Annotated in this window: 47 protein-coding genes (1 of these 47 running past the window's edge); 25 read left to right on the top strand and 22 right to left on the bottom strand. The window is 33.2% G+C overall.

The features are described 5' to 3' along the window. Positions 1-615, bottom strand: partial view of a PDZ domain-containing protein gene (locus AC3ITQ_RS11960; protein WP_489234470.1) — the beginning only. 708 nt of this gene lie to the left of the window's left edge; the window shows 615 of its 1,323 coding nt (coding positions 1-615); its start codon is at positions 613-615; its stop codon lies off the left edge, out of view. 122 nt (positions 616-737) lie between these two features. On the opposite strand from AC3ITQ_RS11960, the gene AC3ITQ_RS11955 reads away from it, so the two are divergent. From AC3ITQ_RS11955 to lgt, 6 genes are all read left to right on the top strand, one after another. Then, positions 738-1,934, top strand: coding sequence for a pyridoxal phosphate-dependent aminotransferase (locus tag AC3ITQ_RS11955; RefSeq protein ID WP_489234469.1), 1,197 nt, complete (start codon positions 738-740; stop codon positions 1,932-1,934). 150 nt (positions 1,935-2,084) lie between these two features. Continuing rightward, positions 2,085-2,840 (top strand): hypothetical protein, encoded by a 756-nt coding sequence (locus AC3ITQ_RS11950; protein ID WP_489234468.1) that lies wholly within the window; start codon positions 2,085-2,087, stop codon positions 2,838-2,840. 149 nt (positions 2,841-2,989) lie between these two features. Then, positions 2,990-3,661 (top strand): GTP cyclohydrolase I FolE, encoded by a 672-nt coding sequence (gene folE, locus AC3ITQ_RS11945; RefSeq protein WP_072975704.1) that lies wholly within the window; start codon positions 2,990-2,992, stop codon positions 3,659-3,661. 62 nt (positions 3,662-3,723) lie between these two features. After that, entirely contained in the window at positions 3,724-5,202 is a 1,479-nt protein-coding gene (gene cysS, locus AC3ITQ_RS11940; protein ID WP_489234467.1) for a cysteine--tRNA ligase, read from the top strand. Between the two features lie 22 nt (positions 5,203-5,224). Further along, positions 5,225-5,464, top strand: a complete 240-nt coding sequence (gene yidD / locus AC3ITQ_RS11935; RefSeq protein WP_089353350.1) for a membrane protein insertion efficiency factor YidD — start codon at positions 5,225-5,227, stop codon at positions 5,462-5,464. A gap of 67 nt (positions 5,465-5,531) precedes the next feature. Next, entirely contained in the window at positions 5,532-6,464 is a 933-nt protein-coding gene (gene lgt / locus AC3ITQ_RS11930) for a prolipoprotein diacylglyceryl transferase (protein ID WP_489234466.1), read from the top strand. A 344-nt stretch (positions 6,465-6,808) separates the two neighbouring features. Here lgt and AC3ITQ_RS11925 read toward each other — a convergent pair whose 3' ends face one another. The 11 genes from AC3ITQ_RS11925 to AC3ITQ_RS11875 form a co-directional block, all read right to left on the bottom strand. Further along, complete coding sequence (locus AC3ITQ_RS11925; protein WP_489234465.1) at positions 6,809-7,150, bottom strand: hypothetical protein; 342 nt, start codon at positions 7,148-7,150, stop codon at positions 6,809-6,811. A 281-nt stretch (positions 7,151-7,431) separates the two neighbouring features. Further along, a complete protein-coding gene (gene secDF / locus AC3ITQ_RS11920) occupies positions 7,432-10,404 on the bottom strand; it encodes a protein translocase subunit SecDF (RefSeq protein ID WP_489234464.1) in 2,973 nt (990 codons plus the stop codon). A gap of 226 nt (positions 10,405-10,630) precedes the next feature. Further along, positions 10,631-11,566: a malate dehydrogenase gene (gene mdh, locus AC3ITQ_RS11915; protein WP_072975713.1), complete on the bottom strand. Its 936-nt coding sequence runs from the start codon at positions 11,564-11,566 to the stop codon at positions 10,631-10,633. 103 nt (positions 11,567-11,669) lie between these two features. Continuing rightward, entirely contained in the window at positions 11,670-13,610 is a 1,941-nt protein-coding gene (gene gyrB / locus AC3ITQ_RS11910; RefSeq protein WP_056204073.1) for a DNA topoisomerase (ATP-hydrolyzing) subunit B, read from the bottom strand. 326 nt (positions 13,611-13,936) lie between these two features. Beyond that, positions 13,937-16,672 (bottom strand): M16 family metallopeptidase, encoded by a 2,736-nt coding sequence (locus AC3ITQ_RS11905; protein WP_489234463.1) that lies wholly within the window; start codon positions 16,670-16,672, stop codon positions 13,937-13,939. A gap of 238 nt (positions 16,673-16,910) precedes the next feature. Next, positions 16,911-18,527 carry an asparagine synthase B gene (gene asnB, locus AC3ITQ_RS11900; RefSeq protein ID WP_489234462.1) on the bottom strand — a complete coding sequence of 539 codons (1,617 nt, stop codon included), beginning with the start codon at positions 18,525-18,527 and terminating at the stop codon, positions 16,911-16,913. A gap of 310 nt (positions 18,528-18,837) precedes the next feature. Further along, complete coding sequence (gene asnB / locus AC3ITQ_RS11895; protein ID WP_489234461.1) at positions 18,838-20,514, bottom strand: asparagine synthase B; 1,677 nt, start codon at positions 20,512-20,514, stop codon at positions 18,838-18,840. A gap of 318 nt (positions 20,515-20,832) precedes the next feature. Next, a complete protein-coding gene (locus AC3ITQ_RS11890) occupies positions 20,833-21,282 on the bottom strand; it encodes a hypothetical protein (protein WP_489234460.1) in 450 nt (149 codons plus the stop codon). Positions 21,283-21,436: 154 nt separating this feature from the next. Further along, positions 21,437-23,188, bottom strand: a complete 1,752-nt coding sequence (locus tag AC3ITQ_RS11885; RefSeq protein WP_489234459.1) for a TonB-dependent receptor — start codon at positions 23,186-23,188, stop codon at positions 21,437-21,439. Between the two features lie 167 nt (positions 23,189-23,355). After that, on the bottom strand, positions 23,356-24,219 hold the full coding sequence (locus AC3ITQ_RS11880; protein WP_489234458.1) for a PhzF family phenazine biosynthesis protein: 864 nt from the start codon (positions 24,217-24,219) through the stop codon (positions 23,356-23,358). Between the two features lie 179 nt (positions 24,220-24,398). After that, positions 24,399-27,413: a tetratricopeptide repeat protein gene (locus AC3ITQ_RS11875; RefSeq protein WP_489234457.1), complete on the bottom strand. Its 3,015-nt coding sequence runs from the start codon at positions 27,411-27,413 to the stop codon at positions 24,399-24,401. A 422-nt stretch (positions 27,414-27,835) separates the two neighbouring features. On the opposite strand from AC3ITQ_RS11875, the gene AC3ITQ_RS11870 reads away from it, so the two are divergent. Together AC3ITQ_RS11870 and AC3ITQ_RS11865 are read left to right on the top strand one after the other, a co-directional pair. Continuing rightward, the gene (locus AC3ITQ_RS11870) at positions 27,836-28,519 is read left to right on the top strand and encodes a cell division ATP-binding protein FtsE (protein ID WP_074656568.1); all 684 of its coding nucleotides are present in this window, start codon (positions 27,836-27,838) and stop codon (positions 28,517-28,519) included. After that, positions 28,519-29,382: a glycosyltransferase family 2 protein gene (locus AC3ITQ_RS11865; protein WP_489234456.1), complete on the top strand. Its 864-nt coding sequence runs from the start codon at positions 28,519-28,521 to the stop codon at positions 29,380-29,382. The genes AC3ITQ_RS11870 and AC3ITQ_RS11865 overlap by 1 nt, the downstream gene beginning before the upstream one ends. On the opposite strand, the gene AC3ITQ_RS11860 is transcribed toward AC3ITQ_RS11865, so the two are convergent. Genes AC3ITQ_RS11860 through AC3ITQ_RS11850 form a run of 3 tightly spaced genes read right to left on the bottom strand, consistent with a single transcriptional unit; the run spans position 29,375 to position 31,965 of the window. Beyond that, a complete protein-coding gene (locus AC3ITQ_RS11860; RefSeq protein ID WP_489234455.1) occupies positions 29,375-30,469 on the bottom strand; it encodes a glycosyltransferase family 4 protein in 1,095 nt (364 codons plus the stop codon). The two genes, AC3ITQ_RS11865 and AC3ITQ_RS11860, sit on opposite strands and share 8 nt — an antisense overlap. Continuing rightward, positions 30,466-30,870, bottom strand: a complete 405-nt coding sequence (locus tag AC3ITQ_RS11855) for a sugar 3,4-ketoisomerase (RefSeq protein ID WP_072975734.1) — start codon at positions 30,868-30,870, stop codon at positions 30,466-30,468. Before AC3ITQ_RS11855 ends, AC3ITQ_RS11860 begins: the two co-directional genes overlap by 4 nt. 3 nt (positions 30,871-30,873) lie before the next feature. Continuing rightward, on the bottom strand, positions 30,874-31,965 hold the full coding sequence (locus tag AC3ITQ_RS11850) for a glycosyltransferase (protein ID WP_489234454.1): 1,092 nt from the start codon (positions 31,963-31,965) through the stop codon (positions 30,874-30,876). Positions 31,966-32,019: 54 nt separating this feature from the next. On the opposite strand from AC3ITQ_RS11850, the gene AC3ITQ_RS11845 reads away from it, so the two are divergent. Then, positions 32,020-32,922: a glycosyltransferase gene (locus AC3ITQ_RS11845; protein ID WP_489234453.1), complete on the top strand. Its 903-nt coding sequence runs from the start codon at positions 32,020-32,022 to the stop codon at positions 32,920-32,922. 108 nt (positions 32,923-33,030) lie between these two features. On the opposite strand, the gene AC3ITQ_RS11840 is transcribed toward AC3ITQ_RS11845, so the two are convergent. The 7 genes from AC3ITQ_RS11840 to AC3ITQ_RS11810 form a co-directional block, all read right to left on the bottom strand. Continuing rightward, entirely contained in the window at positions 33,031-33,777 is a 747-nt protein-coding gene (locus AC3ITQ_RS11840) for an acyltransferase (protein ID WP_489234452.1), read from the bottom strand. Further along, positions 33,758-35,266, bottom strand: a complete 1,509-nt coding sequence (locus AC3ITQ_RS11835; RefSeq protein WP_489234451.1) for an O-antigen translocase — start codon at positions 35,264-35,266, stop codon at positions 33,758-33,760. Before AC3ITQ_RS11835 ends, AC3ITQ_RS11840 begins: the two co-directional genes overlap by 20 nt. Before the next feature lie 3 nt (positions 35,267-35,269). Next, entirely contained in the window at positions 35,270-36,388 is a 1,119-nt protein-coding gene (locus AC3ITQ_RS11830; protein ID WP_489234450.1) for a DegT/DnrJ/EryC1/StrS family aminotransferase, read from the bottom strand. Next, positions 36,385-37,335, bottom strand: coding sequence for a FemAB family protein (locus tag AC3ITQ_RS11825; protein ID WP_489234449.1), 951 nt, complete (start codon positions 37,333-37,335; stop codon positions 36,385-36,387). The genes AC3ITQ_RS11830 and AC3ITQ_RS11825 overlap by 4 nt, the downstream gene beginning before the upstream one ends. 127 nt (positions 37,336-37,462) lie before the next feature. Beyond that, positions 37,463-38,065, bottom strand: a complete 603-nt coding sequence (locus tag AC3ITQ_RS11820) for a trimeric intracellular cation channel family protein (RefSeq protein ID WP_194657611.1) — start codon at positions 38,063-38,065, stop codon at positions 37,463-37,465. Positions 38,066-38,203: 138 nt separating this feature from the next. Next, on the bottom strand, positions 38,204-39,055 hold the full coding sequence (locus tag AC3ITQ_RS11815; protein ID WP_489234448.1) for a hypothetical protein: 852 nt from the start codon (positions 39,053-39,055) through the stop codon (positions 38,204-38,206). Positions 39,056-39,335: 280 nt separating this feature from the next. Next, positions 39,336-40,079, bottom strand: a complete 744-nt coding sequence (locus AC3ITQ_RS11810; RefSeq protein WP_375033379.1) for an RDD family protein — start codon at positions 40,077-40,079, stop codon at positions 39,336-39,338. Positions 40,080-40,099: 20 nt separating this feature from the next. On the opposite strand from AC3ITQ_RS11810, the gene AC3ITQ_RS11805 reads away from it, so the two are divergent. The 16 genes from AC3ITQ_RS11805 (at position 40,100) to AC3ITQ_RS11730 (ending at position 57,629) form a co-directional block, all read left to right on the top strand. Beyond that, on the top strand, positions 40,100-41,080 hold the full coding sequence (locus tag AC3ITQ_RS11805; RefSeq protein ID WP_489234447.1) for a stage II sporulation protein M: 981 nt from the start codon (positions 40,100-40,102) through the stop codon (positions 41,078-41,080). 12 nt (positions 41,081-41,092) lie between these two features. Then, a complete protein-coding gene (locus AC3ITQ_RS11800) occupies positions 41,093-41,866 on the top strand; it encodes a DUF4129 domain-containing protein (protein WP_489234446.1) in 774 nt (257 codons plus the stop codon). Beyond that, positions 41,859-43,064: a DUF4350 domain-containing protein gene (locus AC3ITQ_RS11795; RefSeq protein ID WP_489234445.1), complete on the top strand. Its 1,206-nt coding sequence runs from the start codon at positions 41,859-41,861 to the stop codon at positions 43,062-43,064. Before AC3ITQ_RS11800 ends, AC3ITQ_RS11795 begins: the two co-directional genes overlap by 8 nt. 215 nt (positions 43,065-43,279) lie before the next feature. Next, the gene (locus AC3ITQ_RS11790) at positions 43,280-44,293 is read left to right on the top strand and encodes an AAA family ATPase (protein WP_489234444.1); all 1,014 of its coding nucleotides are present in this window, start codon (positions 43,280-43,282) and stop codon (positions 44,291-44,293) included. A 79-nt stretch (positions 44,294-44,372) separates the two neighbouring features. Beyond that, positions 44,373-45,701: a DUF58 domain-containing protein gene (locus AC3ITQ_RS11785; protein ID WP_489234443.1), complete on the top strand. Its 1,329-nt coding sequence runs from the start codon at positions 44,373-44,375 to the stop codon at positions 45,699-45,701. A gap of 214 nt (positions 45,702-45,915) precedes the next feature. Beyond that, a complete protein-coding gene (locus tag AC3ITQ_RS11780; protein ID WP_489234442.1) occupies positions 45,916-46,857 on the top strand; it encodes a hypothetical protein in 942 nt (313 codons plus the stop codon). Positions 46,858-46,918: 61 nt separating this feature from the next. Then, complete coding sequence (locus AC3ITQ_RS11775; protein WP_489234441.1) at positions 46,919-48,004, top strand: phosphoglyceromutase; 1,086 nt, start codon at positions 46,919-46,921, stop codon at positions 48,002-48,004. Between the two features lie 44 nt (positions 48,005-48,048). Further along, positions 48,049-48,975, top strand: coding sequence for a DUF2167 domain-containing protein (locus AC3ITQ_RS11770; protein ID WP_489234440.1), 927 nt, complete (start codon positions 48,049-48,051; stop codon positions 48,973-48,975). A gap of 135 nt (positions 48,976-49,110) precedes the next feature. Beyond that, positions 49,111-49,611 (top strand): hypothetical protein, encoded by a 501-nt coding sequence (locus AC3ITQ_RS11765; protein ID WP_489234439.1) that lies wholly within the window; start codon positions 49,111-49,113, stop codon positions 49,609-49,611. Between the two features lie 91 nt (positions 49,612-49,702). After that, positions 49,703-50,494, top strand: a complete 792-nt coding sequence (locus AC3ITQ_RS11760) for a TrmH family RNA methyltransferase (RefSeq protein WP_489234438.1) — start codon at positions 49,703-49,705, stop codon at positions 50,492-50,494. A 13-nt stretch (positions 50,495-50,507) separates the two neighbouring features. Continuing rightward, entirely contained in the window at positions 50,508-52,046 is a 1,539-nt protein-coding gene (locus AC3ITQ_RS11755; protein WP_489234437.1) for a serine hydrolase, read from the top strand. Positions 52,047-52,198: 152 nt separating this feature from the next. Then, positions 52,199-54,418 carry a RelA/SpoT family protein gene (locus AC3ITQ_RS11750; RefSeq protein WP_072975766.1) on the top strand — a complete coding sequence of 740 codons (2,220 nt, stop codon included), beginning with the start codon at positions 52,199-52,201 and terminating at the stop codon, positions 54,416-54,418. A gap of 22 nt (positions 54,419-54,440) precedes the next feature. After that, positions 54,441-54,983 carry a hypothetical protein gene (locus AC3ITQ_RS11745; protein WP_489234436.1) on the top strand — a complete coding sequence of 181 codons (543 nt, stop codon included), beginning with the start codon at positions 54,441-54,443 and terminating at the stop codon, positions 54,981-54,983. A gap of 184 nt (positions 54,984-55,167) precedes the next feature. After that, complete coding sequence (locus tag AC3ITQ_RS11740) at positions 55,168-55,626, top strand: Fur family transcriptional regulator (RefSeq protein WP_026981862.1); 459 nt, start codon at positions 55,168-55,170, stop codon at positions 55,624-55,626. Positions 55,627-55,721: 95 nt separating this feature from the next. After that, a complete protein-coding gene (locus tag AC3ITQ_RS11735; RefSeq protein WP_026981861.1) occupies positions 55,722-56,993 on the top strand; it encodes an adenylosuccinate synthase in 1,272 nt (423 codons plus the stop codon). Positions 56,994-57,047: 54 nt separating this feature from the next. Beyond that, positions 57,048-57,629 (top strand): NUDIX domain-containing protein, encoded by a 582-nt coding sequence (locus tag AC3ITQ_RS11730; RefSeq protein ID WP_194657626.1) that lies wholly within the window; start codon positions 57,048-57,050, stop codon positions 57,627-57,629. The last annotated feature ends 42 nt before the right edge of the window (positions 57,630-57,671 follow it).

The following is a 57,671-nucleotide window of genomic DNA, read 5'->3' as shown; positions in this document are numbered from 1 at the left end:
TAGTAATTTAGCCTCAATATTAACACTATCAACAACAACATTTGCAACAATATAAGGCTTCGCTCGTTCGATTGTAATAGGAACTGTCGTAAACTTTTTCTTAATTCTTTTTTGGTTTTTTTCATTGTTACTATGGATAATAATTTTTTTCTTCTGATAATTGACTTCAACCAAATTATTTTTAAAAAATTGATAACCAATAATACCATTGACAGGAATTCCAATATGAGACGACAGATTAAAGCTTTGATCTAAAATTATATACAACAAATGATTATGCGATTTTAATCCATGAGTTTCCAATACATTATTTGCAGACTTCAGCCCTTCAATTTCTTCTTCAGCTCCCAATCCTCTTAATTTTACCTTTTCTACATTATTAAAGCTTACTTCTTTTTTGTCTTCCATACTAAACAAAATAGTTTCCTCGACACCTGAATCTAACAAGAAATTCAACTCGATTCCATTTACTTTTATTGGTATAAAAACAAGATTATTAATGAGTTTAAAGGGTATAGCTACCTGAGTTCTGTGGTCTGAAATGGTAAAATCTTGCTGAGCCAAAAGTAAAAAAGGTAAGAAAAGCCCAAAAAACAACATGAAATATTTTTTCATTGATAAAATTTTAGGATAAAATTAATAAAAATATTGATAATTGTTACATTTTCGTAACACCCCATAATGTTTACGTTAAATTGAAAAAAAAAATGCAAATTTGCACTTCAATAATAAAGCTCATGCCAACAATTTCACACAAAGGCAGAAACATGCCCGAATCACCGATACGCAAACTTGCTCCTTATGCAGACATTGCAAAACAAAAAGGACACAAAGTGTATCACTTAAACATTGGTCAACCGGATATTAAGACACCCGAAGTGGCCATCGAGGCGGTAAAAAATATTGATTTAACTATTATAGAATACAGTCCGTCTGCCGGATATGAAAGTTATAGAAAAAAATTAGCAAAATTTTACCAACGTCAAAACGTAAATGTTAACTCAGAAGACATCATTATAACTACTGGTGGCTCTGAAGCCTTATTGTTTGCACTAGCCACAATCACAGACCCTGGAGATGAAATCATTATTCCTGAGCCTTTTTATGCTAATTATCACGCATTTGCATCATCAACCAGTGCAACAGTAGTACCTCTTGTTTCAACTATCGAAACGGCATTTGCCTTGCCAGGTATCGAAGAAGTTGAAAAGTTGATTACTCCAAAAACTAAAGCCATTTTAATTTGTAACCCTGGAAATCCAACAGGTTACTTATATTCTGAAGCTGAAATTAAACAATTAGCAGGTTTAATCAAAAAGCACGATTTGTATTTAATCGCTGATGAAGTTTATCGCGAATTCTTATATGACGGAGATGATGTTCATTTTTCTGTAATGAACCTTGAAGATGTACAGCAAAACGTAATCATGGTCGATTCAGTTTCAAAACGCTACAGTATGTGTGGCGCAAGAATTGGCTGTCTGGTTACTAAAAACAAAGATGTTTTAGCAACTGTTATGAAATTTGCTCAGGCACGTTTGAGTCCACCAACGATCGAACAAATTGCTTGTGAAGCTGCAATAGATACTCCACAAAGCTATTTTGACGAAGTGATATCAGAATACAAAAGCCGTCGCGATACTTTAATTACCGAATTAAATAAAATTGAAGGCGTAATTGTAACAAAACCAAAAGGAGCTTTTTATTGTATTGCTCAATTGCCAATTAAAAATTCAGAAGACTTTGCACAATGGCTTTTAGAAAGTTACGATCTTAATGGTGAAACTGTAATGGTTGCTCCTGCTGCTGGTTTTTACTCGACTCCTGGAATGGGATTGAATCAGGTAAGAATTGCTTATGTTTTAAACAAAGCAGACTTAATTAAAGCTGTTAACGTTTTAAAAGAAGCACTTTTAGTTTATAATAAAAGATAAAGATCAAAAATATTTATTCCAAAATCTGTTTTAACTTAAATGTTGAAACAGATTTTTTTTGCTCTCTATTTTTTTTAAAATAAAATACTAAAAAAGTTTTGATGTAATTAGTTCTTAGTAAATTAGCTATAGACTTATAGGCTTTTTATCATGAAAAAGTTAATTATAATAGTATTTCTCTTTCTGATATCAACATCGTTCACTATTGATTACAATAGTTTGGATGCAAAAGATAATCTTAGAATTAAACCTCTTTTTAATCCTCAAAACGAAAGTATAGAATATTATCGTAAACATATTAACCGCGCTTTTTCATTATTAAAAAAACAGAAAAAGAAAATTGATTTAGAACTCAATAAAAACGAAAAAGCACATATTCTTTCTGTTGCTTTTCCAGAAATTTTACGATATGACTCTTATTCAGACTATCTGGAAACATCTTCAAACAGAATTTTATATGTTAATGAAGGAAAAAATGCATCTGATTTTTCAACTGGTTATTTCCAAATGAAACCTTCCTTTCTAGAAGATTTAGAGAGTTATGTAGCAAATAACGAAAGTTTGAAACAATACAACTGGATTCTTATTCAAAAGAAAAATGAAACAGAGGCAAGAAAAGAAAGAATAAAGCGTCTTGAAAATTTTCAGTGGCAGCTTCGATACCTAAAGGTATATTGGTATGTTGCTGAATATAGGTATCGAAATATCGATTTTAAAACAACACAAGATAAAATTAGATTTTTCGCCACTGCCTATAACTATGGATTTACAAAACCTGAAAAAGAAATAACAAAATACCTGTCATTAAAAAAATATTCTCCTGCGAAAAAGCCCAATGCTGAAAAATTTGCATTTGCAGATTTCTCTATTGATTTTATAAAAACGTACTCTTATTTTTTTGAGTAATAAAATAAATAAAAAACATATAAAAGAAGCTAATTTAAACTATATCCAAAAAGGATTCATTAAATAGTAAAAACGATAGAAAAGGTTTCCTTTTTATTAATTATCTTTACCGCCTTAAAAAGATATACCCATTATAATAGTAGTTTTTAATGATAAATAACGAAGATTTTTTAGACGAAATAGGAGACAATCATTTTAGCAGCAATGCGAAAAACCCTGTGAGACAGGATGCTTTTGACTTAACAGATGATGAAAAAATAGAAAAAATAAAAAAAGATGTCGAAAACATTCTACAAACTCTTGGAATGGATTTGACAGACGACAGCATAAAAGGTACTCCAAACAGAGTAGCAAAAATGTTTGTTAAGGAGATTTTTGGTGGCTTAAACCCTTCAAAACAACCAAAAGCTTCTACTTTTGACAATAATTACAAATACGGTGAAATGTTAGTAGAGAAAAACATTACTGTTTATTCTACCTGCGAACACCACTTACTGCCAATTATTGGTAGAGCCCACGTAGCGTACATTTCTAGCGGAAGAGTTATCGGTTTATCTAAAATGAACCGAATAGTGGAATATTATGCAAAAAGACCTCAGGTTCAGGAGCGTCTTACTATGCAAATTGTTCAGGAATTACAAAAAGCTTTAGGTACAGAAGATGTTGCGTGCGTTATTGACGCTAAACACCTTTGCGTAAATTCAAGAGGAATTAAAGATATCGAAAGCAGTACAGTAACATCTGAATTTGGTGGAAAATTTAAAGATCCTCAAACGAAAAGAGAGTTCTTAGATTACATCAAGCTAGATACGCAATTTTAATCGTTAATTACCCCAACGATTAAACAAACCAACAATTAAACGATTAAACAGCAAAAACGAATATGCCTTTATATACAAGTCAACATCTAAAAATATACAATTCACTTTCGGGTGAAAAAGAAAATTTCAACCCAATTCATGAAGGAAATGTTGGAATGTATGTTTGCGGACCTACGGTTTATAGCAATGTACACTTAGGAAATGTGAGAACTTTTATGTCTTTCGACGTTATATTCAGGTATTTTTTACATCTTGATTATAAAGTTCGCTACGTTCGTAATATTACGGACGTTGGACACATTGTAGATGATGTTGATGAAGGTGAAGATAAAATCGCCAAAAAAGCACGTTTAGAGCAGCTTGAACCAATGGAAGTTGTACAACGCTACACAGTAGATTTTCATGATATTTTAAAGTCATTTAATTTTCTGCCGCCAAGTATTGAACCAACTGCAACAGGACATATTATTGAACAAATCGAAATCATCAAAAAAATCATAGATACCGGAATTGGTTACGAAGCCAACGGATCAGTTTATTTTGATGTTGTAAAATATAACGAAACCAACAATTACGGAGTTTTAAGCGGTCGAAATATCGAAGATATGTTGGCCAACACCCGTGATCTTGATGGCCAATCAGACAAAAGAAATCCGCAGGATTTTGCGCTTTGGAAAAAAGCAGAACCAGAACATATTATGAGATGGCCTTCACCCTGGAGCGATGGTTTTCCGGGTTGGCATCTCGAATGTACAGCGATGAGCACCAAATACCTTGGTAATCATTTTGATATTCACGGTGGCGGAATGGACTTAAAATTCCCGCATCATGAGTGCGAAATCGCACAAAACGAAGCTTGTACTGGTCAATCTCCGGTAAATTACTGGATGCACGCCAATATGCTGACCTTAAACGGAAAGAAAATGGCAAAATCAACTGGGAATAATATTTTACCAGGTGAAATTTTAAGTGGAGACAATACTATTTTAAGCAAAGCTTTCTCGGCATCTGTAACAAGATTTTTCATGTTACAAGCTCACTACAGAAGCATTTTAGATTTTTCTGACGATGCTATTGTAGCTGCTGAAAAAGGATACAAAAGATTAATGGAAGCAGTTGATGCGTTGCCTGCTATTTCAACTAGCGCAACAAGCTCTATTGATATTGCTTCTTGGAAACAATTGTCCTACGACGCTATGAACGACGATTTCAATACGCCAATTTTAATTGCGCAATTGTTTGAAGCAGTTCGTTTTATCAATTTACTAAAAGAGGGAAAAGAAACGATCACTACTGAAGACCTAAAAATATTCACAACAACTATTAATGCTTTTGTTTTTGATGTTTTAGGTTTAAGCGACGAAAAGGCAGCCGATGGCAACAATGATAAATTAGAAGGTGTTGTTAACATGCTTATCGGAATGAGAAATCAAGCCAGAGCAGATAAAAATTTCGCACTTTCTGACCAAATCCGTGATCAATTGATTGCATTGGGTATTCAGTTGAAAGACGGAAAAGACGGCACAACCTTTTCAGTATAATCAATTCATTTTCTAATAAATCATGAAAGTAATCACTCCATTTGTTTTATTAGTACGCTTCTATCAAACCGCCATTTCGCCATTCACACCCGCGTCTTGCCGCTTCGAGCCAACATGCTCTAGCTATATGATTGAAGCACTGCAAAAACACGGCTTATTTTACGGAGGTTACTTAGGAATGAAACGTATTTTGAGCTGTCACCCGTGGGGAAGAACAGGCTACGATCCCGTTCCAGAGAAGAAATGTTCACACAAACATTAACTTTTTATAAAGAGGAACTCTACTTTAAATATTTATTTTTACAACTAATAAAAAAATACAATACTACATGACACAAGCCTTAAACCTCGTTTGGAACCCTTCAGAAGGAATCAATTTAGGATTTTTTATGATTCGTTATTACAGCCTAATGTTCGTAATTGCTTTTGGTTTAGGATGGTACATAATGAAAAAAATCTTCGAACGCGAAAATGAATCAATTGACAAATTAGACTCTTTATTTGTTTGGACGGTTTTAGCAACTTTAGCAGGTGCACGTTTAGGACATGTTTTCTTTTATGATTGGGAATATTTCAGAAATCATTTACTTGAAATCTTTTTACCTTTCAGATTTGAACCTAAATTTGAATTCACAGGTTTCCAGGGTCTTGCAAGTCATGGTGCTGCCATTGCAATTATTATTGCCATGTACTATTACAGCAAAAAAATCTTAAAACGCCCTTTATTATGGATTTTAGACCGCGTAGTTATTCCGGTAGCCAGTGGTGCAATTTTTGTACGTTTAGGAAACTTTTTCAACTCTGAAATTATTGGGCACGAAACCACTTCTGCTTTCGGAATTCGTTTTTTACATGACAAATTCAGCAAAGGTGAGGCCGTTAATGCAACTCAAATTGCAGATCCAAAAGAAGCTTACAATGCAATTGCTCACGATCCAAAATTCGCTGAATTATTAGCACAGGTTCCTGCAAAACATCCAACACAATTATACGAAGGAATTTGCTACATTTTCGTATTTGCAATCCTATACTTCTTATATTGGAAAACAAATGCAAGACTTAAATCAGGATTCTTATTTGGATTATTTTTAGTGCTTTTATTTGTTGTGCGTTTCATCGTCGAGTTCGTAAAAGAAAGTCAGGGCGGAATAGAAGAAGAATTAGGCTATTTCTCAACCGGACAATGGCTAAGCATACCTTTTATCATTATCGGGCTTTTCTTTATCATTAGAGCACAAAGAAACCCTTTAGCAGCATCTTAAAATACAATTACAACATACAAAATCGCCCAATACTAAAAGTATTGGGCGATTTTTTTTGCCTTAGCACTAAATAGAAAATTCATTCACAACTTGTAACAGCTTTATCTATTGAAGTTTCTTCTACTAATTTTTATTTTCAGGAGCAGAAAGTATCTTTTGCAAAAGAACCATCAGTCCCGCTATCCGCTATATTCCCGATTAACAAAAACTACGGCTAAAGAACCTTGTTTTTCTAAATCGGGAGATACCGCTCCCATCGGGGCTAATTAAGAAATTCTATTTTCAAAAATCAAGAACCACTATATTATACAATCAAATTTTAAATTTAAAATGACATCTAGCAATTATTCTCGTTCAACATACCCATTAGAAATTGGATGAATTTTTGAATAACTCAAAACCCCAACGGTATAACAATTTGCTTTACGATAAAAAGCGGCATTAGGCACAGCATCATCGTCTTTATACCAGCTCGTCTTAACAACATACTTCGCAGTGTCTAGTTTAATTTCAACAATTTTTGATCCATCATTTACCAATTGCCATCCGTTGGCGAGCCAGCATACACCAATTTCATCCCCTAATTCTGTTACTTCAGAAATATCTAATTTAGCATAATTTGCTTCAGGTTTATTATACACTTTTCCTAAAGCAATTATTCTTTCATTCTTTCCATAATCGCTCAATATAGTTATAACCTGTAATCTATCCTTTGAATATAAATAAATTGAATTACTCCTCCCCTTTGAATTACAATTACAAAGTAGTAGAAATAGCAACGATGCAAAAAAAACTTTTTAGTAGTTCTAAATAATTTCATATGTAGCTTTAAAAAAGTTAGTTGTGGCAAATAGCTAATCGATATTATTTCAATCTTAATATCTATTATTCTAATCTTCGATCTCTATTTAAACAAAAAAGATCCAGTTTTCACTGGATCTTTTTTTATATATTAACTAGCAGTTAATTATGCTTGATTGTGTTTGTCTTCGATTGTATGTTTATCATCTTTAGAAATTGTATCAACCAATACTGGCGTAGCAATAAATAATGAAGAATAAGTACCTACAACAATACCAATTAACATCGCAAAGATAAACCCTCTGATTGATTCTCCACCAAAGATAAACATCGTTAATAATACAATGATCATCATTAATGACGTATTCAACGTTCTTGATAATGTAGTATTAATAGAAGCGTTTACGATATCTTCAAAACTACCTTTACGGTTTCCGATAATGAACTCTCTAATTCTGTCAAATACAATTACGGTATCATTCATAGAGTATCCAATAACAGTAAGAATCGCAGCAATAAAGTGCTGATCCATTTCCATGTGGAAAGGCATGAATTTATAACATAAAGAGTAGATTCCTAACACAAAGATTACGTCATGCGCAACAGCTGCAATCGCACCTAATGAATATTGCCATTTACGGAAAGAGATCATTAAGTACAAGAAAATAACTGCCATCGCACCAAGAACAGCCCAGTATGAATTTGTTTTGATATCTTCAGAGATAGAAGCTCCAACTTTAGAAGATTGTAAAACTCCAACTCTCTTACCATCAAAAGTGTTAGTGAATTTCTCATAAGTAACATTAGGGAAATATTTCGCTAATGCATCATATAATTTTTTGTTCACTTCTTCATCAACAGCAACACCGTCTTCTTTAATTTTATATTTAGTTGTGATTTTCAATTGATCATCATCACCTAAAATTTTAGCTTCAACAGGAGTTCCAAAAGCAGTAGATAATTCATCTGAAATAACTGTAGCATCTACTGGCTTTTCAAATTTAACCTGGAAAGTTCTTCCTCCAACAAAATCAACACCTTCATCTAATCCGTTTACGAAGAAGATAGAAATTAAACTTACTACAACTACAATAGAAGAGAAGATATAAGTGAATTTTTTGATTTTAATAAAGTCAAAGTGGAAATTAGTAAACCAGTTTTTAGTAATATTAGTAGAGAAAGTTAAATCACCTTTTCCAGCAATATTTCTGTCAATGAAAATTCTGGCAATAAAAATTGATGTAAACAATGAAGTTACGATACCAATTAATAATGTTAAAGCAAAACCTTTAATTGGTCCTGTTCCAAAAATAAACAAGATTGCTCCAGTTAAAACGTGCGTTACGTTCGCATCAATAATAGAACGCATTGCACCGTGCCATCCGTAAGAAGCAACAACTGCCTCAGACAATGATTTACCTTCACGCAATTCTTCTTTTGCTCTTTCAAATATAATAATGTTAGCATCTACCGCAGTACCTAATGTTAATACGATACCTGCAATACCTGGCAATGTTAATACAAAACCAAAACTTGCCATAATTCCGAACAAGAAAAGTAAGTTTAATAATAAGGCAAGGTTAGCATACCAACCTGCTTTACCATAATAGAATACCATCCATAAACAAACTAATAAAAATCCTAATACAGATGAGATAGTACCAGCATCAATTGCAGCTTGACCTAAAGACGGTCCTACAACAGTTGATTGGATAATATCTGCAGAAGCTGGTAATTTACCTGCATTCAATACGTTTGCTAAATCTTTAGTTTCAGCTACATCAAAAGAACCTGTGATTTCAGATCTTCCTCCGGCAATTGGACCACTAGTTACTCCAGGAGCAGAATATACAATGTTATCTAAAACAATCGCAATATAACTTTTTTGAGCGAAAGCTCTTCCTGTCAATTCTTCCCAAACTTTAGCACCCTGACTGTTCATTTGCATAGAAACAGCTGGTTTTCCTAATTGGTCAAAAGTATCTTTTGCATCAGTAACAACACCACCGCTCATAGCAGGTACGTTATCTCTGTTTCCTTTTAAAGCGTATAATTCAACTGCTTCAACTTCTTTTCCTTTAGCATCTTTTAAGGTAGTTGGTTTACTCCACACAAATTTTACATTGTGTTGGTCAGCAGCCAATAAAACTCTAATTTCTGGTCTTTTAAAATAAGCATTGATAGTCGCAGTATCTTTTGGAGCAAAGTAAGCTAAAACTGGTCCACCACCCTGACCTAACATTTTGTCAAATAACGGGTTGTTTCCTTTTTTAACATCAACAGAATCTTTAGCATCAGTCAATAAAGCATTCAATGAATCTTTAGCAACTGCTTTGGTTTCTGTTTTCTTAACTTCAGTTTTTTTCAAAGCTTCGTTAGTAGCAACTAAGAAGTTTCCAATTTCTTCAATTTTATAAGTTTCCCAAAACTCTAATTGAGCTTTTCCACCTAATAATTTCTTGATTCTATCAACATCTTTAGCACCTGGAAGTTCAACTAAAATTCTTCCAGTTTCTCCTAATTTTTGAATATTTGGTTGCGTTACACCAAATTTGTCAATACGCTCTCTTAATACCTTGTAAGCACTTTCGATAGACTCATCAACTTTTTTCTTAATTACTTTTTGAGCTTGCGCATCAGTCATTTGGAAATCAATTCCACCTTCACCTTGTAAACTTCTGTTTGCAAAGATATCTGGCGAAGCTAATCTTGTAGTTCCGTTTGAGTTTGCTTCAAATGCCTCAAAAAACTTATTTAAATAGGTTTTGTTTCCTTCTAAATTTGCAGTCGCATCAGCTAATGATTTATTAAATACCGGATTTTTAGAATTGTTTGACAATCCTTTCAATACATCTTTAACAGAGATTTGAAGAATTACGTTGATTCCTCCTTCTAAGTCAAGACCTTTATTTAATTGTTTGTTTTTTACTTCATCATAAGTAAAATTTGTAAAACCAAGATTTAGTACCTCTACTTTACCAATAGAATCTAAATATTTTAGCTCTTTATCAGGATTGTCTCCTGCAAAAGCTTTAGCTTCACTTTTGACGCTGTTTGCCACAAAAGTGAACGAAAGTTGGTAAATACTTACCAATGCAAATAGAATTGCGAAAAATTTAATAAGTCCTTTATTCTGCATTATTACTAAAAATTAATTATGTTTTATTGTTTGTTTTTGTTTTAAAGTCCCATAAAATAAGCCCTGACATCATTTTTTAAAACTAAAAAACCAGATCACGAATTACAACATTTTTTTTAAACCGAGCAAATATATAATTCTCGAAAAGATTAACCAATTTATTTATTAATTAATCTCAAAAAAAAGACTGCAAAAGTGCAGCCTTTTCCTTTTTTTACCAAATTCTTTATACTAAAATCGACTTTAAGGCATCATTCATGCCTCTTACTGCATCTGCACTTTTAGCAAATAAAGCCTTTTCATTATCATTTAACTGAATGTCCAAAATTTCTTCTACACCATTCTTACCTATAATACAAGGTACTCCAATGCATATATCATTTTGTCCGTATTCTCCTTCAACAAAAACAGAACAGGCAATCATTTTCTTTTGGTCATTCAATATACTATCAACTAAATAAGCCACAGAAGCTCCTGGCGCATACCACGCTGACGTACCTAAAAGACCTGTAAGTGTTGCTCCTCCAACCATAGTGTCAGCAGCAACCTTTTGCAACGCCTCTTCTGAAAGAAATTCTGTTACTGGAATTCCATTATAAGATGCCAAACGCGTCAGCGGAATCATTGTAGTATCACCGTGACCTCCAATTACCATTGCTGAAATATCATTTGCCGGTTTATCTAAAGCCAGAGACAAATAAGTTCTGAAACGAGAACTGTCTAAAGCACCACCCATACCAATAATTCTATTTTTTGGTAATCCGGTAGATTTCAAAGCTAAATACGTCATCGTATCCATTGGGTTCGAAACAACTACAATAATAGTATTTGGCGAATGCTTTAATACATTCTCAGCAACTGTTTTTACAATTCCTGCATTAATACCTATTAATTCTTCACGTGTCATTCCTGGTTTTCTCGGAATTCCTGATGTAATTACTACCACATCACTTCCTGCTGTTTTAGAATAATCATTGGTTACACCGGATACTTTGGTATTAAAACCTGTATTAGTAGCGCATTGCATAATATCCAACGCTTTCCCTTCGGCAAAACCTTCTTTAATATCCAACAACACTACTTCGCTGGCAATTCCTCTATAAGAAATAACATCTGCACATGTAGCTCCAACATTTCCTGCTCCTACAATGGTAACTTTCATATTTTATACTTTATCGGTTATTAATTAATTTTATAAACGACAATTCGTTTAATCGTTTAAGTAAATTTAAACAATTAAACGAATTGAAGGCTAAACTTTTTTATTATGCATCGATATTTGCGTAAACAGCATTTTTCTCGATAAATTCTCTACGTGGTGGTACTTCATCACCCATTAACATTGAGAAAACTCTGTCTGCTTCGGCCAAACTATCAATAGTTACCTGACGCAAAGTTCTGAAATTCGGATCCATTGTAGTTTCCCATAATTGCTCCGCGTTCATCTCTCCAAGACCTTTATAACGTTGGATCGCTGCACTTCCTCCCATTCTCTCATTTGCCTGATCACGTTGAACATCATTCCATGCATATTCTTTTTTATTTCCTTTTTTAACTAAGTATAAAGGTGGAGCTGCGATATAAACGTGACCTTCTTCAATAAGCTCTTTCATGAAACGGAAGAAGAACGTTAATATTAAGGTAGAAATGTGACTACCATCGACATCGGCATCACACATGATGATTACTTTATGATATCTTAATTTTTCAAGATTTAACGCTTTACTATCTTCCGCAGTACCAACGGTAACTCCTAAAGCAGTAAAGATATTACGAATCTCTTCGTTTTCGAATACTTTATGGTGCATCGCTTTCTCCACATTCAGAATCTTACCACGTAAAGGCAGAATAGCCTGAAAGTTACGATCACGACCTTGCTTTGCTGTTCCACCAGCCGAATCTCCCTCGACAAGATAAACCTCACATCTTGCAGGATCCTGCTCAGAACAATCTGATAATTTTCCCGGCAATCCTCCACCGCCCATAACGGTTTTACGTTGTACCATTTCACGTGCTTTTTTAGCAGCGTGACGGGCCTGAGCAGCCAAAATTACTTTCTGGATAATGATACGGGCATCATTTGGATTTTCTTCCAAATAATTCTCTAGCATTTCTCCGACAGCCTGAGAAACCGGAGAAACTACTTCTCTGTTTCCAAGCTTCGTTTTTGTTTGCCCTTCGAATTGTGGTTCTGCAACTTTTACCGAAATAATAGCTGTTAATCCTTCACGGAAATCATCTCCCGCAATTTCGAATTTCAATTTATCCAACATCCCAGAAGCATCTGCGTATTTTTTAAGAGTTCTTGTCAAACCACTTCTAAAACCTTGTAAATGCGTCCCCCCTTCGTGAGTGTTAATATTATTTACGTAAGAGAAAATATTCTCTGTATAACTTGTATTATAGATCAAGGCAACTTCAACCGGAATTTCGCCTTTTTCATTATCCATGCTGATAACGTGAGAGATAATTGGCTCACGGTTACCATCTAAATAACGAATGTATTCTTTTAGACCTTCATCAGAATGAAAAACTTCAACTTTAAACTCTCCTTTTTCATCTACCTCCCTTTTATCAGTAAATGTAATGGTGATTCCTTTGTTTAAGAAAGAAAGCTCACGCATACGAGCTGACAACGTATCATAAGAGAACTCTGTAGTTTGAGTAAAAATAGTATTATCAGGGTAAAAAGTCTGACGTGTACCTCTTTTATCTGTTTCTCCGATTTGTTTTACCGGATATAATGATTTTCCTCTTTCGTATTCTTGTTCGTAGATTTTACCGTCTCTAAAAACAGTAGATTTCATATGAACTGAAAGCGCATTTACAACGGAAACTCCAACACCGTGCAAACCTCCGGAAACTTTATAAGAATCTTTATCGAATTTACCTCCGGCACCAATTTTAGTCATTACAACCTCAAGTGCAGAAACTCCTTCTTTTTTATGTAAATCAACTGGAATACCACGACCGTTATCTTCAACTGTTACCGAACCGTCTTCGTTAATTGCAACACCAATGGTATCACAATGTCCTCCCATCGCCTCATCAATAGAGTTATCAACAACCTCATAAACCAAATGATGTAGCCCTCGAACCCCCACATCTCCTATATACATCGATGGACGCATTCTTACGTGCTCCATTCCTTCTAATGCCTGAATACTATCTGCTGAATAATTGTTCTTCTTGATTTCTTCGCTCATATAATTTATTCTAAAAAATGTAATTATTGTCTAACACGCAAATATATAAAAACGCAAATTATATATCCGTTAAATTCCCATTTAAAGCACTTAAGTTATTAACATATTATCAAAAAAAGTCAATTAAAAAAGGAACAATCGATTTTAATTTCTGTTTTTTTGAAATTCTAAATCTTAAATGAAATTAAAAAAAATTAAAGCCCCGTTTCAAACCATAAACAATCCTAAAAAAACAAAATCCGAAACCACATTTTCATGTCATTTCGGATTTTATAATGTAACCCAAATTGGAATTTGGATTTTTCTAAAATTGGATTTTTCCTCCTTTATAGTTTTTTATTAAAATCTCCTGCATAAACAGACGTCATTTTATCTAAACTTAAGTATTTCTTCAAAACGGCATTAACTTCTTCCACTTTTAATGCTTTAACTTTGTTTTCTAAGTCATCATAATCTTCCAACGGAACGCCGTATTGCAAATAAGTATTAACCAGATTCATTAAAGTGTCATCATTTCCTAATCTTGTTTTTCTTTCATTCTGCCAACTAACCAGATTTGATTTTAGTTCTTCGGCAGTAAACCCATCTTTTAATGCTTTTGAAATTTCTTCTTTTGTAGCCGTTTCAACTGCACTCTTTTTAGTCGGATTTAAAAAAGCATAATACGACCATGAAGCGACATCACTCGTAATAGGTACATCAATAAACGAGCCCGCCCCATAACTGATTCCTTCTTTTTCTCTTAATCTCATTGGAATTCTTGCACTTAAAAAACCTCCACTTCCCAATATTTCATTAGCCATTACAAATGCAGGATAATCGGCACTGCTTCTGGTCATTTTAAAACCAATTCTACCAAGCGCTACAGCATTTTCTTTGTCCGGAGTTATAAAATCCTTATCTAAAACTTTTGTTTCAAAATAAGTAGGTTTAGCTAATTCATATTTTGATTTAGAGTTCCATTTTCCAAAAGTGTTTTCTAAAATCTCAACTGTAGATTTTGCCTCCAAATCTCCTACTACACTTCCAATACCATTATTTCCGCCAAGAATGTTTTTATAAAAATCAACTATTTCAGTTTGTTTTATCTTTTTAAAAGCGTCAATCTGCTCCTGAATTGTTGGTGTATAAAAAATACTTGACTTGTCATATTTCGTAGTCTGTCTTGTAAGTTCTGTAAAAGCAACAGTTTGGGGATCATTTAGATTAGACTCTAAATAAGTATTGTACTCCGTAATCGTTTTTGTTAATTCATTTTCCGGGAAAGTAGAGTTAACAAGCAAATCATTCAAAATCCCCATCACCTCTTTAAAACTTTCTTTATAGGTACTAATGTTAACCGACAAAGTTTGTCCTGAAAAGTTAAAGTAAATACTAGACTTTAATTGATCCAATCGGTCCTGGATTTGCTCTTTTGTTCTTGTTTTAGTTCCTGTCTTTAATAATTGCGCAAGAATTCCGCCAGTATCTGTTTTACCTGATAAATCTTTTTCATTACTCACTGGAAATTTAAAATTGGCCTGAACTTTACCTCCTTTTATTTCCTTTTTGATCAAACCATATTTTACTCCATTACTTAATTTACCTTCAGCAAAATTCTGCTTTAAATTTTTAATAGAAGCTTCAAATGCAGCTGCTTCTTTTTCTAGAGCCTTCCCTTTGTAATCTTTGGTTAAAGCAAGCACTTGCTCATCTGTATATTCAACAGACTTTACTCTTTGCTCCTCTTTTGAAGGAATAAATATTCCAACCGTTCTGTTATTACTTCTGAAATATTTTTCAGCAACTCTTTGAATATCTTCTTTTGTTAATTTTTCTACAGCATCTCTATACAAGTAACCTAATCTAAAGTCACCTGCTCCAATAATTTCTGTTAGATTAATTGCAAAAGAAATAGTATTGTTTTTAACACCTTCAATTTGTTTAATAATCTTTGCTTTGGCTCTGCTTACGTCCTGGTCTGTATATGTAGTAGTCGGTATTTTATCTAATTCCGTTCTTACTATATCTCTCGTAGCCTTAATATCTTTGTCATTAGGAACCGCAACCCCAAAATACATAAAACTTGCATCTCTAACATTTGGCTGCCAAACATATAAACTTGAAACTTTTTGAGTTTCAACCAAAGTTTTATACAAATAGCCCGATGGATCAGCGGTCAAAATTTCTCCCAAAGCATCAATGGCGGCAAAATCTTTGTCTGCATAAGGAACGGTATGATACAAGGCTCCTACATTTTTACTGTCTCCAGCTCTGTTAAGTTCAACGAATTTTTCTCCATCCTGAGCTGGTTCAAGTGTATACGTTTTATCTAAAACTCTTTTTGGTCTCGGAATAGCTCCTAAATACTGCCCAACATATTGCAATGCTTTTTGCTCATCAAATTTACCTGCGATAATTAAAGTTGCATTGTCTGGCTGATAGTATTTTTCATAGAAAACTCTAAGTGTGTTTGCTTTAACTCTTTCTATATCTTCTTTGCTTCCAATAGTACTGTTTCCGTAATTGTGCCACAAATAAGCTGTTGAAAGAATTCGTTCCTGCAAAACGCCATCCGGATTATTTTCACCTATTTCAAATTCATTTCGTACTACTGAAAATTCCTTATCAAGATCTGTTTGCAAAATGGTCGCGTTAATCATTCGATCTGCTTCCATTTCAATACTCCACTTTAAATTTTCATCGTTTGATGGAAAAATTTCGTAGTAATTAGTCCTGTCTAACCAGGTAGTTCCGTTTGCAGCCCCACCTTTATCAGAAAGCATTTTTTTAATGTCACCGAGATTTTTAGTACTTTTAAAAAGCATATGCTCTAATAAATGCGCCATACCTTTTTCTCCATAACCTTCGTTTCTGGAACCTACACTGTAAACAATATTGACCACCATATTGCTTTGAGAAGCATCTGGAATCAAAAGAACTTTTAATCCGTTATTTAAAGAATATTCTTTAACACCTTCTACATTGGTGATGTATTTGGGCATTTCAGATTTTTGGGCATAAACTGAACTCAACGAAACGAATGAGCAGTACAAAATTCCACTTAGTAATAGGTTTCTCATAGATTGTGTTTGATTATTAGAATAAATTGTTATTGGTAATCAAATATAGTATTTTTCTTAAATAACAAAAAACCTTATTAACTTAGTTTTAGCAATTTATAGAAAAATAAAATTCCAAAATTTAATTTCCAATGACATCATAAAAAAACTGAAACCAGCATTTACTGCTTAGTTTCAGTTTTTATTATTATTACCGGGTTCCAAAAAATGGATTTTGGAATGTAAAATCTCTTTTTTTTTAAACAACCACCCTAGTTTTCGAAATCTCCTTATCTGCATTTACGTGTGCTGAATTTGCCCTACCACTAGGATCCTGATTGTCCTGCCATTTCGGAATCCATTTACGTACTGTTTGAGCAGCGCTAACTTGTGGATAATACTTATGGAAAATAGATCTATAGAAATAAGCTTCTTTTGTTGTTGGTGAGTTATATGGGAATTCCGCCGCCGCTCCGGCCAATTGTTCATCTGAAACCTGTTCAGCACAATATTCAATTAATTCATCAACCCAATTGTAACCAACTCCGTCTGAAAACTGTTCTTTTTGTCTCCACAAAACTTCTGTTGGTAAATAGGGATTTTCGGGTGTGTCAAATGCCTTTCTTAAAATATATTTTTCGATACCATCGTAGGTTTTCGGTTGTTTTTCCTCTGTTTTAATGCGGATAGCAACATCCAAAAACGTTGTATCCAAAAATGGAATTCTTGCTTCTAAACCTACTGCCATTGTTGTTTTATCGGCACGCAATAAATCGGCGGTAAACAATTTCTGAACTCGTTCAATTGTTTCATCCTGAAATTCTTCTGTAGATGGTGCATTTCTAAAATACAAATGACCGCCAAAAATCTCATCGGCACCTTCACCTGATAAAATCACTTTTATACCTTTATCGCTAATTGCTTCTGATAACAAATACATTGGAACTCCAGCTCTTACCGAGATAATATCATAAGTTTCAATATGATAAATTACTTTTTCAATCAATTCAACAGCTTCTTTTACAGAAAAGTGTATTTCGTGATGTTCTGTTCCTAAAAATTCTGCAGCTTTTCTGGCAGCAATATTATCAGGCGAATCAGCACCTAATCCTATAGAAAACGAAGGTAGCTTTTTTCCGTTTTCAGCATATATTCTAGCTGCAATTGACGAAATCAAAGAAGAATCTAAACCTCCTGATAACAAAACACCAAGAGGAGCTTCACTCATTAACCGTTTACGGGTAGCCTCGACTAAAGTTTCGCGAATCAAATCTAAATTAAGATTTTCTACCGCTTTTACATGATCTTCATATTCAGGTCGGTAATATTTCACAAAACCTGTTTTAGCAGTATAATAATGTCCCGGAGGGAAAGTCGAAAATGATTTACACTGATCGGCAATTGATTTCATTTCTGAAGAAAAATAAATCCTTCCTCTTTCATCTAATCCATAATATAGAGGTTTTACACCAATTGGATCTCTTCCGGCAATATAATCATCACCATCAATAACCACGAAAGCAAAATCTCCATCAAGCATATTACAGAAATTGTATCCAAATTCCTCGTACAAATGGACAATAACTTCTGAATCTGATTTTGTCCTAAATGTATGCTCCTTTAAAACAGTATTTTTTAATTCCTGATAGTTATAAATTTCGCCATCATGAACCATCCATGCATTATTTGTCCCCTGAATCGGTTGCTTACCCGTGTGTAAGTCAACAATTGATAAACTTTCATGACAAATAACACTCCCGTTTGCCATTATACGCATATCATTCTCATCGGGACCTCGATGCGACATTCTTTTAGAAAGCTCTTTTACAAGTTTTGGATCTTTTCCTTTACCAATAACTGCCAATAATCCAGACATAAAATTCTATTTTTTATTATTAATTTTTCACTCCCCTCATGAAGTGAATTAACTTTAAAAGTTGATTATAATCTCAACCTTCAGCAAAACTAATTATTATTCCTGCTTTTCTCTGAGAATCTTTCCTTAATCTTGTAGATTTAACCCTTTTTCAATAAATGTCAAATATAAAAAAGAAAGTTAAAACATTACTAAAAAAAGATCCTAAGTAGTTGAAATTATGAACTTAAATAATTTAAGAGACAAAAAACGTCCTCTAAAAATAGAGAACGTTTTTACTTAATATATACTAAATTCAAAATTCATTTTTTTATGCTTTCTCGTAAGCATCATCATGTACACTTGCTACTGCTCTACCAGAAGGATCATTCATGTTTTTGAAAGCTTCATCCCATTCTAAAGCGATTTTTGTACTACAAGCAACACTTGCTTCCTGAGGTACACATAAAGCGGCCGCATCACTTGGAAAATGTTCAGCAAAAATAGAACGGTAATAATATTCTTCTTTAGAAGTTGGTGTTTGTAACGGGAATTTAAATCTCGCATTTGCCAATTGTTCATCTGAAACTTCTTTAGCTACTACTTCTTTCAAAGTATCAATCCAGCTGTATCCTACTCCATCAGAAAATTGTTCTTTTTGTCTCCATGCAACACTTTCAGGTAACATATCTTCAAAAGCTTTACGAACAACCCATTTTTCCATCGGGTGTTCTTTGTTGATCATTTTATCTTGTGGGTTGATGCGCATTGCAACATCCATAAATTCTTTATCTAAGAATGGAACACGACCTTCAATTCCCCAGGCAGCCAAACTTTTGTTTGCTCTTAAACAATCATACATATGAAGTTTTCCTAGTTTACGAACGTTTTCTTCGTGGAATTCTCTTGCGTTTGGTGCTTTATGGAAGTATAAATATCCTCCAAACAATTCATCCGCGCCTTCACCAGACAGCACCATTTTAATTCCCATTGATTTAATAACTCTCGCCATTAACCACATTGGAGTTGAAGCTCTAACTGTAGTCACATCATACGTTTCAAGGTTGTAAATTACATCACGAACTGCGTCTAATCCTTCCTGAATGGTGAATTTAATTTCGTGGTGAATAGTTCCGATATGTTTTGCTACAATCTGAGCAGCCGCTAAATCAGGAGAACCATCTAATCCAACTGAAAAAGAGTGCAATTGTGGATACCAGGCATCAGTAGTATCATCTGATTCAATACGCTTTTGTGCAAATTTTTTGGCTACAGCCGAAGTAATAGACGAATCTAAACCTCCAGAAAGTAAAACTCCGTAAGGAACATCACTCATTAATTGTCTGTGAACTGCTGCTTCAAGCGCTTTTTTGATTTCAGGAATACTAGTTTCATTGTCTTTTACAGCATCATATTCTGTCCAGTCTCTTTTGTACCATTGTACAAATTCACCATCTTTGCTTGTCATATAGTGTCCAGGAGGAAACAATTGAATTTTTGTACAATATCCTTCCAAAGCTTTTAATTCAGAAGCTACATAAAAAGTTCCGTGTTGATCCCAACCAATGTATAAAGGAATAATTCCCATATGGTCACGAGCAATAAAATACTCGTCTTTCTCAACATCATAAATTGCAAATCCGAAGATTCCGTTCATTTCGTCAACAAAATGAGGTCCTTTTTCTCTATAAAGAGCCAGAATCACTTCGCAGTCACTTTCAGTCTGAAAGTTATATTTTCCTTCAAATTGTTTACGTAAATCTCTGTGGTTGTAAATTTCGCCATTAGCAGCCAAAACCAACTTTTTATCTTCTGTAAATAAAGGTTGTTTTCCAGACGCTGGATCAACAATAGCCAAACGCTCATGAGAAAGAATTGCTTTATCATTACTATAAATACCGCTCCAGTCTGGTCCACGGTGACGAATGATTTTAGACATTTCTAATACTTGAGGTCTTAAAGTCTCTGCTTTTTGTTTTAGATCAAAGGCACATACGATTCCGCACATAATTATATATTTTTAATTGTAAATTTTATTTTGATAAGGCAAAGATGCGGTATTGGTTATAATTGAAAAACACAAGTATCAATTTCAGTTATAATTTTAAATCATAAATTGAATTTTACATACAAAATGTAAAATTTTAGCACAAAAAAAAGCCCTGAACTTGAAAATTTCAATTTCAGGGATAAATACAGTACAAAATACAAGGTTTTAAAGAGATCCTTGAACTATATTTTGATATTTTAAAGAAACATTGAAAAGTATTCAATGGCAAGAATAAAAGTTGTTCAGAAATTATTCTTTCCTTAATCTTTAATTAAATTATTCAACAGTCTCAATAGTATAATGTGTCTTATTAATTTCAAATTGAAACCCAACTTTATTCCCCATTAAATGTGAACCCAAGGGAGATTGTGGGGAAAGTGCAATTACATTAATTCCTTCAATGGAAATTTTAGGAAGTGCTACACTCAAATACAAATGAATTCCGTTGGCTTTAACCAAACTTCCGGAAATAATATTCTCTGTTGTTTTTGAGGCATCAATTTTATCTAAAACAGCTTTTTGAGTAATCGCTTCTTTTAGTTTATTGGTTAGTTTCTCCTGCTCGATATGCATCATTGACAAAGCGGTTTCATGCTTATCGCCTGCAGAACCTTTAGCATCGTTTTTAGAATCTTCGGTCAAAGCCGAAATCATGTCTCTAAAAACATCTATTCGGTCCTGAACCATTTGTAAATAATAGGAATGTATTTTTTGTTTGAAGCTCATATGTGTATTGCCACGAAGGCGCTAAGTCGCAAAGATCGTAAAAAAAAGTTAGCCACGAATTCACGAATAAAATATTAATTTACTTCGTGAATTCGTGGCTAAAAATTATATTATAATAAACTTTGTGCCTTAGTGCCTTTGTGGCAAACTTCTTTTAAAAATCGAATTTATAATTTCCGCCTACTAAAACCTGGAATCCCTGAACCGGGTAATTTAACCATCTCTCGTAAGCCTGATTTCCTATATTATTCAATTTTAAAAAGAAAGTCAATCGTTCGCTGTATTTGTATCCTAAGTGTGCATTCGCATCAAAATAGCTTTTTAAAGTCACCGGAACACCAAGCGTTGTAACATCCATATTAGTCTGCATGTCTTTACGTTCTCCCACATAGAAAACATTTAAACCAGCGTACCATTGTTTGGTAATATTAACATCAAGATTAGAGCTTAATTTCATTGAAGGTAAATTCCATGCCTCTAGACCATCTTGTTTATAACTGTTAAAAGTCCCGTTGATTCCGAAAGAAACATTTTTAGAAAAATCAGCTTTTAATTCTGCATAAAAACGTAACGTTCTTACATCATCATAAACCACTCCAAATGAGTTTCCGAAAGCATAATTCTGATTATCAAAGTTCTCTGTATAATCATTGCTTTTAAACAAAGCTTTGTCTTTTTCGTTTAAATAAGAGCCAGTCAAATTATAATTAATATTATTAGCCAATTTTCCTTTTAAACCTGCAAAGACATTATACTGATTGCTAGTTGGTCTCATGTTTAAAGTTGGAGATAGAAATGGATTTTGAGTCACAAAATCGGCATAAGAATTTTGATTTAAACTACCATTTACTCCAGTGTAGAAAATCATTAAATCTCCTACTAATTTATAAGAAGCATTTACTTTTGGATAGATATAAAACTTGTTTCCGCTATTTTCAGAATCTAGCCCGTAATACAATCCTGCACCTAATTCTAATGTCCAATCATTTTCATGAACAACAAAACTTGGCTCGATTCCAAAATTAGTTAAGCTATATTTTACAGGTTCTAAATTAGTACGCTCATAATTATTTTCAAAAGATCCGCTTACGTGATCCACAATAATATTGGTATTGATTGACTGATCCATTACATCTACTTTGAAAGAAGGCTTCACATAAAAGCGGTTTTCTGAAGAAGAAAAACTATCTGAAAAATGCGTAAATCTGGTGTCAATTTTATTAAAAATCCCTTCATTGAATTCTATATTTCCACCTAACGAAATCGTGTTATAAGAATGATTTGGGTTAATTCCTCTAATTAAATCTTCTTGTGTTTCTGGTGGCAAAGTCATTCCAAAATCAGTTGGCAAACCATACCAATTGTACACTTGATTTTGATATCCTAAATCTACTGCCCAGGACATATCGCGATTATTTACACCATAACCAACATTCAAAGCCGTATCATAAAATTCATCGTTCAGATTCACATCTTTGATTCCGCCTTGCGAAGAATGATGACGAAACATTCCTGCCAAATAATCGTTGTTTCCTAGCTCTTGTGTTACAAATAATTCAGCATTCAAAGTCCCATAATTTCCAACTCCAAGAGTCGCATAATTACTAAACAATCTTTCTTTTTTTGATTTTTCAACCCCTTCAGCCTTTCCTTTTGAAGGCGTAAAAGTTGATGCCACCGGAACTGACAAAATACTATATTTAATAGTCTCTTTTGGCTGATTTCCGCTATCGTCAAGCGAAGGAGTTTCTTTCACTTTAAAAGCATCTGAAATAGTTGGCGAATAAGGCTTTACGACATTTACTGTTTCTGTTCCGATACTTTCATTTTTCTTTTGAGCAAACGAAAGCTGAACAACAAACAGCAGGAGTAAAATGATGGTTTTATTTTGGCATTTAATTTTCATACTTTATTTTTTTTAAAGACTTTTAGAGAAAAGAATAAAGAGAAAAGACTTCCAATCTTTGCTTTACAATCTATATTCTATTTCCTATTCTCTATTTTCTAATATCTTTCTTCTTGGCTCTATTTTCTTAAATCTATATTCTATTTTCTATACTCTATACTCTTAAACTAAGCTTCCCACTCTCCTTTTGCAACAAACTGCGCTTTTCCTCCAATCTGAATATCAAATTGATTGTCAGTTAATTTTCCTTTGAAATAAATCTGAGACGGACGACCAATATAATCTCCCTGATAATTAGTCAATTCAAATTCAGGCTTATGATACTTTAGCAGAAATGCCTGCAAACATGTACTTGCACTTCCGGTGGCTGCATCTTCAATCAATTGATTGTGCTCAATGCATAACATTCTGCTCAACAATTTTGAACCTTCTAAATAATAAAAATACAAGCCTCTGTGTGCTGTTTTACAATTCTTTTTTAGCCATTCATCTGTTTTATCTTTATCCAAAACCAAATTTTCCAAGGCTCTTTTACTGCTTAATCCTACCATTACAAAAGCACTTCCGGTTGTCACTTCCTGAATTGGAAATTGATTTTCAAAATCCTCTTTTTTCAGATTACTAAATGCCGTAAAATCTTCTTTTGAAAAAATATCCCAAAACTTAGGCTGTGCTGCTTTTAACCAAATCAGCTCTTCTGTTTTATGAATAGCAATTGGCCCAATCGGAACATTTAATTTTATATTCTCAGGCGAATTCTCAAATACTTTATTTATCAAAATCCACGAAGTTCCAATTATAGGATGACCTGCAAACTGCATTTCATGTTCTGGTGTAAAAATTTTAACGTCGGCACTGTTGTTTGCTCTATCCAGTTTTGTTATAAATGTACTTTCCGCAAAATTAATTTCACGTGCCATGTTTTGCATTTCTTCTGAACTCAAATTTCCTGCATCTAAAAAAACTGCAAGCTGATTTCCGGCATATTTTTTATCAGTAAAAACATCAACTATATAAAAAGGTAAACTCATTTTTTTATTTTTTTTTAAAGAATATAGAGCAAAGAATAACGATAATAGACTTCCAATCTTTGCTTTCATTTTTTTATTTAGAATAAAGAGAATAGACTTTTTTTAAATCTTTTCTCTTTCATCTTGCATCTATTTTCTTTACTATTTATTCTATATTCTATATTCTATACTCTTTATTCTTATTTAGTAATCGACGAATTCGTTTTTGATTCTTCCAACTTAATCGCACTTAATTCTTTTTTAGCTTCTTCCACTACATCCGGGAAATCCGTGAAATTGTTGATTACGTTATCCAGAATGTAAGTTGCCTGATAACTATCTTTTAATCCGTAGAAATTTTTTGCCATTAAGACCAAACTCTTCGCTCCGTAATATTTATAACCAGAATAATTTTTTGCCAGTTTTTGAACCGAAACATTCGAGGCATCAAATTTCCCTTCTTTAGTTTTAAAGTACGCATCGTAATACAAAGCTTCTGCCGCTAATTCTCCTTTAGAAGTCGTCGATAATTTCGCGTAAGCTGTTTTAGCTTTGTCTTCATCGCCCGTCTGCATTGCGGCACGCGCTACGATAATCTGGGCATCTGCTTTTACATTCGCATCTGCTTTTGGATTTTGCAATACTTTATCTGCTGAAATTACAGCGTTATTATAATCTTTTTTGTCATAATAACATTTCATCAAATTAGCTTGTGCGAAGTTTTTATTTTGAGCAGAATCGGATTCATTTTCTAAACGAACTAATACCGGAATCGATTTATCACAATCCTTTGCTTTCAGGTAAATCTGAGCTAATTTATTTAAAGATTGCTCAGTAAATTCGTTTCTTGGCTGATCAATCACATATTGATAACTAGCAATAGATTTAACCTCTGAACCCTCTGCATAAAGCAATTGTGCCAAATAAAAATTAGCTTCAAGTGCGTGTAAGCCTGACGGAAATTTACTCACATAACCACTAAAACCAGTAATCGCTTGTTTGCTGTTATTTTGACTGTATTGCTTGAATGCAGCATCGTAAGTGTCGTTATCCAGTTCAGCATCTGTAACCGACACAAAATCTAATGTACGTACCCACGTCGCATACTCATCTACTTTTCCTGAATCAACATAAATTAATCTTGCTGTAGAAACCGCTTCTAAAGCTTCCGGAGTTTTTGGAAATTCAGCCGCTACTTTTTTGAATTTCAACAAAGCCTGTTCATCACGATCTGAATTGTAGTAAATCAGACCTTGTTTTAAAATTGATTTCGAGGTAAACGAACCATTTTTATATTCTGAAATCAACTGATCATAGGTTTTAATTGCCTGATCGTTCTTTTTCTCAGCCACATACGTATTTCCTAATTCATACAAAGCATCATCACGATACTCAGATTTTTTGTACATCTGAAGGAAGTTATTCAACTCCTCTACTTTCTTATCATTTTTAGACATGAAACCGTATGAAATTGCTTTTTGAAATTGAGCATAATCGGCATCAACACCTTTTGCTGCAATTGCTTTTGCGTATGCTTCATTTGCGGCACTATATTTTGAAGTTACAAATCGGCAATCTCCCAAACGCAAATAGGAATCATTTAAACGTGATTTATCAGCTGGAGCATTATCAATTTGAGCCTGAAATGAATTCGCCGCCTGATCGTATTCTTTCAATTTAAAATAGGTGTATCCAATATTATAATTGATGTTTTTATATTCTTCTGTCGATTTTGCTGCCGCCTGACCCGCAAACTGTTTGTAGGTTAACAATGCATTCTGAAAATCATCTAAAAGATATTCCGTTTCCGCTTTCCAGAAAGTCGCACGCGCTGTAAACTCAGGTGTTTTTTGTTCGCTCATGGCACTTTTAAACATTTTTCCGGCTTCTGCATAATTAGATTCGTTATACAATTCCAATCCTCTGTAAAAAAGTACTTTTTGATAAGCTGCTTTATTCTCTGCAGATCTATTTTTCTCCAATAAAATCAAAGCTTCTTTATAGTTTTTAGACGAAATATAAGAATCAACCAAAAGTTTTTCTACTTCGGCTCTGCTTGAATTATTTGGATATTTTTTTAAGAAATCAAGTAGAATTCCGGGAACGGTTTGGTACGCATTTCCTATTTCATAACTCAATTTAGCATAATTCAAAGCTGCATCTTCCTGAATTTGCGCGTTGAATTCCATTTCAGAAGCGTTTTTAAAAGCATTTAAAGCTTCTTGTTTTTTGCCTGTATTCAAATAACTTAAACCTAAATGATAATAAGCATTTTGCGCTACGAAATCTTTTCCTTCAATGATTTTATTGAATTGAGAAATTGCTTTTTCGTATTCTTTTTGCTCATAATAAGCGTAACCTAACTGATAGAAATCGGTATTATTCCATTTTCCTTTTTTACCTGCATATTGCTCTAAAAACGGAATCGCCTTGCCGTATTGTTTTAGATTGAAATAACTTTCTCCAATAATTTTATTCAGTTCTGACTTTTCTATTTCATTTGATTTCGCCATTGCTTTCTGGCCTAAATCAATTGCTTTTTGGAAATTTCCAAGCTTGAAATTCATATCTGCCTGATAGTACGATAGCTTTTCTTTGTATTTTTCTTCGCCTGAAACTTCATCAAAATATTTAGTTGCTTCTTTATAATCATCACCTTCATAAGCCATAAAACCTAAGTAATATTTGGCCTGAGAACCAAATTCAGGAGAGTTTACTACTTTATTGAAATAAGTTGTTGCTTCTTTTTTCTTTTTAGCATTAAAGTAACTGTATCCTTTCTGAAAATTAAATTTATCAGAATCAGCTTTACTCATGTAACTTTCATCTACTTTATCAAACCATTGCAACGCTTTTGGGTAATTTCCCTGTTCGAAGAAAAACTGAGCTACTTCAATATAAGCCTGATTTTGTTTGGTACTTGTTGGATAATCGCTCACAAATTTTTCCATCAACGCATCGGCATTTGCCTGATTGGTTCTGATGGCACAATTAGCGATGTAATAGGCGCAGTCTGACTGAACTTCTTCAGTTGTAGCGTGGTTTTTTACATATTCAAAAATATGTTGTGCCGAAGCATATTGTTTATCATTATATAAAGCCAGTGCTTTGTCAAAATCCTTTAAATCGTATGTGTATATAGCTGATTTTTGTGCCGAAACTGTGGTCGAAATGAGGATTATTTGGAGTAAAAAGAACCAGGAAAGTTTACGCATTGTAATTATATTTAGTATTCAAATGTATCATTTTATACCGTCTATAACGAAACGTTTCTCGCATTTATTATGAACAAAAAATTTAACAGACCACATTTAACAGCTTCTGAGCGGGTATTTTTCGACCATATAAGTGATATAAGTAATTATAACCTAGAGGTTTTTATCAACGTATACAACTCTGGAGATCATATAAGTTTTTCGAAATAAAAAACTTTTAGCACAATCCATTAAAATGTACTTACATCACTTATATGGTTAAACATCATTTGTAATAAAATCTTTTCCACAATTTGCTAAAATGACCTTATATCACTTATATGGTGAAAAATTTTCATTTCAATATTTTATCAGAAATGATTGAAATTTATTTTGAATCCAACCGTTAACTTCTTACTTTTACCAATCAAATCAATTTTATTATGTCACAAACCGTACTGTCTCTTAAAGAAGTCACTATATATCAGGAAGGAAGAAAAATTTTATCTCATATTAATTTAGATGTTCAGCATGGCGAATTCATCTACATCATTGGAAAAACTGGTTCCGGAAAAAGTAGTTTCTTAAAAACTTTATACGCAGATTTACCTTTAAGCGAAGGTGAAGGTCATATAGTTGAGTTTGACCTGGCAACTCTAAAAGAAAGTGACATTCCGTATTTGAGACGTAAAATTGGAATTGTATTTCAGGACTTTAAATTGCTTCCGGACCGTTCTATAAAAGACAATATGTTGTTTGTTTTGAAGGCAACGGGATGGACTGAAAAAGAAGCCATGGAACACAAAATCGATGAAGTTTTGGATAAAGTTGGTATGAAAGATTTCGTTAATAAAATGCCGCATCAGCTTTCCGGAGGGGAACAACAACGTGTTGCTATTGCACGTGCCTTATTAAACGATCCTGAATTCATCCTTGCCGATGAACCAACCGGAAACCTTGATCCACAAACAAGCTCTGAAGTTCTTGAAGTATTGAAAAACATCAATGCTCTTGGCAAAACGGTTATCATGGCAACGCACGATTATGCTTTGTTAATGAAATTCCCATCTAAAACTTTGAAGTGCGAAGATGAAAGAATCTTCGAAGTGGTGCAACGCTCTGTGTAATGTTCTCCATCTTAATTCCGGTTTATAATTATACTGTTTTACCACTTGTAAATGAGTTAGTAAAGCAATGTAATGCTAGTGGAATTACTTTTGAAATTCTTTGTCAGGACGATGCATCAAATTCACCAAAAAACATTCTCAGTCAAGAAATTAATCTTCTTCCCAATTGTTCATTTTTTATAAATGAAATCAATTTAGGAAGAGGAAAAAACATCAATTCTTTAGCTCAAAAAGCAATTTATAATTGGTTATTGATTTTAGACTGCGATACTTTTCCAACTGACTTTAATTTCATTAAAAACTATGTTGAAGTAATTTCAGATTCATCAAAAAATATATTTTTTGGTGGAATTATTTATGAAGATAAAAAACCTGAAAAAGAAAAACTTTTGCGCTGGATTTATGGACAAAAAAGAGAAACTTATTCTCTTTTAACTTCTAATTTAGTGGTCAAAAAAGAAGTTTTTCTGCAACATCCTTTTGACGATTCTATTACAAAATACGGTTATGAAGATTTGTGTTTTTTCTCTCTTTTAAAGAAAAATAATTTTGAAGTTTCCTTAATTGAAAATCCAACTTTTCATTTGAATTTAGAGACTTCTGAAGTCTTTTTGAATAAAACGAAAACCGCTTTAGAAAACCTTGTTTTTCTTTATAATTCAAAGAAAATTTCTTCAAAAGAAAGTAAAATAATAAAAGCATTTGAACTTCTGAAAAAACTAAAACTAACAAAAATTTTATCTTTCCTTTTCAAAAAAAATCAAATCAAAGTTGAACGGAATTTACTTTCTGAAAATCCTTCTTTGTTTTTGTTTGATCTTTATAAGTTGGGATATTTTTGCCGTTTAAAAAAGTTTAATTAAAATTCAAACTCTCCAAAAACTCCCTCCACTGCTCCATTATCTTTTTGACTGAATATTGTTTTGAAGTCTCTTTAGCATCCAAACCAAATTTCCCTCGAACTTCTTCATTTTCAATCAAAAAAGAAAGTTTTTCAACAAACATTTCAATATTATTATCCGGGATTAAAAAACCATTTTCTGCATTTGTAATTATCGCACGCGGGCCGGTTGGGCAATCATAAGCGATACAAGGCAAACCAGAAGCTAATGCTTCCAACAAAACCATTGGAAAACCTTCTGTTCTTGAAGTCATCACACAAATAGAGGCTTTCAGATATTTTTTTTGAATATTTTTAACAAAATGCAGATAATTGATTCCCGATTCTATTTCTAATTTTAAAGCTTCCTGTTCTAAAGAATCGACGTCATCTGTATAAATATCTAATGTCCAATCCGGATATTTCTCTCCGATTTCCTTCCAAATTAAAAGCAATCTGTCTAAACCTTTTTCATAAGAATTTCGTGCAATTGCAATTACTTTTTTCTGTTTTAAATCAGCATTTTTTTTAGTTTTTATCCAGGACGGATTCGGAATCACAACGCCGTTTTCAGCACTCCATTCTTTTAAATTTTCTTCTGAAAGTGCTACTATTTTGATAAATTTTTGGACGCCAAAATCTTTAAATCCATATTTTATTTTCTCAAGTGATTTGGAGATAAAATTCGTCTTCTGAATTTCTTCTTCAATAAATTTAGAACCATGACATTCAAATACAATTGGAGTTTTCGTTTTGGCTATAAAAGGAAAAACAAACGCTTTTAATCCATTATCGGCAACCAAAATAACATCTGGTTTTATTTGATTTATCTTTTGATTTATTTGCTTTTGAAAAGAATTGAAAAAGTTAAAAACATTTCCTTTCAAAATCATATTATGAAAAACAATCTCTGAATCGAATTCATAAAATGGCATTTCATTCTTTTCATTTTGAGACAGAATATGAACTTCATATCCAAAATGTTCCACAAAGTAATTGGCTTTAATAGCCAGAACTCTGGCAACTCCGCCAGCCGTTTTTATTTTTGGAACAATGTAAAGCAGTCTCATTTTTTAGATTTCAAAAAAACATCATAATCCCGAATATAATCGGATTCTTCAAAAACATCCGAAGCCAAAACCAGACAAACAGCACCGGAAGAAAAGTTTTCCAGTTCTCTCCAAATTCCTTTTGGAAGATGCAAGCCAATATTGGGCTTGTTCAGTAAATAACTTTTTTTATTAGTTCCGTCGTTTAAAGTGACTTCAAAACTTCCACTTAAAGCGATTAAAACTTCATGCTGTTCAATATGCGAATGTCCGCCACGAAAAGCACTGCTCGGCACATCAAAAAGATAATAAACGCGTTTGAACTCAAACGGTAATATATCATTTTGAATAAAAGCCAAATTCCCGCTTAAGTCTTCTACAACCGGAATTTTTAACAATGCTATGTCCTGAATTGTCGTCATATTTTAATTGGCTTTGAGTAAATGTAGCCATTCTTGTCCAATTTTTTCTAATAAAAAAGGCTGAATACTTTCAAGTGTATTTTCTTTGCAATATTGATATAAAACTTCATCCGAAACCAATAAATTCATTACTTCTGTCAATTTTCCCCAATTCTGATTTTCTACCAAAATTCCATTTTCAAAAGAAGTAATAATATCTCTTGGTCCAAAATCACAATCGAAAGAAACAACCGGCGTTTTACAGGCCAAAGATTCTAAAATAACATTCGGTAACCCTTCATTTTTACTGCATAAAACTAAGAATTTAGCTTTAACCATAAACTGAAAAGGATTGGTTTGATATCCTACAAGATGAACAAATTCCTCAATATCATTCTCAAATGCTATTTTTCTGAGTTTTATGCCGTTTCCATCTCCCACAATAATCAGATGAATTTGCTTTTGTGGCAAATTAGATTTCGCATAACTTGAAATCAGTTTATCAAACTGTTTTATTTCGTTTTCATATTGCCCAACTGCCACAATAAAATCGAATCCAATTTTGATATTTTCTTTTTGCTTTTCAAGAATTTCCTCTAAATAAATTGGATTAGGAATTGTAACAACATTTTGTAATTGATGTTTATTTTCGATCAATGTTTTCATTTCAGCCGTGATTGCCACATTAGCTAGACAGTAATTGTACATTAATCTCGTTAACCATGAATTATCAGGCATATAATGATCGATCAAAAAACTATGAACGGTAAAAATGGTCTTCGTATTGTAAATTAATCTCGCTAAAATAAGTTCTTGAATCACTTTAGTTCGAAAGCGAAAATCGATGATGAAATCAAATTTATTCTCGTTCATATATTTTCGTAAAGCCCATAATCTTTTGGCTTTATTGAAGAATCCGTTGCTCTTGTTTTTGAGTAATCCGAGATTTACTAATTTTCCCGAATAGGGAAAACTAACTTCATCCAAAACGATAATGATATCAACTTCAAAACCTTCTCTTTCAAAAAATATAGACAAATTCGCCATCACTTTATCGCTCCCGCCTCCGCTTAAGCGATAGCCAATTAAAGCAATTTTCTTTTTTTTGTGAGACATTATCATCCGTGATTTCTTATTTTCGTATCAAATATATAACTCTTTAAAAACAATATGCAAGATAAATCATTAGTGACCATTATTTGCTTGTGTTACAATCAGGAAAAGTATGTTGTGGAGAGTTTATTTTCGGCAATACATCAGGATTATCCTTTTATTGAAGTAATTGTTGTAGATGATTTTAGCACCGATAATTCTAAAGAAGTAATTCAAAAATGGCTTGTTGATTATCCTGAAATTCAATTTATAGCGAATGAAACCAATTTAGGAAGCACAAAATCCTTCAATAAAGCATTAAAATTAGCTAAAGGCGATTATATCATTGATTTAGCTTGCGACGATATTTTACTCCCAAATTGCGTTTCTTTACAATTAAAAGCTTTTCAGGAAAGTTCGTTCAAAAACTTAGGCGTTGTTTATGGAAATGCCGAATTAATTAATGAAAAAGGCGATTTCTATTTTTATTATTTCCCAGTTGATTCCGATAAAAAGACAATCGAAAAAAGAGCAACCGGAGATATTTATTTGAGTGTTATTACTGGCGGAAATAGTATTTGCTCTGTTTCATCCATGGTTAAAAAATCAGTTTTTGATGCTTTGAATGGTTACGACGAGAATCTCGCTTATGAAGATTTAGATCTTTGGATTCGCGCTTCCAGAGTTTATGATTTTGATTATATTGATGAAATTTTAATCAAAAAAAGGATTTCGTCCACTTCATTTGGAACTCATTTTTTCATTAAAAATGATGCGAGATCTAAGAGAATAAATTATTCGACCTATTTAATAATTCAGAAAGCAATCGCTTTAAACTGTTCTAAAATCGAACATAAAGCGATTTTGAAAAGAATGCATTTTGAAATGATTTTGGCTTTTAAAACTGCTGATTACAAGTTGTTATTCAAGTACATTTTATTGGAAATAAAGCAAAGATTCAGGATAATTTTCTGTAAATGAGTTAAGCAAAAAATTAAGAAAAATCCGTTTTATACGCGTTGCTTAAAGAACGCGGATAAAACGGATTCGCTCAAGCGAAGACGCGGATAAAAACGGATTTCTTATTTATTAAACCGTCAAAAAATCATCCAATTGTTGTTTTTCGCCTTCCCAATCTCTAGAAATATTATTTCTTATTAATTTTGCCGGAATTCCTCCAATTAAAATATTTTCTCCTAAATTTTTATAATCTTTTGTACACAAACTATTCGATGCTATGGTGCAGAAATTGGGCGTTTGCGTTCCTTTCATGATCGAAACCCTGTTGCTTCCAAAATTGTAATTTCCAATAAAAATAGGAGCTGATTTTTGCAATTTTTCGCCTGTTTGCGTATCAATTAAATCATGGAAATTGGTATCTATAATCTGAGCTTCAGAACCAAATCTTGCATAATCTCCCAGAACGATTTTTTCGGTACAAATTATTTTTCCACCTGATGCCATTGAAGCCAGATTTCCTAATTCACAAACGGCATTTTCTCCAACAAATACAAAACAATCTTTTCCAAATTGAAACTTTCCTTTGAAAGTCAATTTTCCCAAAATAAAGATTTCAGCTATACCTTTGTGAGCCGAATTCAGTTCGTAAGGCTGGCCAAAACCAATCATTCCTTTTTGGATCTTTCCTTCAATCTGGATCTCTCCTTTTATCGAAGTAAATTTTACTCTTCCGTAAAAGAAAACCGGAAGCTTTTTAGCCGTTTCAAAAGGGAATTTTTTAAAATTAAAGTACAGCGTTTTGATCCAGTTTACTTTGCAGTAAAACCGGAGTTTATGATAAAAAGAGCGACATTTTCTATAGCTGTTCTGAATCATTTTTATCTTTTTTTCGCTGAACAAATGACGTAAATATTTCGTTTACATTCATCTTTTTATTCAATTGATAAAAACTAAAAGCAAATGAAATTAAAATCATTAAGGTCATTAAACTGTATTTTAAAACTGGAATTTCGATATATCGAAGCAAAAATGTGCTAATACAAATTGCAAAACATACGAAATAAGCTTTATAAAAATCAGGATTAAAATAGAAATCATAGCGATTTTTGGTAATGATTTTTAATCCAATAAAATGGAACAAAAAATATAAACAGAAACTAAATCCTAAACCTTCCAAACCGTAAAAATAATAACCTAAAATATTCATTACTAACGATAGAATATTAAAACCAATTGCTGTTTTAATAAACATTTTCGAATCGCCTTTTGCAATTAAAATGAAACCCACTGCCCAGGAAACCGCGCGGAACAACATTCCTATAATTCCGAAACAAACCATCGGAATAATAGCATTGAAATTAGGGTTATAAATTATTGGAATTATGACCGAAACGAAAGTCAGAAACAAGAGAATAATAGGTGTTATAATAATGATTGAAATGAACGCTTGTTGCACAACACTTTCTCTAACCTTATCATTATCAGAATTAATGGAAGATAATTTCGGAAAATAATCGGTGCTCATAACAGTAAAAATTATTCCGACATAAGAGTTTAGCAATGTAAAACCAGCGTTGTAAAATCCGACTTGTTCTAAGCCTCCATTTTTTCCGATATAAATCTGAACCAAATACGTTGATAAAAGTGTCAAAACGCTACTTATCGTCAGCATAAAGCCCAATTTCACAATTGCTTTTCCTTCTAATAAAAGTCCCCGATTAGAAACGATTTCTTTTTCAGTTTTGATTTTATTCGAATAATAAAAAGAGAAAATTAAAGCTGATAAAGACGCAATTATTATGGTTGGAATTATGGCATCAACTCTTAAAAAGTAATACAGCGGAATCGAAAAAAGTAAGCCAAATAAATTGCCATATAAATTGGCTTTGGCCAGCAATTTCATTTGTCGCAAACCTTGCAAAACGGCTAATTGACCTGACGATAATTGCTTGAATAAAACGGTTATTGCAATGAATACAAAGGAATAAGTCTGATCCGAATCTCCAAAAGTAATGATGCTCAATGCTTTTGAAAAAAGAATCGTCAGCAACATTCCGAAAATACCAGTAAAAAAAACAATTCTTTTTACGATTTGAATAGTCTTTGAAACGGTTTTTAAATCGTTGTTTTTATACTCTTCTGAGATATTTTTTACAGCGCTGGTTTCGATTCCGAAGCCCGAAATACTACTTATGACACTCAAAGTTGAATTCAGCAAAGCAATGATTCCCATTCCCGCCGGGCCGATAAAAACTGCTATTAATTTGGTTCTGATAATCGAAATTAAAATATTAAAAAATTGAACTCCTCCAAAAAGTGAAGTTGTTTTTAGAATCTGCTGATATGAAGATTTGCTATCAGACACTAATTAGTATTGGTTTAAAGTTTCGACGATAAAATCAACTTCAGTCTCTGTTAAAACCGGACTCATTGGTAAACTCAAAACTTCATTGTGAATTTTCTCCGTAATAGGAAATGACGAATTATTCCATTCTTTAAATGCCTTTTGTTTGTGTGGTGGAATTGGATAATGTATTACAGTCTGAATATTATTTTGCGTTAAATATTCCTGCAAAGCTTCTCTATTGTCAGTTCTAATCACAAACAAATGAAACACATGATTACTCGAAAAATCCCAAAACGGAAGTATTATTTTGTCATTTTTGATTTCAGATAAATAGCGTTTTGCAATAACACGACGTTTATTATTATCAGCATCTAAATTAGGTAATTTCAGATTTAAAAAAGCAGCCTGTAGTTCATCTAATCTGGAATTTACACCAATATATTCGTTATAATATTTTTGTTCAGAACCATAATTCCGAAGAGAGAAAATAATTTTCGCCAACTCTGAATCGTTTGTCGTAATCGCTCCACCGTCACCCAAACATCCTAGATTTTTTCCAGGATAAAAGCTGAAAGCTATTGCAGATCTTACATTGCCGTCAAGTTTGGAATTTGGTACTTCTTTTTTGGAATTTGATACAGCTCCATGTGACTGCGCCAAATCTTCAACAATAATTAAATTATTTTGAATTGCGATTTCATTTATTTTTTCCATTTCGGCCAATTGTCCATACAAATGAACAACTAAAATGGCTTTTGTTTTTGAAGTAATTTTCTCCTGAATCAAATCCGGATTGATGTTGTAGGTTTCTAATTTTGGTTCGACTAAAACCGGAATCAAATCAGCTTGCAAAATCGCTAAAATACTGGCAATATAAGTATTTGCCGGAACGATAACTTCATCTCCTTTTCGGAGTTTTCCCAACTGAATGTAGCCTTTAAATATCAGGACTAAGGCATCAAAACCATTCCCTACTCCAATGCAATATTTCGTTTGGTTGTATTCGGCGAAAGCCTTTTCAAAAGTTTCCAATTCCTTCCCTAAAATATACCAACCGTTGTTTAAAACCAGTTTCAGTTTTTCCTGAAAAGCAGTTTCATAAGGTTCGTTTATTTTTTTTAGATCCAGAAATGGTATCATTTAATATCGATTTTATAAAAATCCTGATTGTAAACAGCACAGCCTAATTCTTCTTTTTGTTGCAAAAGTCCGGGATGATACCCTTTTTCATCCTCTGAATTTACAATCCCCATATCAAAAAACTTCTTGCCTTTACGTTTGTATTTATGCATCAAATTAATGAATAAAAAGTCTAGTGCTCTTACTTGCTCGCCTTTTTCAGAAGTGGCGCCGTATTGCGATTTGACTACATTCTCCGTTTCAAAAATAGTTATTCCCGCAATAATCTCATCATTTTGATAAACAGAATATTGCCTGATCTTTTCAGGAAATTTTTGCTTTAACAAGGCTATTTCTTCTTTAGTATGAACGGGTTTTGCATTGAATTTTTCCAATAATCTTGGCTCCAGAATCGTTTCCCAAAAAGGTTCAAAATGTTTTTCTTCTATAATATCCAAATCAAGATTCTCAATCCTTCTAAAATGCTTCATTTTGCTTTTAGAAATATGTAAAGGCAATTGTAGATTTACAGCCAAATTCATTTCTTTTCGCTCTGACAAAGCGCCTCTATTATGCAAAAAGAAATCAATTTCCTGATTTCCCTTCGGAAAATAGAAACTTGGGATAGGTTTATAATGAAAAGCTTCAATTGTATTTTTCTTTAAGAATAATAAAATTTCATCTAAAATTGACTCGACTTTTTCTGCCTTCAATTTAGACGAAAACAATAAACCCCCATAAGTTAATCCCTGATGAGAGTGGACCGATTTTCCTTTTATATTGGCGGGCAAAACTGCTTTTAGTTTTCCATTTTCAAAAACCAAAAGCGAAAAATCTTCAAAACGATCCTGGTGATATTCCATAAAATCACGATGAAACAAAAACGTAGCATTTTTGGCCAGAGCGACAAAATCGTTCCAGATGGCGTAATCGTTTTGATCGTATTTTTTTATAGAGAATTCACTCATTTTCAAGTCCTGTTAATTATTTCTTCAAGTGAAAAAATAGCCACGAATTCAAGAATTATCATTAACAAAAAACAATAAAATTCGTGAATTCGTGGCTAAAAATCTTCAATTATTATTTTATAAAATCTTATTTATGACTGAACGCCGGTAAATACCATTTAAATTTTACCGCCAGCAAACGTACGGTAATAATCACAACCGAAGTCAGTAAATATAAAACATCGTTATCCAGATTCAGACTTCTTAATGCGAAAAACACGATTCCGCCAAAAATGCAAATCGTAGCATAGATTTCTCTTCTAAAAATCGTTGGAATCTCGGTACATAAAATATCCCGAATTACACCTCCAAAACAAGCTGTCATAGTTCCTAAAGCAATACAAATTACAGGATGCAATCCTTTTGAGATACCTTTCTCCAGACCAATTAAAGTAAAAACGCCTAAACCAATTGTATCAAATAAAAACAAAGAGGTTCTTAATTTTTCAAACTTTTTACGGAAAAGAATCGCAAGAAAAAAACCTAAAATAATCACATAAACGTATTGCAAATCTTTCATCCAGCCCACCGGCGTTCTGCCAATTAAAACATCACGAAGTGTTCCGCCCCCCACCGCCGTTACAAAAGCAATAATAAAAACCCCAAACGGATCCAGTTTTTTATGCATTGCCGTTAAAGCGCCGGACATAGCAAAAGCCATTGTACCGATAATATCTAATAAGTGGAACATTTCTTTTTTTTAGGTTCAAAGGCTCAAAGGTGCAGAGGTGCAAAGGTAGTTCTCTTGTCTCTTTACTCTTTATTCTATTCTCTTTATTCTATTCTCTTTATTCTTTATTCTTTATTCTTTATTCTTTATTCTTAAAATCTATTTCTTAGTATAAATCGGACTTCTTTTCAACAAATAAGTAATCGAATCGATCCAGCTGTCTTTTAGGTTAAGGAAAGGTTTACGGGTTTGCGAATAAATTTTTGTGGTATTTTTATACATATCAAAATACACATTATAGTAATAATACATTTGCGTATTAGCCGTTGTAGTCGAATAATCACTCGATTTAACCTTTTTATCATTGTTGCTTATTGTCGTACTTCCGCTTCCATAAGTAGATGCGGTTGAACTAGTTGACATTGTATAAGAAATTTTTGCCGCTATAATATTATCAACTCCAAGAATTTTTTCCAGATCTGCAATTGGCGTTTCATCGATATTTGTATGATCAATTCCCGCTTTGTGCAATAAACTATTTGTAGTTCTTAAATCCTGAACAGTTAACGGAAAAATATTAGCTGATTTATCTAACAATTTGTTATACATATCGTTTTGTGCAAATTTCGCCATATCTTCAGATCCTTGTTGTGTATCTGAATTTACATATGGTACAGGCAAAACTGCAATTGTATTTGGTTTCATTTCTGCCGCAGCTACAGCCTGACCAGAACTGCTTGGTGCAGCATTACTTGCAGACGAAGTATCAAAAGTTTGTGAACGGCCACTTCCAAAATCAATTCTCGCAATTTGAGAAACAGCAAGCGAAATTTGTAACGTTTCTCCCGGCAATGAATATTCAACCGTTTGATCCGACATTTTAGCAATTGTACATTCAATAATTGTATAATCTCTTTTAATAATTTTATCTAGTTTTTTTCCACCTTGAGCGAAACCAAAAACAGATACAAACAACATCAAAATTACTGCAATAACTTTCTTTATTTTCATGGTATTTAGATTAAATTAAATTTGAAAAATTAACGTCCTTAACAAAGTTAAGAAATCATCTTACAAAAACCATTATAGATTACAAATAAGAATAAGATTTTTCAGGAGCTGGTTCCTGCTGTTCCTTCCAATCTTTTGTGCCTCCCGATAGCTATCGGGACCGGCACAAAAGGATTTTCCCTCCCATCAGGGCTAGGGCACTCATTTTCAAAAGAAGATTTATAACATCAAGATAAAAAACCTTAGCCCCTTAGTCCCTCAGAATCTTAGCGTCTCAGAATTACATATTCTGAGTATAATAATTATAGTCTTTCAAAACCACTTTAATAAAATCGCTGTTATCGCCAGATTGGTTTTTAATTCCGGTTACACTTTCAATTTTGGCAACCAGTTTATAAATAATTTCATGATCATTTTTCTTCACCGCTTTCTGAAAAGTTTCCTTTATGATTCGCATATCGTTGTCAGATAATTTTATGACCAAAGGATAGGTCGGAACATAAGAAGTTCCAATTTCTTCAAGAATTGTATGACTGATATTAATTCTGTTTTTTAAAGTAATAACAGCTGTTCCCGCTGCCATATCGCCTAATCGTTGTGACTTTTTACTTGTAACTATAGATATCAAAGCGACCATTCCGCCCATAATCGAAAAATCAACCAATCTAAAAAACCAACGGATAAAATAATCTCCAAAGCCAGCCTGATAACCATCAATTTTAACCACTTTTATTTTTAATAGTTTTTTACCAAAAGTTTGTCCTTCAAAAACACTTTCTAAGGTAATAGTATAGATCAAAATAGGGAAACTTATAATAAAAACAACGGCTCTGATCGACCAGGTATCCAATGAATCGAGCACTCTTTCAAAATGAAAAAAGTAAAAAAGTACCAAACCAACAACCAGTAAATAAGATCCTTTAATGATTAAATCAATAATATAAGACCCCAATCGCTCGCCAACAGAGGCAGCAATAAAATTTATTTTAACATTTTGTGTTGTATTAATAGATAATTCTGACATATTTTATATTTTAGCCTACAATGAGAGAAGTTGCCTTCATAAAACAAAATAAAGAAAAATGGCTGGAGTTTGAACTCGCTATTTTTGGTAAAGCTAAAAAAAATCCTGATGAGTTAGCTAATTTGTACATTCAAATGATGAATGACCTCGCCTATGCGCAAACTTATTATCCAAAAAGTAAAACGGTTATTTACTTAAATCATCTTGCTTCTCAGATTTATCAAAAAATATATAAAACGAAAAGAACAGAAAAAAACAGACTTGTCGAGTTTTTTGTAACCGAAGTTCCGTTGCTTGTTTATGAATACAAAAGATATTTAGTTTATGCTTTTGTTTTCTTTTTTGCTTTCGTTGCTATAGGCGTTATTTCTGCCCGTTATGATCCTGATTTTACCCGATTAATTATGGGCGATGATTATGTGAACATGACGTTGGAAAACATCAAAAAAGGAAATCCGATGGCTGTTTACGGTTCTTCTGCCAACTGGGGAACTTTTATTGGTATTACGGTAAACAATATTCAGGTGGGAGCTGCATGCTATTTTTATGGCATTTTTGGCGGACTTGGTACTTTCTATTATTTATTACAAAACTGTATTATGCTGGGTTCCTTTCAGTATTTTTTCTTCGAGCATGGTGTTTTCTGGAAAAGTGTTCGTGGTATCTGGATTCACGGTTCTATGGAAATTTTTGCCATTGTAATTGAGTCGGCAGCCGGGTTTATTTTTGGCGCTTCTATCCTTTTTCCTAAGACTTTTTCGAGATTAAATTCTTTTAAAATTGGATTCAAAAACAGTTTCAAAATATACCTAAGCACACTTCCATTTACTTTTATGGCCGGTTTTCTGGAAGGTTTTATTACCCGATATTCTATTGATATGCCTATTTGGTTAAGCATTCTTATAATACTGTCAACCTTGAGTTTAATCTCCTATTATTATTTAGTTTACCCTTTTATAGTACACAAAAAAGCACAACAATTATCAGCCAAATTGACTTAACCGAACCCAATAATGAAGAGAATTTTTCTTATTTTATCTTTCTTTTTTTGCTTTAGTATCTCACATGCTCAGGATACTTTGGCGGAAGCCGAACCTCCAAAAGTGGCTGCAATAAAATATACTGAAAAGGATATTCAGATTGATTCAGATACTATTGAAGCCAAAACATTCCCGAAAAACTTCAAAAAAAAATATACTGATCCCGAATTTAATTACGAACCAAAAGCGCCGGAAAGAGGCCTTTGGGATAATATTAAAGAATGGATTGCCAACTTGTTGAGAAAAATTTTCTCTTTTAGTGATGCAAAAACTTCTATCACCGTTACTATTATTATATTAAGAATATTGGCTGTATTAGTAATTATTGTGGTTATTTATTTAATCGTAAAAGCATTAATCAATAAAGAAGGGCAATGGATTTTTGGAAAAAATGCCAATAAAAGAGCCATTCAATATTCTGATATCGAAAAAAACATTCATTTACTGGATTTTAAAAAATTAATACAGGAAAGTATTCAAAACGGGGAAAAAAGACTTGCTATTCGTTACTATTATCTTTGGTTATTAAAAGTAATGGCACAGAATAATTACATCGAATGGGATATCGAAAAAACCAATTCTGATTATTTATACGAACTAAAAAGTCCGGTGTACAGAGAAGATTTTACTTATCTCTCCTACTTGTACAATTATATTTGGTATGGTGAATTTGAAATTGACGAAACAACTTTTACAAAAGCCGAAAACCGCTTTAAGAAATCTATAAAAACCTTTAGCAATGAATAAATCGATCAAAATTTATATCGCTATTCTGGTTTTTGTTTTAGCCTTAATCCTAATATCAGACCGCGACGAGAAAAAACCTATAGACTGGCGCCCGACATTTTCTGTACACGATAAAATTCCGTACGGATTATATATTCTGAACAAAGAAATTAAACCACTTTTAAAAAATCAGAAAATTGAAAAAATTGCTGATGTAACACCGTATGAATATTTAGATTCAAAATACGATGCCGATACTTTGGTCGAAAATTACAAAATACAAGGGACTTTCTTAAGTATTTCAGATCTTGAGAATATTGATGAACAATCGGTTAAAGAGCTTTTTTATTTTGTTTCGCGCGGAAATAATGCTTTTTTAAGCATGAGAACATTTCCGGAAGCCTTAATGGACAGCCTAAAAATTGATACCAAATTTGAATTCCACCAGCCAAAAAATAATATAATCTGGATGGCAAATAAGAATGTCAGTTCTAAAAAATACGTTTTTCAACAAGCTGTAGAAGATTATTTTTCTAAAATTGATACCGCAAATACAACAGTTTTAGGATATCAAAGCAATGAGAAAAAAGAAAGACACATCAATTTTATAAAAGTTCCTTATAAAGATGGTCATTTTTACCTGCATACTCAGCCAGCGGCGTTTACGAACTTTCATCTATTAAAAAAAGACCATTTCCAATATGCTGAAAATGTAATGTCCTATATACCAAAAGGTGATGTTTTTTGGTATACCAAATTGCAAAACGACAAATCGATTTCGCATTCTCCTTTGCGTTATATTCACAGTCAGCCTGCGCTGAAATGGGCCTGGTATTTAAGCTTAATCGGAATTCTGATTTTTATTATTTTTAATGCCAAACGAAAACAAAGAATTGTTCCGGTATTAAAACCTTTACCTAACTTAACGGTCGATTTCACTAAAACGATTGGGAATTTATACTATCAGGAAGGTGATCATGAAAATTTAATTGATAAAAAAATCATTTATTTTCTGGAGAAAATGAGAAATGAATATTTAATTGATACAACAAAATTGGATGATGTTTTTATTCAAAAACTACATCATAAAACAGGAAAAGATATAGCCGATATTCAGGAATTGGTTTTTCTGATTAACGAACATCGAAATAGTTATCACGGAAGTCTCGAAGAAGATTTAATCAGAATTAATAACGCGATCGAGAAAATTTTACATTAATAAATATTTGACAGCGCTTAAATATTTCACGCAGATTAAAAAGGATTCTAGCAGATCTGCGCAGATTTTTATAAATTAAATTTAAACAAGATCTGCAAAATCTGCGTGAAAAAGATATAAACTAAGAATTAATAAGTTGCAGAAAAAAATTGATTTAATCCTTTTAATCTGTGGAAAAAAAAATAAAATTCATTTAAAAGAAAACATACCAAACCATGGACGATATCAATACCCCAGAAACCGAAATCACAAATGAAAATGTGAATTTTGAAACCAGAATAAATTTAGCACCACTTTTGGAGCATGTAAATGCTATTAAAACAGAATTAGAAACTGTTATTGTAGGTCAGCAAAAAATGATTGATCAGCTTTTGGTTGCCATTTTATCAAACGGACATGTTTTGTTGGAAGGTGTTCCGGGAGTTGCCAAAACGATTACCGCAAAACTATTATCCAAAACGTTGAATATTGGCTTTAGCCGAATTCAGTTCACACCGGATTTGATGCCATCAGATATATTGGGAACTTCAATTTTCAATCTAAAAAGCTCTGAATTTGAATTCAAACAAGGTCCTATTTTCTCCAATCTAATTTTGATTGATGAGATCAACCGTGCTCCTGCCAAAACACAGGCTGCCCTTTTTGAAGTTATGGAAGAACGCCAGATTACAATTGATGGATCAGCCTTTCAATTGGAAACTCCGTTCCTGGTTATTGCAACGCAAAACCCAATTGAACAGGAAGGAACCTACCGTTTACCTGAAGCACAATTAGATCGTTTTTTATTCAAGATAACCATTGATTATCCAAAATTAGAAGAAGAAATTCTGATCATCCAGAGAGAACATTTATTGCAGGATCACGGGAAACTGGAAGCCATTAAAACAATTCTTTCTGCTGAAGAAATAAAAGGATATCAAGGTTTAGTAAAACAAATCAGAGTCGAACAAAATCTATTGGAATATATCGCCAGAATTGTAGTTAACACCAGAGAAAATGCCTTTTTATATTTAGGAGCTTCACCACGTGCTTCAATAGCAATTTTGAATGCTGCCAAAGGTTTCGCAGCTATCCGCGGCCGTGATTTCGTTACTCCGGAAGATGTCAAAGAAGCGGCAATTCCCGTTTTACAACACCGTGTTATTGTAACTCCTGAACGCGAAATGGAAGGTATTACAAGCTCTGAAATTATTAAGCAAATTCTTGAAACGGTTGAAATACCAAGATAATTGTGAATTGTTAAATGTGAATTGACAATTACGGCGAAACTTGAAACCTGAAACTTGAAACTTTAAAACCTTTTTTAAATTGAAATTCATAAAAAGTCTATATCTGAACAACTTCTTCTTCTACATTCTATTAGGGATTATAGGAATGTTTGTTTGTGCTTTTATTTTTCCGAATTTATACAACAGCGTTTGGTTTATTATTTTGGTTTTAACCACGTTTTTGGGGCTTGATATATTGCTTTTATATTTATCAAAAGGAATTGACGCCTCGAGAAAAACACCAGAAAAGCTTTCAAACGGCGATTTAAATCCCATTCAGATTACAATTAAAAACGGTTATACTTTTCCGATTTCCATTAAGATTATTGATGAAATTCCGTTTCAATTTCAGGTGCGTGATTTCAAAATAATAAAAACGATTCCGGCTTCTACTCAAAAAGAATTGGGTTATGATTTACGTCCGACAGAACGTGGTGAATATTACTTTGGGAATTTAAACATCTATGTTTCTTCCCCTTTAAAATTAATTTCCCGAAGATTTACTTTTGATAAAGATCAAATGGTGCCGACGTATCCTTCCTATATTCAGTTGAAGAAATACGACTTGCTGGCTTTTTCGAATAATTTGTATCAATACGGAATCAAGAAAATCCGCCGTATTGGTCATACGATGGAATTTGAGCAAATCAAGGAATATGTTCAGGGAGATGATTTGAGAACAATAAACTGGAAAGCGACGGCAAAGAAAAATTCGTTGATGGTGAATCAGTTTCAGGATGAAAAATCGCAATCGGTTTATATGGCGATCGATAAAGGCCGTGTTATGCAAATGCCTTTTGACGGTTTGAGTTTATTGGATTATGCTATAAATTCTACACTTGTTTTAGCAAATGTTATCCTAAAAAAGCAAGACAAAGCCGGAATTTTTGCTTTCTCCAAAAAAGTAGAAAACAGAGTTTTTGCAGAAAGAAGATCTTCGCAAATGCAAAAAATACTGGAAACTTTATATAACATCAAAACTGACTTTTTTGAAAGCGATTACAGCCGATTGTATGTCGACATTAAGAAAAATATCAATCAAAGAAGTTTGATTATTTTGTATACCAATTTCGAAACAATGGACGGCTTAAACAGACAGTTACCTTATTTAAAAGGAATTGCCAAAAACCATTTGTTAGTGGTTGTTTTCTTTAGTAATACAGAACTGAATGCGATCATCAACAAAAAAACAGATACTGTTCAGGAAATTTACGATAAAGTTATAGCTGAAAAATTCATGTTCGAAAAACGCTTAATCGCCAACGAACTCAAGAAATATGGAATACATTCGGTTTTGACGCAACCGGAGAATCTGACTTTAGATGCTATTAATAAGTATTTGGAGATTAAGGCGCGAGGGATTTTATAATTAATTTCGAAAACATCCAAAGTAAAAAAAAGATTCAGTTAAACTTCAATAAACTCTCAAAGGTCTATTCCCTAAACAGCAATTATTAAAAGACTTTCTTTTATCTTTTATTAATTTATGGTTACATTACGTTATCACGTAAAAATCGGTTAATTAAATTAAGTAGTTTTGAAAAAATTTAAAATCAATCCATGCATTTTCAAACTAATAAAAAATGAAAAAAGTAATTGTAATTTTATTGGTTTTTACAAGCTTTTTATCGCATGCACAAAAGAATGAAACGATCTCAATTCCAAAAGGTGTCGTTTATAAATATGCTGATGCGAAAACCGTTGAAAAAGCTAAAAAACTAATTAGCGAAAATTTATCAGAAAACAACGATTATAAAATACTACAAAACAATCTTATCATTGGCCCTGAACTCTGGAAAAAATTTAAAGCCAATGAAAAAATACAAAAAATAGAAGGTGGAGAAATTCAATTTCATGTAGACAATGTAATATTAGATGGTAAAATGAGCCAGGATATGACTGACTCCAAAATAATTTGGGATGAATTTAAAAATGAAGTTTCAAATCAGTACACCATTCGCAAAGCCAACGAAAATGAGCTAAAATATTATTGGTCTGTAATATCATTTGATATTGAGGAACCCTTATTAATTGTAGAAACAAAAGAGCATAATTATATTTTAAATCTACTAAAAAAAGATTTAAAACTATTATGGTTAGATGAGGCTCCAAACCCTACAAACACCAATTACGTTGCTGCCAAACAATATCAAAATGGAAAAGAAATTGATTCTGTTTCTAAAGGAATAAAAGAAACAACTCTGGAGAAGGTAATTCTTTTAAGTTCGGATGAAGAATTAAATAAAAATAGTTCTTTTGAAGATATTGAATTGCTTATAAAAAAAACAGATAAAATATTTGATGAATTATTTAAAAACTCAATGAAATCTGGCAAATTAATGGTAGAATTTGAGTTAAAAAAGAAAAAAAACGAAATAACTTATGCTGTTAAAGATGATTTGGATTTAGATATAATGAAAGTATTTGAACAAAGGGTTAATAGTGAGGAATATCCTAATTCGAAAAAAGACCCGGTTAAACTTAGATTAATATATAAGGTAAATTCATTTAACGACGTAGAATAAAGTTTATATCAAATAAATAAGATTTTAAGATCTTGTTTCACAACTTTTAAATCAAAAAAACATGAAAAAACTAATTTTAATTGTTCTTGTTTTCACAAGTTTTTTGTCCTCAGCACAAAAAACAGAAAACATCATCATCATTACCACAGATGGTTTTAGATGGCAGGAAGTATTTAAAGGAATGGATCCGGCAATTGCCAATGATAAAAGATTCAATCAGGGAGACAGCACGTATATCTATAAGAAATATTCAAGCGCTGATTTTAAAGAAAGCCGAAAAAAAATAATGCCTTTTTTATGGTCAGAAATCGTTTCAAAAGGGCAAATTTATGGTAATCGTGATCTTGGCAACAAAGTCGATGTATCCAATCCTTATTGGTTCAGTTATCCTGGATATAGTGAAATCATGACTGGAAATGTTGATGTCGCTATTAATTCAAATGGTTATAAAGCAAATCCAAATGTGAATATTTTAGAATTTCTAAACCAACAGCCAAAGCTTAAAGGTAAAACAGCTGCTTTTGGTGCCTGGGATGCTTTTGACCGAATTTTGAATGAAGAAAGAAGTGGTTTTCCTGTTATTTCAGCATATGATAATGTGGGAGGAAACAAACCTACCGCGACTCAAAAGTTGTTAAATGACATGCGTAATAATTCGTATAAACCTTTTCATGAAGACGAATGTCTGGATGTTTTTACACATTATGAAGCTCTACATGAGCTCAAAACGAATAAACCAAAAGTACTTTATATCGCTTATGGCGAAACAGATGAATGGGCGCATCACGGACATTACAGATCCTATCTTGATGCTGCCAATCAGGTTGATAAATGGATCAAAGAAATCTGGGATTTCGTGCAAAATGACCCGCAATACAAAAACAAAACTACTTTGCTGATCACCGTAGATCACGGACGTGGAGACAAAACAAAAGCCCAATGGACAGATCATGGCGCTGATGTTGTGGGAGCCTCTGAAATTTGGTTTGCTGCTATGGGTCCAGAAATTGCAGCTAAAGGGGAAATAAAAACAGAATCGCAGTTGTATCAAAAACAATTCGCTCAAACCATCGCTAAAATTATGGGGTATAATTTCACCACAACACACCCTGTGGCCAATGAAATTCCCGAACTGCTACAAAAATAAATTTAACGCCCCTAATAATTAACCAATTAAACCAACCAAAACCAATGAAAAGAATTCTACTAAGTCTTTTTTTATGCCTTATTTTTATTCCAAAAATGATGGCACAGGCAGATACGACTGCTGCTTATTATGATAAAATTGAACAATCCCTGAAATATGAAACAGGGAAAATTACTTTAACTGAGGGAGAAGGAATAGTAAACGTTCCTAAAGGATTTAAATTCTTAAACGGAGAACAAACCCAGCATGTTTTAACTGACTTATGGGGAAATCCTGAAGACAAAACAGTTTTAGGTTCACTTGTTCCGGACGGGAAAGGCGTTACTCACAGCAACAGCTGGTTATTTGTAATAAGCTACCAAGGCGATGGTTTTGTAAAAGATGATGATGCAAACGACATTGACTATGACGATCTTCTTAAGACGATGCAGGAAGACATGAAAGCTGAAAATGAAGAAAGAAAAAAAGGTGGCTATGCAGAAGTTCAATTAATTGGCTGGGCATCAAAACCTTACTATGACACTAATTTGAAAGTGTTGCATTGGGCAAAAGAATTAAAATTTGGGAAAGACGAAGTCAATACCTTGAACTACGATTTAAGAGTCTTAGGAAGAAAAGGAATGTACAATATTTCAGCCGTTTCTAATATGGGCGAACTTGCTGAAGTTAAAGCCAGTATTCCGGGAATCCTGAAAAGTGTCGAATTCAACGACGGACATAAGTATTTAGACTTTGACGCGGATACAGATACCGTTGCAGCATGGACTATTGGAGGTTTAGTTGCTGGAAAAGTTTTGGCAAAAGTGGGCTTCTTTGCTATTTTGGCAAAATTCGGAAAAGTGATTGTCATTGGTCTTATTGCGGCATTTGCAGCCGTAAAGAAATTCCTTTTTGGGAAAAAAGATCAGGTTATGACAAAACCAAAAGAAGAGGAAGAACTTGTAGAGGAAACTGCTTCTACTGAGGAATAAAATATTTTTTTTCGCCACGAATTTGCTTCGCCTATTCGCTATCGCTCGAGTCATGAATTTTCACTAATTTTTATTGGGAGTTCGTGAATTTGTGGCATTTTTTTTAGCTCTTTTAACACATTCAAAACATAAAAAATGAAACCAGTATTTAAAGAAGTTATATGGGTTATCGTTCTATTTATAATTAGTTATCTCATTTATAACCCACATTTAATTTTTACTTCTGAAAGCACTACCATTGATATTAATATACATGATACCTATTTTGTTATAGAATCATCTAATATTCTAATCCTGATTACTGTATTTGTTTTCTATTTCACTTATTTAATGAGAATGCTCTTTGCCCGTTTCAAAAATGCAGTGATTAATTATATTTTTCTTTTTTCAAATATCCTTATCATTCTCGTTATATTATATATTATACAGGCTGTAAAAATGATCATGATATTGCCCGGAACAACAATTTATCCGCCTCTTAGTTCTCCACCGCAATTACATCAGGGAAATGGCTTAGAAAGATATTATCATTTCTTCATAAAACTGGAAATAGGTTTTATCGTGACTTTCATTTTAGCCGGAATAAAAACTATAATTAATTATAAAAAACAAAAAACTTTATTTTATAAAAACTAAACCTTTGAACCTCTGCACCTATGAACCTTTGCCCCTTTTTAAAATTTTCTCAGTACCTTAGCGCCTCAGAACCTCAGTACCTTTAAAAAAAATGAAACAAATCACTTCCATTCAAAATCCATTTATAAAATCACTTGTTTTACTGCAGGAAAAAGCAAAAGCCCGCAAACAAACCGGAACATTTTTGATTGAAGGTTTACGTGAAATTTCAATCGCCTTAAAAGGAGGATATGAATTAGAAACCGTTTTATTTTTACCGGAATTGGTTACTGAAAGTCAAATTACTAAATTGGTAAACTCGCCAATTCAATTAATCGAAATCAACAAAGAAGTTTATCAAAAACTGGCTTACCGCGATACTACTGAAGGAATTTTAGCTGTTGCTAAAACCAAATCAATGCAGTTATCAGATTTAAAATTATCTGATAATCCTTTGATTTTAGTAGCTGAAGCACCAGAAAAACCAGGCAATATCGGAGCGCTTTTGCGTACTGCTGATGCCGCCAACCTTGATGCTGTTTTAATTGCCAATCCAAAAAGTGATTTATACAATCCAAATATTGTGCGTTCAAGCGTAGGTTGTTTGTTTACCAATCAAATTGCAACCGGAACCACAGACGAAATCATTGCTTTTTTGAAAGAAAAAAAGATTGACTTTTATTGCGCTACCTTACAGAATTCAACATCTTATTATACTCAGGATTTCACTACTCCAACAGCATTAGTTGTCGGTACAGAAGCGACCGGACTAACGCAGGAATGGCGTGATGCAGCGACTCAAAATATCATTATTCCAATGCAGGGCGAAATCGACAGTATGAACGTTTCGGTTGCTGCGGCAATTTTAATTTTTGAAGCTAAACGTCAAAGAGGATTTAACTAAACACCACCTACTCATGAACTACAAATTATCTTTTTTAGCCTTATTATTTAGTTTTTCACTTTCGGCACAAATAACCAATACTGAAGTAGATGAATTGGTCAATCGCACCATAAAAGCTTTTGATGTTCCCGGAATTGCGGTTGCAATTGTGAAAGACGGAAAAGTAGTTTTAGCAAAAGGATATGGTGTAAAATCGATAACAACGCAGGAAAAAGTAGATGCCAATACCCTTTTCGGCATTGCATCAAACAGTAAAGCTTTTACAACTGCTGCGCTTGCCATGTTGGTTGATGAAAAAAAGATAAATTGGGATGATAAAGTAATCCAATATCTCCCGGATTTTAAAATGTATGATGATTATGTTACCAAAGAATTCACCATTCGTGACTTATTAACGCACAGAAGCGGCCTTGGACTTGGAGCCGGAGATTTGATGATCTGGCCTGACGGAAGTGATTTTAAAGCAGCAGATATTGTTCATAATTTAAGATACTTAAAACCTGTTTCAAGTTTTAGAACCAAATACGATTACGATAATTTAATGTACATCATTGCAGGCGAAATTGTACACGTTGTAAGCGGACAAACCTGGGCTGATTTTGTAGAAACGCGCATCATGAAACCATTAGAAATGGACAAAAGTGTGGCTTCTGTAAAACGCTTGAAAGATACTTCAAATGTCATCACGCCTCACGTTCCGATTGATGGAAAATTAAAAACAATCAAACGCTATGAAAATAATCTTTTTGATGGAGCTGCCGGAATTTACTCCAGTGTAAATGATTTGAGTAAATGGGCGATTGTACAAATCAATAACGGAAAATACGGGGATAATAAACAATTGTTTTCAGAGAAAGAACACGAGGAAATGTGGCAATTACAAACCATTATTCCAGCCAAAACAAGACCTCCTTACAATACTCATTTTTCAGGATATGGTTTAGGATGGTTTTTAAGTGATGTGAAAGGATACAAACAAGTTTCACATACCGGAGGATTAGAAGGGAATGTGACACAAACGACTTTGATTCCTGAGATAGGTTTGGGAATTATTGTATTAACCAATCAACAATCCGGAGCGGCTTTTAGTGCTATTACCAACACAATTAAAGACAGTTATTTAGGTGTTAAATCAGATGATTATGTGACGGTTTACAGCAACCGAGTGAAAGCTAGTGAAGCATCTGCAGATAAAGTAACGGATGAAGTTTGGGCAACTGTTGCCAAAAACAAAAAGGACAAAATAAAAACCGACTTTTCTAAAATCACCGGAACTTACAAAGACAATTGGTTTGGAGAAATTACTATAACAGAGAAAAAAGGAAAACTCTACTTTGCTTCAAAACGATCTTCTCAATTAGTGGGAGAAGTGTTTTTCTACAAAGATGGCAACTATGTGGTAAAGTGGGACAATGCATTTTTCCATGCTGATGCGCATCTACTTTTCAAATATGATGAAAGCGGAAAAGTGATCAACCTAAAAATGCTCCCAATTTCTGAGTTGACAGACTTTAGTTACGATTTTCAGGATTTGGATTTTTCTAAAGAGTAAGTTTTGTTTCAAGTTTCAGGTTTCAGGTTTCAGGTTGAATGCCGGGGTCAAAAACTTGAAACCTGAAACCTGAAACAAAATAATTTCATTCTACAGATTCCCTTGCGTATATTCAAACTAATGCTTATTTTTAGTACTTGAACTATGCCGTTATGATAGAAATAGATATTGAAAAAGAAAACAAAGCGATTGCGCAGGAATACAAAGAATTACTTCGAATAAGTTACCAGACTTTAACACCCGCTGATAAAAAACTAATCAGGAAAGCATTTGATGTGGCTGTTGACGCCCACAAAGAACAAAGACGTAAATCTGGCGAAGCGTATATCTTTCATCCTATTGCAGTTGCGAAAATTGTTGCCTCCGAAATTGGTTTGGGAGCGACCTCTATTGCTGCGGCCTTATTGCACGATGTTGTTGAAGATACTCCCATAACTGTTGAAGATATTGAAAGATTATTCAACCCAAAAGTGGCACAATTAGTCGAAGGTCTGACTAAAATTTCGTTGGTTCAAAAAGACTTAAATGCCTCTATGCAGGCTGAGAATTTCAGAAAAATGATCCTTACACTGAACGATGATGTTCGTGTTATTCTGATCAAATTGGCCGATCGTCTTCATAATATGCAGACAATGGACTCGATGGTGGAGTACAAACAAACCAAAATCGCTTCAGAAACTTTATATATTTATGCTCCTCTCGCCCATCGTTTGGGACTTTATAACATCAAAACGAAGCTCGAAGATTTAGGTTTAAAATACACTGAACCGAATGTTTACAATGATATTGTCAGCAAAATCAGAGAAACGAAAGAAGAGCAAGATGCTTATATCAAAGATATTTCGGATGTTTTGAAGAATTCTCTGGATAAAGAAGAAATCGATTATATCATAAAAGGGCGTCCGAAATCTATTTATTCGATTCGCCGAAAAATGCGTGCGCAAAATGTGAGTTTTGATGAAGTATACGACAAATTCGCGCTTAGAATCGTTTACAAAGCAGATCCGCATGATGAGAAATTTGTGGCCTGGAAAATCTATTCGATTGTCACAGATCACTATAGACCGAGCCCGAGTCGTTTGCGTGATTGGATTTCATCTCCAAAATCAACTGGTTACGAGGCTTTGCACATTACCGTTATGGGACCAAAAGGTCGTTGGGTTGAAGTACAGGTGCGAAGCGAGCGTATGGATGAAATTGCAGAAAAAGGTTACGCAGCGCATTACAAATACAAAAACGGTGCAACAGAGGAAAGCGGATTGGATGTTTGGCTAAACCTTCTTCGTGAAGCGTTAGAGAATCAGGAAACCAATGCGGTTGATTTCGTGGAAGATTTTAAAATGAATCTATATTCAAAAGAAATCTTCGTCTTTACGCCAAAAGGAGAAATCAAATCGTTGCCAAAAGGTGCGACTTCATTAGATTTTGCTTTTAGCATTCACTCTGAAATCGGAATTAGAACGAGAGGAACTCGTGTAAATGGACGATTAGTCCCGTTAAATTACGAATTAAAAAGTGGCGATCAGGTTGAAGTTATTACATCAGCGAATCAAAAACCAACAGTGAACTGGTTGGAATATGTAACAACATCACGTGCTAAAAATAAAATTAAAAATGTTCTTAACGAGAACACCAAAAAAATTGCTGAAGAAGGAAAAGAATTACTTACAAGAAAATTAAAACATCTTAAAATAACCATCAGCGAACAGGTTATCAATGAATTGGTAAACTTCTTCAAACTTAAAACCAGTCTGGATTTGTTTTACAGAGTTGGAATTGGTGCCATTGAAAATCAGCAGTTAAAAGATTATGCAGCTCAAAAGAGCAACACGATTATCAATTTCTTTAAAAATAAAATTAAAAGAAATAAAGATACTGCCGATGAAGATATTCATAAGCCAGTCATCAGCAGTAATTATGATATGCTGGTTTTTGGAACAGAACATGATAAGCTTGATTATAAACTTTCGCAATGCTGTAACCCAATTCCGGGCGACGATGTTTTTGGTTTCGTAACCATCAACGAAGGAATTAAAGTGCATAAAAAAGATTGTCCAAACGCCATCGGAATGCAGTCTAACTATGCTTATCGTATTATGAGTGCGAAATGGATTGATTCTTCTCAGGAAGAATTCAAAGCCATTATCAACATTACCGGAATGGATGTCTTGGGCCTTACCAATCAATTGACAAGAGTTATTTCGAACAATATGAGTGTGAATATTCAGAGTATTTCTTTGAGTACGGATGCCGGAATTTTTCATGGACAGATTGCGGTTATTGTAAAAAACAATACGATTTTGAAGAAAATGATCAATGCTATCAAAAAAATTGATGGAGTCGATAAAGTAACTCGAGAGTATAGAACCTAATTCTTTTTAATTAGTTGAATTTATGAAATCAGATTCCTTAGAAATTCCGAAAATACAATTTGATGAAAATGGAGCACCTTTAATTGTTGCTTCTGAAACTTCTTCAAAAGATGATTTCGATTTTTTTCAGGGGAAATCTGTTATCAAAAACAAAAAATTAAAACAGCGATTTGCAAATTGTACGGAATGGATTGAATTCCCATCCACTCAGAAAATGTACAAGATTTTGAACGGAATTGGAAATATCGATAATTTCCTTGCCATTTTTGATGGCGAACCTTTTGAAGGAATGACAGTTCGATTATTTAATCCGAAAACAAAACTGTGGAGTATTTATTGGGCCGATTCCACTACAGGCACTTTAGACAAACCGGTCGTTGGTTCATTTGAAAACAAAGTAGGTCATTTTTTCTCCCAAGATATTTTTGAAGGAAAAAATATATTACAGGTATTTCGCTGGGATGCCAGAGACGAAGAAAACCCAGTTTGGAGTCAGGCCATGTCTGATGATAAAGGAAAAACCTGGGAATGGAACTGGTACATGTACATGTCTAAAACCAATTAAAAATTTGTTAGTTTTATTATAAATAAAAATAATTATGTTAATTAAGTTGGTTTGGACTTCGTAAAAATTATTGGTTCAAAAGCCTGTATTTATTGCATTATAATTAATCAAATCGATATTCGAACGTTAAACTTTAAACCCGAAACTTTTATTCATTAAAAATAAAAAATTATCTTTGCCGGATATGACACTCATTTCAACTGACAACACTAAGAATCAAGAAATTGTAAAAAATGTTTTTACAATGTATCTTGAACAAAAAGGGCATCGCAAAACTCCTGAGCGTTATGCTATACTTCAGGAAATTTACGATAGCGAAGAGCATTTTGATATAGAGAACCTTTATATCAAAATGAAAAACAAAAACTATCGTGTGAGTAGAGCAACCTTATACAACACGATCGAGTTATTGTTAGACTGCGCTTTGGTTAGAAAACATCAATTTGGACAAAATCAGGCTTACTACGAAAAATCGTATTTCGACAAACAGCACGATCATATTATTATGACCGATTCTGGCGAAGTAATTGAATTTTGCGATCCAAGAATTCAAACCATCAAAAAAACAATCGAAGAAATATTTGATATCGAAATTACGAATCATTCACTTTATTTCTACGGAAACAAAAAGCAAAAACAATAATCCGGAAAGGGAATTATTCAAAAAATAAAAAAAAGAAAATTAACTACATTAATCAGTAGGGCAACTCAAATTGCCTCAACGCAAATTAAAACAGAATGACCGTAGATTTATTACTAGGATTACAATGGGGAGATGAAGGTAAAGGAAAAATTGTTGACGTTCTTACCTCAAATTATGATATTATTGCACGTTTTCAAGGAGGACCAAATGCAGGACATACATTAGAATTTGATGGAATTAAACACGTACTTAGAACCATTCCTTCAGGGATTTTTCATAAAAATTCTATTAATATCATCGGAAATGGTGTTGTAATTGATCCGGTAGTTTTTCAAAAAGAAATTGAAGGTTTAGAGAAATTCAACCTTGATATCAAAAGCAAATTGATCATTTCAAGAAAAGCGCATTTAATTTTACCAACACACCGTTTATTAGATGCAGCTTCTGAGGCATCAAAAGGAAAAGCAAAAATTGGTTCTACATTAAAAGGAATTGGTCCAACTTATATGGACAAAACAGGTAGAAACGGATTGCGTGTTGGAGATGTTGAATTAGAAGATTTCAAAGAAAGATACAGAGCATTAGCAGACAAACATGAAGCTATGATTGCTTTTTATGATGTTGCTATCCAATATAATTTAGCTGAACTTGAAAAAGAGTTTTTTGAAGCTATTGAAGAATTAAAGAAATTAGATTTTATTGACAGTGAAGAATATATGTACCAGGCTCAAAAAGCAGGTAAGTCTATTCTATGCGAAGGAGCGCAAGGTTCTTTATTAGATGTTGATTTCGGAACTTATCCTTTCGTTACTTCATCAAATACTACTGCTGCCGGAGCTTGTACTGGTTTAGGAATTGCTCCTAACAAAATCAAAGAAGTTTACGGAATTTTTAAAGCTTACGTTACACGTGTTGGTAGCGGACCTTTCCCAACTGAACTTTTTGACGAAGTTGGTGCTACAATGGCAAGAGTTGGAAACGAATTTGGATCTGTTACAGGAAGACAAAGACGTTGTGGATGGTTAGACTTAGTAGCTCTAAAATATGCTGTTCAGGTAAACGGTGTTACGCAATTAATGATGATGAAAGGTGACGTTCTTTCAGGATTCGAAACTTTAAAAGTTTGTACTGAATACAACTATAAAGGGCAAATTATTTCTCACTTTCCTTATAATATTGAGCCAGAGAATGTAACTCCTATTTATAAAGAATTTAAAGGATGGCAAGCTGACTTAACAGGTTTAACTACTTATGAGCAACTGCCAATTGAGTTAAAAGAATATATTGAATTTATTGAAGCAGAAGTTGGAGTGCCAATCAAAATTGTATCGGTTGGACCTGACAGAAAGCAAACAATAACAAAATAACAATTACTAAACGCTCTGACAATCAGGGCGTTTTTTTATACAAATATTTACGCCATGAAAAACCCGGAAATTAAAGTTACAGAAACGAAGTTATTATCAGACAATTGGTACATCCTGAACAAGGTTACCTTTAGTTATCAAAAAGAAAATGAAAAAATTCAGACTCACGTTCGCGAAATTTACGATCGCGGAAATGGAGCCGGAATTTTATTATACAACTCAACTAAAAAAACGGTTATCCTAACAAGACAATTTCGCCTGCCAACTTTTCTTAACGGAAACAAAACCGGAATGATGATCGAGGTTTGTGCGGGACTTTTAGACGAAGACAATCCAGAAGAATGCATCATTCGCGAAACCGAAGAAGAAACCGGTTATCGCATTAAAAAAGTAGAAAAAGTTACACAAACCTATATGTCTCCAGGTGCTGTAACTGAGATTTTATATTTGTTTACAGGCGAATATGATGAAAGCATGAAAGTAAGCGAAGGTGGCGGATTAGCTTCTGAACAAGAAAATATTGAAGTTTTAGAGTATACTTTTGAAGAAGCGTATGCTATGATCGAATCTGGCGAAATTGTAGATGCTAAAACTATTATTTTGTTGCAGCATGCTAAGATAAAGGGGTTGATTTAAATTTTTTGAGTATTTTAGATGACTAAAGCTTAGACTGTATTC

This window comes from Flavobacterium sp. KH_001, assembly GCF_057840745.1.
The sequence above is the reverse complement of the archived record's forward strand: the minus strand, read 5'-3'. Positions and strand labels throughout refer to the sequence as shown.

What these genes read in the sequence shown, in the direction of transcription:
- AC3ITQ_RS11950 (WP_489234468.1), top strand. Translation starts at nt 2,085, where the DNA reads ATGAAAAAGTTAATTATAATAGTATTTCTCTTTCTGATATCAACATCG.
- AC3ITQ_RS11820 (WP_194657611.1), bottom strand. Translation starts at nt 38,065, where the DNA reads ATGTTCCACTTATTAGATATTATCGGTACAATGGCTTTTGCTATGTCC.
- AC3ITQ_RS11805 (WP_489234447.1), top strand. Translation starts at nt 40,100, where the DNA reads ATGAGAGAAGTTGCCTTCATAAAACAAAATAAAGAAAAATGGCTGGAG.
- AC3ITQ_RS11840 (WP_489234452.1), bottom strand. Translation starts at nt 33,777, where the DNA reads ATGATTCAGAACAGCTATAGAAAATGTCGCTCTTTTTATCATAAACTC.
- secDF (WP_489234464.1), bottom strand. Translation starts at nt 10,404, where the DNA reads ATGCAGAATAAAGGACTTATTAAATTTTTCGCAATTCTATTTGCATTG.
- AC3ITQ_RS11780 (WP_489234442.1), top strand. Translation starts at nt 45,916, where the DNA reads ATGAAAAAAGTAATTGTAATTTTATTGGTTTTTACAAGCTTTTTATCG.
- AC3ITQ_RS11810 (WP_375033379.1), bottom strand. Translation starts at nt 40,079, where the DNA reads ATGTCAGAATTATCTATTAATACAACACAAAATGTTAAAATAAATTTT.
- AC3ITQ_RS11795 (WP_489234445.1), top strand. Translation starts at nt 41,859, where the DNA reads ATGAATAAATCGATCAAAATTTATATCGCTATTCTGGTTTTTGTTTTA.
- AC3ITQ_RS11870 (WP_074656568.1), top strand. Translation starts at nt 27,836, where the DNA reads ATGTCACAAACCGTACTGTCTCTTAAAGAAGTCACTATATATCAGGAA.
- AC3ITQ_RS11905 (WP_489234463.1), bottom strand. Translation starts at nt 16,672, where the DNA reads ATGAGAAACCTATTACTAAGTGGAATTTTGTACTGCTCATTCGTTTCG.
- AC3ITQ_RS11730 (WP_194657626.1), top strand. Translation starts at nt 57,048, where the DNA reads ATGAAAAACCCGGAAATTAAAGTTACAGAAACGAAGTTATTATCAGAC.
- AC3ITQ_RS11885 (WP_489234459.1), bottom strand. Translation starts at nt 23,188, where the DNA reads ATGAAAATTAAATGCCAAAATAAAACCATCATTTTACTCCTGCTGTTT.
- yidD (WP_089353350.1), top strand. Translation starts at nt 5,225, where the DNA reads ATGAAAGTAATCACTCCATTTGTTTTATTAGTACGCTTCTATCAAACC.
- AC3ITQ_RS11800 (WP_489234446.1), top strand. Translation starts at nt 41,093, where the DNA reads ATGAAGAGAATTTTTCTTATTTTATCTTTCTTTTTTTGCTTTAGTATC.
- AC3ITQ_RS11760 (WP_489234438.1), top strand. Translation starts at nt 49,703, where the DNA reads ATGAAACAAATCACTTCCATTCAAAATCCATTTATAAAATCACTTGTT.
- AC3ITQ_RS11775 (WP_489234441.1), top strand. Translation starts at nt 46,919, where the DNA reads ATGAAAAAACTAATTTTAATTGTTCTTGTTTTCACAAGTTTTTTGTCC.
- AC3ITQ_RS11790 (WP_489234444.1), top strand. Translation starts at nt 43,280, where the DNA reads ATGGACGATATCAATACCCCAGAAACCGAAATCACAAATGAAAATGTG.
- AC3ITQ_RS11850 (WP_489234454.1), bottom strand. Translation starts at nt 31,965, where the DNA reads ATGTCTCACAAAAAAAAGAAAATTGCTTTAATTGGCTATCGCTTAAGC.
- asnB (WP_489234462.1), bottom strand. Translation starts at nt 18,527, where the DNA reads ATGTCTGGATTATTGGCAGTTATTGGTAAAGGAAAAGATCCAAAACTT.
- AC3ITQ_RS11765 (WP_489234439.1), top strand. Translation starts at nt 49,111, where the DNA reads ATGAAACCAGTATTTAAAGAAGTTATATGGGTTATCGTTCTATTTATA.
- cysS (WP_489234467.1), top strand. Translation starts at nt 3,724, where the DNA reads ATGCCTTTATATACAAGTCAACATCTAAAAATATACAATTCACTTTCG.
- folE (WP_072975704.1), top strand. Translation starts at nt 2,990, where the DNA reads ATGATAAATAACGAAGATTTTTTAGACGAAATAGGAGACAATCATTTT.
- AC3ITQ_RS11865 (WP_489234456.1), top strand. Translation starts at nt 28,519, where the DNA reads ATGTTCTCCATCTTAATTCCGGTTTATAATTATACTGTTTTACCACTT.
- mdh (WP_072975713.1), bottom strand. Translation starts at nt 11,566, where the DNA reads ATGAAAGTTACCATTGTAGGAGCAGGAAATGTTGGAGCTACATGTGCA.
- AC3ITQ_RS11880 (WP_489234458.1), bottom strand. Translation starts at nt 24,219, where the DNA reads ATGAGTTTACCTTTTTATATAGTTGATGTTTTTACTGATAAAAAATAT.
- AC3ITQ_RS11740 (WP_026981862.1), top strand. Translation starts at nt 55,168, where the DNA reads ATGACACTCATTTCAACTGACAACACTAAGAATCAAGAAATTGTAAAA.
- asnB (WP_489234461.1), bottom strand. Translation starts at nt 20,514, where the DNA reads ATGTGCGGAATCGTATGTGCCTTTGATCTAAAACAAAAAGCAGAGACT.
- AC3ITQ_RS11845 (WP_489234453.1), top strand. Translation starts at nt 32,020, where the DNA reads ATGCAAGATAAATCATTAGTGACCATTATTTGCTTGTGTTACAATCAG.
- AC3ITQ_RS11875 (WP_489234457.1), bottom strand. Translation starts at nt 27,413, where the DNA reads ATGCGTAAACTTTCCTGGTTCTTTTTACTCCAAATAATCCTCATTTCG.
- AC3ITQ_RS11735 (WP_026981861.1), top strand. Translation starts at nt 55,722, where the DNA reads ATGACCGTAGATTTATTACTAGGATTACAATGGGGAGATGAAGGTAAA.
- AC3ITQ_RS11890 (WP_489234460.1), bottom strand. Translation starts at nt 21,282, where the DNA reads ATGAGCTTCAAACAAAAAATACATTCCTATTATTTACAAATGGTTCAG.
- AC3ITQ_RS11955 (WP_489234469.1), top strand. Translation starts at nt 738, where the DNA reads ATGCCAACAATTTCACACAAAGGCAGAAACATGCCCGAATCACCGATA.
- AC3ITQ_RS11825 (WP_489234449.1), bottom strand. Translation starts at nt 37,335, where the DNA reads ATGAGTGAATTCTCTATAAAAAAATACGATCAAAACGATTACGCCATC.
- AC3ITQ_RS11860 (WP_489234455.1), bottom strand. Translation starts at nt 30,469, where the DNA reads ATGAGACTGCTTTACATTGTTCCAAAAATAAAAACGGCTGGCGGAGTT.
- AC3ITQ_RS11855 (WP_072975734.1), bottom strand. Translation starts at nt 30,870, where the DNA reads ATGACGACAATTCAGGACATAGCATTGTTAAAAATTCCGGTTGTAGAA.
- AC3ITQ_RS11815 (WP_489234448.1), bottom strand. Translation starts at nt 39,055, where the DNA reads ATGAAAATAAAGAAAGTTATTGCAGTAATTTTGATGTTGTTTGTATCT.
- lgt (WP_489234466.1), top strand. Translation starts at nt 5,532, where the DNA reads ATGACACAAGCCTTAAACCTCGTTTGGAACCCTTCAGAAGGAATCAAT.
- gyrB (WP_056204073.1), bottom strand. Translation starts at nt 13,610, where the DNA reads ATGAGCGAAGAAATCAAGAAGAACAATTATTCAGCAGATAGTATTCAG.
- AC3ITQ_RS11745 (WP_489234436.1), top strand. Translation starts at nt 54,441, where the DNA reads ATGAAATCAGATTCCTTAGAAATTCCGAAAATACAATTTGATGAAAAT.
- AC3ITQ_RS11755 (WP_489234437.1), top strand. Translation starts at nt 50,508, where the DNA reads ATGAACTACAAATTATCTTTTTTAGCCTTATTATTTAGTTTTTCACTT.
- AC3ITQ_RS11830 (WP_489234450.1), bottom strand. Translation starts at nt 36,388, where the DNA reads ATGATACCATTTCTGGATCTAAAAAAAATAAACGAACCTTATGAAACT.
- AC3ITQ_RS11750 (WP_072975766.1), top strand. Translation starts at nt 52,199, where the DNA reads ATGATAGAAATAGATATTGAAAAAGAAAACAAAGCGATTGCGCAGGAA.
- AC3ITQ_RS11770 (WP_489234440.1), top strand. Translation starts at nt 48,049, where the DNA reads ATGAAAAGAATTCTACTAAGTCTTTTTTTATGCCTTATTTTTATTCCA.